The following is a 57,671-nucleotide window of genomic DNA, read 5'->3' as shown; positions in this document are numbered from 1 at the left end:
CAGAATTACGGTTATGATCATCATCACTATACCAACGTGAATTACCCTTTCCCTTTTGATCCGCCCTATGTCCCGATTGAAAATCCTTGCGGACTTTATCACCGTGTTTTTACCTTATCACTAAATAAAAAGAAACGTTATTTTCTGAATTTTGAAGGGGTGGACAGTTGCCTGTTTGTGTATGTAAACCGCCAATTTGTGGGTTATAGTCAAATTAGCCATTGCATCAGCGAATTTGATGTGAGCGATTTTCTGAAAGACGGCGAAAATCATCTTCATGTTGTGGTATTAAAATGGTGTGACGGTAGCTATTTGGAAGATCAGGATAAATTCCGAATGTCAGGGATTTTTCGTGATGCGTATTTGTTAGAGCGGGAAAGCTATTACTTACAGGATTTTTTTATTCACCCCGAACTTGCGGATGATCTAAAAAGTGCGGTCATTTCTGTGGATGTTTCTTTTGTGGAAAAGGGTAAACCGGCAGAGTGTCGTGAAATTGCATGGCAACTGAGTGATCCGCAAGGCGAAATTCTGCTTTCCGCTGTAACGGAAAATGGTTTCAACTTCACATTGAATGAAATCACCTTATGGAATGCAGAAAATCCTCAACTTTACACACTGGTATTTCGCTATGGTTCAGAGGTGATTTGCCAAAAAATTGGTTTACGTAAAATTGAAGTGAAAAATGGTGTGATGCTATTTAATGGTAAAGCCATCAAGTTTAAAGGCGTGAACCGCCATGATAGTGATCCCAAAACAGGCTATGTTATTAATCGAGAGCAAGCTTTACAAGATTTACGCTTGATGAAAGAACATAATTTTAACGCAATTCGCACCGCACATTATCCTAATGCACCTTGGTTCGCCGAACTTTGTGACGAGTATGGCTTTTATCTGATTGCGGAAAGCGATATTGAATCTCACGGCACCAATGCAGTGTATGTGAAATCGCCTGAAACCAGTATTTTGCTTGGTGTGAAAACAGAAATTGATCATCAAGCCATTCGCCAACAAATTATCGACAATTATTGTTATATGGCGCGTAGCCCGCAATTTAATGCTGCAATTTTAGACCGCACTTATGCCAATATCGAGCGTGATAAAAACCGCCCTTCTGTGGTGATATGGTCGCTTGGCAATGAAAGCGGGTATGGTGAGAATTTTGAGCAAGCGGCTTCTTGGGTGAAACGCCGTGATCCAAATCGATTAGTGCATTATGAAAATGCAATTTTCCAACATTCCAACCATCAAAACGATTTAGCGAATCTTGATTTTCATAGCGAAATGTACACTAGCACGGAAGAGCTGGACGCTTATTTCACGGATCCGAGCAATACCAAACCTTATTTATTCTGCGAATATTTGCACGCAATGGGGAATTCTTGCGGTGATGCGGAAGATTATTTCCAAGCGATGGAACGTCATAGCGGTGCAGCGGGCGGTTTTGTTTGGGAATGGTGTAATCATTCACCTTACTTGCCTCATTCCGAGCGAATGGGATATGGAGGGGATTTTGGTGATGTACCAAATGATGGTAATTTTTGCGCTGACGGTTTAGTGACGGCAGATCGCCAAATTCAGAGCAATTTGTTAGAACTAAAAAATGTACAACGTCCGATTCGAGCCTTTTTAGATGAAGGTAAAGTGTGGTTAAAAAATTATTTGGATTTCACCGATGCAGAAGAATTGATCGCCATTCATTATCAAATCACCGAAAATTTATGTGTAATCAGTGAAGGCTATGTTGATGGGATAAAAATTGCACCGAAAGCCACCGCACTTTTATCCATTGATTTGCCTGAAACCGATAATGAGCTATGGCATATCACTCTCACATATTATCAAAAAATTGATCACGGCTTAGTGGCAAAAAATCATTGTTTAGGTTTCGATCAACTTTGTTTTTCTTCCCAAATAATGTTGCCCGTTCAGCAAATGAAGAAGGCGACACACACTATTTCTATTGATGAAAATGCCCATTATGCATTGATTTCTGTCGGACAAATTTATTATGAATTTGATAAACATAGGGGGATTATTAGACAAATTTCTTGTGGGGGAAGGGCATGGTTTAATGCGCCTTTGGATTTTAATATTTGGCGGGCGCCATTGGATAATGACAGCCTGATTAAAACTCATTGGCTGGCAGCCGGTTATGATCAGGCCGTTACTCGTGCTTATGATTTTATTATTGTTGAACAAGAAAATGCGCTGGAAATTAGAGTAAAATCCAGAATTAATGCGGTTTCACGTGAGCGTATTTTAACTCTTGATGTTATCTATTTGATTGATGCTCTGGGCAATCTATCAATTAAAATTCGTGCTAAAAAACAACCGCACTTACCTTTTTTACCTCGTTTTGGCGTTCGCTTTTTCTTAAAAGATTGCTTTCAACAAGCTGAATATGTCGGCTATGGAGAAATGGAAAGTTACCTTGATAAACATCAGGCAGCGCAATTTAACCTGTATAAAACGACCCCCGAATCCAATCATGTTCCCTACTTAAAGCCGCAAGAAAATGGAAGTCATTTTGGTTGTCAGATGTTTACGATTAAGAACGATCGAGAGGGATTTTCAATTCATTGTGATAAAGCCTTTAGCTTTAATCTTTCACCTTATACACAAGAAGAATTGAGCGCGAAAAAGCATAACGATGAATTGGAAGAAAGCGGCAGTACAATATTGTGCGTGGATTATAAAATGAGTGGCATTGGTTCTAATTCCTGCGGCCCAAGTTTGAAAGAAAAATATCGCTTAAGTGAAACGGAATGGGATTGGGAAATACAACTTTTACCCTTCTAACGAATATTAAAATGAAAAAGTGCGGTTGATTTTAACCGCACTTTTTTCAAACTATTGTAAATACTTCTTAAAGACCCATTATAAAAATAATGGTTTTTCTAAGGATGAACAATTCCTAGTTTATTTTAAATGCCGCTCTTGATGACCAATATAAATTTGTCTCGGACGAACAATTTTTAGACTTTCTTCATTCATTTCTTTCCAGTTGGCAATCCAACCAACAGTACGCCCAAGAGCAAAAATTACTGTGAACATTGATACCGGAATGCCAATAGCTTTTAAAATAATACCGGAATAGAAGTCCACATTTGGGTAGAGTTTGCGCTCAATAAAATATGGATCATTTAATGCAATTCGTTCAAGCTCCATGGCGACTTCTAGTAATGGAGTGCTTATACCAAGTTCTTGCAAAACTTCATGGCAGGTTTCACGCATAACTTTAGCGCGTGGATCATAATTTTTGTATACGCGATGACCAAAGCCCATTAAACGGAACGGATCATTTTTATCTTTTGCTCTTGCGATAAATTCTGGAATACGATCTACTGTGCCGATTTCTTCTAGCATTTTTATGCAAGCCTCATTGGCACCGCCATGTGCCGGTCCCCATAAAGAGGCAATTCCTGCCGCGATACAGGCAAACGGATTTGAACCTGATGAGGCAACACTACGTACCGATGAGGTGGACGCATTTTGTTCGTGATCGGCATGCAGAGTAAAAATTCTATCCATCGCTTGTTCCACTACTGGGTTAACAACATAAGGTTCGCAAGGCGTTGCAAACATCATATATAAGAAATTGCCGGCATAGGATAAATGATATTGAGGGTACATAAACGGCCGACCAATACTATATTTATAGCACATTGCTGCTAAGGTCGGCATTTTGGCCAATAAACGAATCGCTGTACGCTCAATGTTTTTTTCTGCTTGGAAATCATCATTATAGAATGCAGCTAAGGCACTGCTAGCAGCACACATTACTGCCATTGGGTGGGAGTCGCGACGGAAACCTTGGAGTAGACGAGTAAATTGATCGTTTACCATATAATGCGAGCATATTTCTTTTTTGAATTCGGCAAGTTGTTCTTCCGTTGGTAGTTCATGTTCTAGTAATAAATATGCTACATCAAGATAAGTTTTATTGAATGCAAGCTCATCAATAGGATAACCGCGATGTAATAAAATACCTTGATCACCGTCAATGTAGGTAATATTGGATTCACAAAGTGCCGTAGAAGTTAATCCTTGATCATAGGTAAATAAACCTTGTTTTTGCAATGTTTCGACACCGATAGCATCATAACCTAAATTACCTTGATAAACTGGTAATGCAATTTTACGACCATCACTTAAATGAAGTTCAGCGGTTAAGTTAGGATGTAAGTTTGGCATATTAAGTCTCCTTATTTTATGTTTACGTTATACTGTTGTTTGAAAAATTAAACCATCAACTTTGTTGGAGTAGCTGCTGATTTGATCGAAATTCATATAACGGTAGGTGTCGTCTTTATCAGCCTCGAGACTTTGCATGTATTGCAAATATTCTTCAGGTGTAGGAATACGCCCAAGCAAGGCGCAAATCGCAGAAAGTTCTGCTGAGGCGAGATAAACAAAGGCGTCTTTGCCCATTCGATTCGGGAAGTTGCGGGTAGAAGTGGAAACTACCGTTGCGCCATCAGCCACACGTGCTTGATTGCCCATACAAAGCGAGCAACCCGGAATTTCTATGCGAGCCCCACTTTTTCCATAAATGCTGAAATAGCCTTCATCACTTAATAGGTGTGCATCCATTTTGGTTGGTGGAACGACCCATAAGCGGGTGGGGAGCATTCCTTGGTGTTGATTGAGCAATTTACCGGCGGCACGGAAATGTCCGATGTTAGTCATACAGGAGCCAATAAAGACCTCATCGACTTTATCACCTTGTACCTCAGACAATAAGCGGGCATCATCAGGATCGTTAGGAGCACATACAATAGGTTCTTTGATCTCGTTAAGATTAATTTCGAGTATGGTCGAATATTTAGCATCTTTGTCAGCTTCTAATAATTGTGGGTTAGCGAGCCAATCTTGCATTGCTTTAATTCGACGTTCAAGAGTTGTTTGATCACCATAGCCTTCGGAAATCATCCATTTTAACAGCACAATGTTAGAATTGAGATATTCGATAATCGGTTCTTTATTAAGCTTGATACAACAAGCAGCCGCAGACCGTTCGGCAGAAGCATCGGAAATTTCAAAAGCTTGTTCTACTTTTAGATGTTCCAGTCCTTCTATTTCAAGAATTTTACCAGAGAAAATATTTTTCTTACCTGCTTTTTCTACCGTGAGTAATCCTTGTTGAATTGCATAATAAGGAATAGCATGCACTAAATCCCGCAGAGTAATACCCGGTTGTATTTCACCACTAAATCGAATTAAAACCGATTCCGGCATATCCAACGGCATAACTCCCGTTGCTGCGGCAAATGCAACCAAACCGGAACCTGCCGGAAAGGAAATCCCAATTGGAAAACGAGTGTGGGAATCTCCCCCTGTACCAACGGTATCTGGTAATAGCATACGATTTAACCAAGAATGGATGACCCCATCACTAGGACGTAATGACACTCCTCCTCGATTCATAATAAAATCCGGCAGGGAATGATGAGTTATTACATCTACCGGTTTTGGATAGGCAGCTGTATGGCAAAATGATTGCATAACTAGATCTGCTGAGAAACCCAAACAGGCTAAATCTTTTAATTCATCACGAGTCATTGGGCCAGTGGTATCTTGTGAACCGACAGTGGTCATTCTTGGTTCGCAATACTGTCCGGCACGGATACCCGCGACACCACAAGCTTGACCAACGATTTTTTGAGCTAGGGTAAAGCCTTTATTATTTTCATTGGATAATTGTGGTTTCACAAATACATCGCTTTCCGGTAATCCTAACTCTATACGAGCTTTGTGAGTCAAGCCTCTCCCGATAATTAATGGAATACGTCCGCCAGCCCGTACTTCATCAAGCAATACATCAGTTTTAAGTTCAAAAGTGGTCAATAGTTCATCAGTATTATGTTTGCATATTTTACCGGTATAAGGGTAAATATCGATCACATCTCCCATACTGAGTTGGCTCACATCAAGTTCTATTGGTAATGCGCCTGCATCTTCCATTGTATTAAAGAAAATTGGTGCAATTTTGCCGCCAAGCACTAAGCCGCCAGTGCGTTTATTGGGAATATAAGGCATATCTTCGCCCATTAACCATAATACTGAATTAGTGGCAGATTTACGTGAAGAACCTGTACCGACCACATCACCCACATAAACCAACGGAAAACCTTTTTGCTTCAAGGTTGCAATTTGTTTCATTGGTCCAATCACACCGGCTTCATCCGGTTCAATACCTTCTCTTGGATTTTTTAGCATTGCCAATGCGTGTAATGGAATATCGGGACGTGACCATGCATCCTGTGCAGGTGACAGATCATCCGTATTGGTTTCACCAGAGACTTTAAATACGGTATAGGTTAATTTTTCAGCTAATTTTGGTCGGGATAAAAACCATTCTGCATTTGCCCAAGATTGTAAAATCTGTTGGGCATAAGGGTTGCCTTGTTTGGCCTTTTTAGCTACATCGTAAAAGCTATCAAACATTAATAAAGTATGAGACAACGCTTTCACAGCTAACGGCGCTAATTCATCATTCTCCAAAGTATTGAGTAACGGCTCAATATTGTAACCACCTTGCATCGTCCCTAATAATTGCACGGCTTTTTGTGGTGAAATCAATGGTGACTGAGTATTGCCTTTAATCAAATCTGATAAAAAAGCCGCTTTCACATAGGCGGCTTCATCAACGCCTGTAGGAATGCGGCTTTCAAACAATTCTACTAATACATCTTGATTTTCTGTCGGTGGATCTTTCAATAGCTCGACTAATTTTGAGGTTTGTTGAGCATTGAGTGGGAGTGGCACGACACCTTGGGCAGCGCGTTGATTAACGTGGGTTTGATATTCTGTTAAAAATGACATAGGTGACCCCCTTTTGAATAAGAAATAAAGGCAATGAGTAAAAATTCATTAAAATTATCATTGGTAAAAAATAATAAAACAATGGAAAACGAATTGTTTTTACATATTACTAACAATGTCTTGGGCAAATTCTGTCGTAGAACGTATTTGTGCATTTTCCAAGGTTTCTGCCAGATCTAGGGTTACAGTTTTATTGGCAATTGTTTTTGCTACTGCTCTTACAATTAAATCTGCGGCTTCGATCCAACCTAAATGACGTAACATCATTTCTCCACTCAAAATAATTGAGCAAGGATTAGCTTTATTTTGCCCTGCAATTTTTGGGGCTGTGCCATGGGTTGCTTCAAAAATTGCTGCTTCTACACCAATATTGGCTCCAGGAGCAAGCCCGATACCGCCAACTTGAGCTGCCAGTGCATCAGAGATATAATCGCCGTTTAGATTCAAAGTTGCTATCACATCGTAATCCTTTGGATGCAATAACACCTCTTGTAAAAACGCATCGGCAATGCAGTCTTTAATAATAATTTCCCGTCCGGTTTTCGGGTTTTTCAACTTATGCCAAGGACCGTTATCAATTACTTCGGCACCGAATTCTTTCGCCACCTGATAACCCCATTCCTTAAATGCTCCCTCGGTAAATTTCATAATATTGCCTTTATGCACTAAAGTGAGCGAACTTCGATCATTATCAATGACATATTGCAATGCCGAATGTACCAGACGTTGTGTTCCTTCTTTTGATACAGGTTTAATACCAATACCGCATTGTTCAGGGAAACGAATATTTTTTACACCCATTTCATTGCGTAAAAATTCAATGACTTTATCCGCCTCTGCCGAGCTTGCCCGCCATTCTACTCCGGCATAAATATCTTCCGAGTTTTCACGGAAAATCACCATATCGACAAATTCAGGGTGTTTTACCGGGCTTGGTGTACCGTCATAATAACGAATCGGACGTAAACAGTTATATAAATCCAATTCCTGTCTCATTGTGACATTCAACGAACGAATGCCTCCACCCACCGGTGTCATCAATGGGCCTTTAATAGCAATATGGTATTGTTTAATGGCATTTAATGTTTCCTCCGGTAACCAAACATTTTCACCATACATTTGATTGGCTTTTTCGCCGGCGTAAATTTCCAACCAATCGATCTTACGTGCCGTACCATAAGCTTTTGATACCGCTGCATCAATCACTAAACGCATGACAGGCGTAACATCTACACCGATACCATCACCTTCAATAAATGGAATAATAGGATTGTTTGGTACGTTGAGGGAGCCGTCTTGATTTAGTGTAATTGCTTGACCGTTAGCTGTTACTGCTTTGTGTTGCATAATTCACCTCACAGATTTGAGTTAGGGAAGAACTGAGAAAAAATTTTCCTAGCTGGTGGTAGGTAGTATAATCCTTATACACAATAAATAACAATACATTTACAAAAATATAAAGTAATTTAAATAGTTTCTAGCCTGAAAAGAGTATTTAAGCTTAATAAGCCTTTGGGCCGGAGGAATTCATAGTGATATAGATGATTCTCTACAAGTAAAAAATAAAAAGACTAAGCTTCGATGAATAGAGAACTTAGCCTTTAAATTAAATAATGTCAAATTTTTTACCAAAGGTAAATTTTTTCAGTTTTAAATGCTTTGAAAATCAACCGCACTTTTACAACCGTTAAGTTAGTGTTAAGCCACAACACCAAATTGTTCTTTCATTAATGCTTCAAAATCAGTACAGCCACCAATCGGTTTTTCATCAATAAAGATTTGTGGTACGGTTTCAACAGGTTTACCGACTGATTTGGATAAATCTTCTTTGGTAATACCTTCCGCATGAATATCGACATAACGGTAATCGAAATCTGCTACTTCGCCTTTTAGTTTTTCAGCAAGATTTTTTGCACGTACACAGTAAGGACAACCAGGACGACCAAAAATAACAACAAACATAAATTCTTCCCCTTGATTAACGTAAAAACTTCGGCGATTCTACTCTTTTTTTAATTTGCCATAAATAGTTTTTCAGGATTTTTATGATTGGTATAATGTATCGTCATTTTTTGTTTGGAATCTCTGATGAAATTTTTAATGCTTTGCCGTGAATCTCGTTTATACAGTAGTCGGCGTTTGAAAGAAGCAGCAATACAATGCGGACATGAAATGGATATTTTGGATCCGAATCGTTGCATTCTAAAACTCACGGAAAATTTACCGCACTTTGATATTTATTATCAGCCAAAGGAAGGCAATGCTTATCCTTTGCCTGATTATGATGCTGTGTTACCACGTTTTGGTACCGCAAGTACGAAAATAGGCTGTGCCGTCTTGCGGCATTTTCAAGCAAAAGGGATTTATTGTTTAAACACAGAAAGGGCGTTTTTAACGGCACGTGATAAATGGCAAAGCTTGCAAATACTGCGAGAGCAGAACATTGCCGTGCCGAGTAGCCAATTATCCGGTATTGAAGTGGATGCTAAAGCCTCCGTTCAAAAAATGGCTTCTCCTTTGATTCTTAAAACTTTAACCGGCTCTCAGGGCATTGGCGTTATGTTGATGGAAAATACACAAAGTGCGGTTAGTATTTTAGAAACCTTAAAACAAGTGAATGTTCCGGTGTTATTGCAAGATTTTATTAAGGAAGCCGATGGCGCGGATATTCGCTGTTTTGTTATCGGGGATAAAGTTGTTGCAAGCATGCAACGCTTTGGACAAGACGGAGAGTTCCGAGCAAATTTCCACCGAGGCGGAATTGCGCAAAAAATCATATTGACCGAACAAGAAAAACACATTGCAATCAAGGCGACCAAAGCATTAGGATTGGTAGTTTCAGGTGTGGATTTTATTCGCTCAAAATCCGGTTTATTGGTGCTGGAAGTGAATGCAAGTCCCGGCTTGGAGATGATCGAGAAAACCAGCGGTGTGGATATTGCGCTGCAGATGATTTTATATTTAGAAAAAATGATTTTGCAAAAATAAACGGCGAGCAATTATTCGCCGAATTATTTATCCGTTCAAATTATTTTTGAGATCATAATTAGGCGGTAATTCAGGCATTGAATTTTCATCGTCAAAAGGCTCACTGGCCGGTTGGTATTGAAATTCTTGCTGATTTTGATCGCTCTTTTCTTTGCCCAATAGTTGCGGTTGTAATGTTACAAAGCTACTTTTAGGGGAAAGCCAAATACTGATAAAAGCTTGGGTAAATTTACAATCAAACTCATGATCCAACACGGTATCATTAGCAATGAAATAACCTTTATTGTCCAGTACCACGAAATTTAAAATGTCGTTTGGTGAAAAATCAGGAAAAATTTCTTGCATTTTTTTTAGCCAAGCAGTGGTGTCGTCCGTATTGAATTGCTGAGCTTCCATTTCTTTTATCAAGGTGATGGCGAAGTTTTTGCCTTCAATAGGTTTTTCATATTTTATGGAAAACATTAGCGGGTATTGATTTTCTTGGTATGAGCCGGTTTCAGAAAAAAGCCCGACACTGTACACATGGAAAGGACCCCAAGTATATTTGGCATTGCCCACCAACTGCCAATGGGCGGAAAGTGCGGTTGAAAAAAAAGCTAAAATTGTCACGAAAAAATATTTAATTTTCATATTGTTATTTTACGGTTCGATATCGCACGGATTATAGCAAAAACGCCTAAAAAACCACAAATAAAAGGCGAGTGAATCACCCGCCTTTGACCGCCATTTTATGGGGAAGTTTATTTTAAACTACCCACCATATCTTCCGGGCGTACCCATTTGTCGAAATCTTCGGCTGAAACCAAACCGAGATTAATCGCTTCTTCACGTAGAGTTGTACCGTTTTTATGCGCTGTTTTGGCAATTTTCGCCGCATTTTCATAACCGATATGGGTATTCAGTGCGGTGACTAACATTAATGAATTTTCAAGTTGTTGTTTGATTCGCGGATAATTTGGTTCAATACCCACAGCACAGTGTTCATCAAAAGAAACACAAGCATCGCCTAACAATTGTGCGGATTGTAAGAAGTTGGCGATCATCACCGGATTAAACACATTTAATTGGAAATGACCTTGTGAACCTACAAAAGCAATGGTGGTGTCGTTACCAAATACTTGTGCACAAACCATGGTCATCGCTTCGCATTGGGTTGGGTTCACTTTGCCCGGCATAATAGAAGAACCAGGTTCATTTTCAGGAATTAAAATCTCACCGATGCCGGAACGAGGGCCAGAGGCTAACAAACGAATATCGTTAGCAATTTTGAATAAACTCATCGCGAGCTGGCGTAACGCGCCGTGGGTTTCTACGATAGCATCGTGCGCCGCTAATGCTTCAAATTTGTTGTCGGCAGTGACAAACGGAAGTCCGGTGAATTTAGCTATATAATCCGCTACTTTCACATCATAGCCTTTCGGGGTGTTTAATCCCGTACCTACCGCCGTACCACCTAGGGCTAATTGGCTTAGATGAGGAAGGGTGTTTTTTAATGCGCGTAAACCAAAATCCAATTGTGCAGCATAGGCAGAGAATTCTTGACCTAACGTTAATGGTGTCGCATCCATTAAATGAGTACGACCAATTTTTACTACATCTTTGAATGCTTCGGATTTGGCAGCGAAAGTTTTTTGTAAACGTGCTACGCAAGGAATAGTGTGTTCCACCACTTTTTTGTATGCCGCAATATGCATAGCTGTTGGGAAAGTATCATTTGAAGACTGTGATTTATTTACGTCATCATTTGGGTGAATAATCGATTTTTCCCCTAATTTACCGCCATGTAAAACGTGTGCACGATTTGCTACTACTTCATTGACGTTCATATTGGATTGCGTACCGGAACCGGTCTGCCAAATAACGAGTGGAAATTGATCATCTAATTTCTTGGCAAGAATTTCATCGCAGGCTTGAGCGATTAAATCACGTTTTTCAGCAGGCAATACACCCAAATCATGGTTTGCAAAGGCTGCCGCTTTTTTCAAATAACCAAAGGCTTCAATAATTTCAGTTGGCATTGAGGCTTCAGGCCCGATTTTAAAGTTATTGCGTGAACGTTCGGTTTGTGCCGCCCAATATTTATCGGCAGGAACCTGAACTTCGCCCATCGTGTCTTTTTCAATACGAAATGCCATTGTGATACTCCTTATAGAATATAGATTGAAAATAAAAACGGGTTGATTCTAACACCTAGGAGTTATGAATGGAACGTGACGGAAATGCTAAAAATCAGTTTTGTGATGTAGATCATAAAAGTGCGGTGTGTTTTTAGCGTGTTTTTTCATATGGCGTTTCACAGATGATGAGTGACTTTCTTTTATTTTTTCAATATAGGATTTTGCTCAATGAATGACTTGCTTTTTCTATAATTTGTACAACACAAAGTAGGCAAAAAGAAAACACGCCCTGTTTTTTTATTTTATCCTTTAATTCCCTTAAATTTATGTTACAGAAATTTTCTGAACTTGATTCGTTCAGACAGACGAAAATTTCCTATAAATTCAACTCTATAAGGGAGGAAAAGAAAGAAAAAGGGCATTAATTTAAAAATCATGGTAGAGCAATAATCTTTTCTTGAAGGATTTATTTTTTCATCATTTTTTAGTAAAATCTTGCAGTTTTAAACTTGGCAAAATTGAGACAAAAATGGCGAAAAATGCACAATTTTATATTTTAAATGCAGAAAGTAAGAAAAGTGTTGAACAACTCGCCTGTGATCTTGCTGCCTCTGCTTGGCGTTTAGGAAAACGGATTTTGATCGCTTGTGAAACAGAACAACAAGCACTTGATATTGATGAAGCGCTTTGGCAGCGGGAGCCGAATGAATTTGTGCCGCATAATTTATCGGGTGAAGCGACTCAATATCCCACACCTATTGAGATTTCATGGCGCGGAAAACGCAATGCACAACGACGTGATTTACTCATCAATTTGCAGCACGATGTGCCGGAGTTTAGTCATAGTTTCACTCAACTGATTGATTTTGTTCCGGTGGAAGAAATGTCAAAAGCACAAGCACGGGAACGTTATAAACAACTACGTATGCAAGGTTGGCAGCTTTCCACTGAAAATGCGTAACACTTTTCGAATAACCTAACGGAGTTTATATGAGATTATCAACTAAATTTGTTTTATCTCTTTTTGTCGGAGCAAGTATTTTAACGCTAACCGCATGCGATAACCAAGAAACAAAAACAACTGAAAAATCAACCGCACTTTCAGAATCTACAGCAAAAGCAATGAGTGATAAGGCGGAATCGGAGGTGAAAAAAGACGAATCGGTAGCTGCAACGGTTTCGGTAGAAACTAAACTTGAAGCTCAAGCTCAAGCTCAAGCTCAAGCTCAAGCTCAAGCTCAAGCTCAAGCTCAAGCTCAAGCTCAAGCTCAAGCTCAAACAAACGCCAAAACGGATGATGTTAAAGTTGAAATCGAAAAAGCAGAACCTGCACAGGTTGTAGAAAAAGACAATACTCCGGCGGCAACTCAAGTTATCACCAAGTCGGTAAAAAAAGTGAAAAGTACCGTGCAAAGCCGCTACCTGAACGAACAAAAAGCAATGCTTAAAGTGTTAGAATCTCAATACAAGCAAGTACGTTGTACCCCAGAAGCGGAAAAATTAAGCGAGAATAGTTTCTGTCGCCAAGAAGAACGCCGTTTATTTTTAGAAATTGAGCGAGTGAAAGACGAGATTCGTTTGAATCAGTAATCAAAACTTCCTGAAATTTAACCGCACTTTAAGGAATAAATGTAACCAAACGACATCACCTTTTACCAACGTTTTGAAGCCGATATTCTCGCCGGTCGTAAAACGATTACTATTCGGGATAAATCCGAAAGCCATTTTAAAACTGGTGATATTTTACGTGTCGGACGGTTTGAAGATAATCAATATTTCTGTACTATTGAAGTATTAAGTGTTTTGTCTATTACGTTAGATGAATTAACGGAACAACACGCCAAGCAAGAAAATATGACGTTGCGTGAGTTGAAAGAAGTGATTCGGAGGATTTATCCGAATGAAGATCGGTTTTATATAATAAAGTTTAATTATAAGGAAAATATTAATGAACTTTGATGAAATAATAAAAAAAAGACCTATTTTTTGGCTTTTTTCTAGCTGTGGTGCTGTTGTTACAGCAATGTTTCTTCTTATGAAATATGTCAATTCATCTCATACTGAAGCTTTAACGGAGAAAAATAATTACTTGAAACCATTTGAAGATAAATATGAATCTTTGAAGAAAGAGAATGAAATTATTAAAGCAGAGAATAATGAATTAAAATTTAAAAATAATAATATAAAATTTGAGCTAGAAAAAACAAGTAAATTATTAGAAGAGCGAGAGTCTGAAAATGCAAAATTAATTAATGACTATAAAAGCTTAGAAAAAGATTATCTGTTGGTTAAAGATAATCAGAAGATTATTAAAAATAGACCTAAAACAAAAAATGATCTTATAGCAGAACAAATAAAAAAATTAGAGCAAAAAAAGAAAGGTTGCTCCATTATATGGATAGAGCCTTTAGATATCAGTGATAAAGGGAAGTACGTCTAACCTTGTGAAGAATATAACCAAAAAATTGATCAAGATATCAATGATTTAATTAAATCATTAAATTAAAACTATATAAATTCTATTGGTATAACATTTTAACAATTAAGAAGAGTCGAACCTTTTATAAAAAAGAGAGCAACAATGACAAAAAATTTTCAAATGGCAGATCGCTTTGAGGCGTCTGCGGTAGAGCAAGCCCTGTATAAACACTGGGAAGCACAAGGTTATTTTAAACCGACTGAAAATCCGAACGTACCGAGTTACTGTATTGCGATTCCGCCGCCGAATGTAACGGGCAGTTTGCATATGGGGCACGCATTCCAGCAAACTTTAATGGATACCTTAATCCGTTTTAACCGTATGGAAGGGCATAATACCCTTTGGCAATCAGGCACTGACCACGCGGGTATCGCCACGCAAATGGTGGTGGAGCGTAAAATCGCTGCCGAAGAGGGCAAAACCCGCCACGATTACGGGCGTGAGGCGTTTATCGACAAGATCTGGGATTGGAAAGCCTATTCAGGCGGGACAATCAGCCAACAAATGCGCCGTTTAGGTAACTCGATCGACTGGGATCGTGAACGTTTCACAATGGACGAAGGCTTATCCAATGCGGTAAAAGAGGTCTTTGTCCGCCTGCACGAAGAGGGGCTGATTTACCGTGGCAAACGCTTGGTAAACTGGGATCCGAAACTGCGCACCGCCATTTCTGATTTGGAAGTGGAAAACCGTGATGAAAAAGGCTTTATGTACCACGTTCGCTACCCGTTTGTGGATAAATCCGAAACCTTTGGCGGCGGTTATATGCACATTGCCACCACCCGTCCGGAAACCATTTTAGCAGACGGCTGTTTAGCGGTTCACCCTGATGATGAGCGTTACAAAGATGTGATCGGTAAAATGGTACACGTCCCGATGACCGACCGTATCATTCCGGTGGTTGCCGACCCTTACCCAGACCCTGAATTTGGCACGGGCTGTGTGAAAATCACGCCGGCGCACGATTTTAACGACTACGAAGTAGGCAAACGCCACGATATTGAAATCATCAATTTAATGAACCCTGATGCGACCTTAAACGACAATGCCCCTGAGCGTTATTGTGGTTTGGATCGCTTTGATGCGCGTAAACAAATCATTGCGGATTTAGAGGCGGAAGGTTACTTGGAAAAAATCGAGCCGCACGAATTAAAACGCCCTTACGGCGACCGTTCCGGCGTAGTAATTGAGCCGTATTTGACGGATCAATGGTATGTGAGCGTCAAACCGCTTGCGGAAGTGGCGACCAAAGCGGTGGAGGACGGTGAAATTCAGTTTGTGCCGAAGCAATACGAAAACCTTTATTTCTCTTGGATGCGGGATATTCAAGATTGGTGTATTTCTCGCCAGTTATGGTGGGGGCATCGTATTCCGGCGTGGTATGACGAGGCGGGTAATATCTACGTTGCCCGTAGCGAAGAGGAAGCCCGTCAAAAACATAATCTACCTGCTGATCTTGCCCTAAAACAAGATGAAGATGTGTTGGATACTTGGTTCTCATCAGGCTTATGGACATTCTCAACCTTAGGCTGGCCGGAGCAAACCAAAGAGCTGAAGATGTTCCACCCGACCGATGTGCTGATCACCGGTTTCGACATCATTTTCTTCTGGGTTGCCCGAATGATTATGTTTACGATGCACTTCATCAAGGACGAAAACGGCAAGCCGCAAGTGCCGTTCAAAACCGTCTATGTAACGGGGTTAATCCGTGATGAACAAGGGCAGAAGATGTCCAAATCCAAAGGAAACGTGCTTGACCCGATTGATATGATTGACGGGATCAGCCTTGAGGATTTATTGGAAAAACGCACCGGCAATATGATGCAGCCGCAATTGGCGGAAAAAATTGCCAAGTCCACCACCAAGCAGTTCCCGGAGGGGATTGCGCCGCACGGCACGGACGCATTACGCTTTACCCTTGCTGCACTGGCGAGTAACGGTCGGGACATCAACTGGGATATGAAACGTCTTGAGGGCTACCGTAATTTCTGCAATAAATTGTGGAATGCCAGCCGCTATGTGTTGATGAATATGAATGCGCTCGAATTGGGCGAGGGCGAGAAAACCTTCAGCTTGGCGGATCGCTGGATTCAGGCGGAATTTAACGACACAGTGAAAACTTTCCGTGAAGCACTTAGCCAGTACCGTTTCGATATGGCAGCCAATGCCCTGTACGAATTTACTTGGAATCAATTCTGCGACTGGTATTTGGAGCTGACCAAACCGGTATTTGCGCAAGGTTCAGAGGCGGAAAAGCGAGGAGCGTGCGACACCTTAATCAACGTGTTAGAAAAATTGCTGCGTTTGGCTCACCCGATTATTCCGTTTATCACTGAAGAAATTTGGCAGAAAGTGAAAGGCTTTGCCGGCGTAGCGAGCGAAACCATTATGTTGCAGCCGTTCCCGCAATATGACGAAACCTTGGAAGATCCGACCGCACTTGCTCAAATCGGTTGGCTGAAAGACATTATTGTGGCAGTACGAAATATCCGTGCCGAAAGCAATATTGCACCAAGTAAACCGCTGGAACTGTTGATTCGCAATGCCCAAGAAAGCGATTGCAAAATTTTGGCGGAAAACGACCGCTTGCTAAAAGCAATGGCGAAGTTGGACAATATTCAAGCCATTCCGGCAGGGGCAGAAGCGCCGCTTTCCGTTGCCAACTTGGTTGGCAATATGGAAGTGTTGGTGCCAATGGCGGGCTTTATCAACAAAGACGCAGAGCTTGCCCGTTTGACCAAAGAGATCGACAAACTGACCAATGAGGTTAAACGCATTGAGGGAAAACTCAGCAACGAAGCCTTTGTTGCCAAAGCACCGGAAGCGGTGATTGCCAAAGAGCGTGAAAAAATGGCAGAGTACCAAGCAGGCTTTGAGAAATTGCAAATTCAGTATAAAGCGATTGAAGCATTATAATTTTGAAAAAACGCTGACCGGTTCAGCGTTTTTTATTTTCTGATGTGACTATCCCACTCATACTAACTAATAGATATACAATTTTCCTTTTGGTGCTAAAATACTTTTCCGGTATCTTTTCCAACATTTAACCAATAATGAAAAACTTTAAATATTTTGTTCAGCGATATGTTGATTGGGTTATAAAACTTGGACGTGTTCGGTTTTCTCTACTTGGATTATTAATTCTTGCCGTCCTGGCTTTGACTGCACAGATTTTACTTAGCCTATTTATCACTAATCAAATTGATTGGATGGTTCTTGTCCGTTCAATTATCTTCGGGCTTTTTACTGCGCCTTTCGTTATTTATTTTTTTACTTTACTGATTGAACAATTAGAACGCTCAAGGTTAGATCTGTCTAAAACGGTATTACGTTTACGAAATGAAGTATCGGAAAGAATTATCGCTGAAAAGAAACTTTCTATTGCCTTAGATAAATTAGAAAAAAATAATCGAGAAAAAAGTAGTTTACTTGCGACTATTAGTCATGAATTGCGAACACCGCTTAACGGTATTATTGGGTTGAGCCATATTTTATTGGATGATCAGCTTTCAGAACAGCAGCGTAATTATTTAAAAACAATTAACTTAAGTGCGGTCAATTTGGGGTATATTTTTAGTGATATTATTGATTTAGATAAGTTTGATACAAAACGCCTAAAATTGAATCTTGAACCTATTAATTTAAATGAATTATTAAACGATATTCAAAATTTTGCCATGCTAATGGTCGAACCTAAAAATCTTAAATTTATTTTAGAAATCGAACCTAATTTACCGGATTTACTTTATTTGGATAGAGCTCGTTTGAGTCAAATTCTTTTAAATTTGATTGGTAACGCAGTGAAGTTTACTGAAAAAGGCACAATTAAACTTGCTGTTCAGGCTTTAGAAAAAGATATTTATCGTTTTAGTGTTTCTGATACCGGTATAGGGATCGCCCAATGTGAGCAAGATAATATTTTCAAAATGTATTATCGTGTGAAAGAAAATACGAATCGATCTTCCGGTAGCGGAATTGGTCTAGCAATATCAAAAAATCTTGCTTTATTGATGAAGGGCGATATTGAAGTCAAAAGTGAGCTTGGTCAGGGTTCGACGTTTGATCTTACTATCCATGCCAAAGAAGCTTATTCAATTAATCATTATGAACCTCTCCAACCGTTGAATTTATCCGTTTTATTAGTTGAAGATATTGAGTTAAATGTTCTTGTCGCAAAAAGTGTATTGGAAAAACTTGGGCATCGTGTTGATGTTGCGATGAATGGGAAAGATGCAATTAAGCTTTTTGAACGCAATACTTACGATATTATATTGCTTGATATTAAATTACCGGATATGTCGGGTTTTGATATAGCCTCTTACCTACGTAAAAAATATGAAGACGGCATTTATGATTTTCTCCCTCCTCTTGTCGCTTTCACTGCAAATGTGATGCAAAGTGAAGAGGAATACCAGAGTAAGGGGATGGATTCCGTTCTGCGTAAACCTCTCGCATTAGATGACTTAAAACGCTGTTTTCATCATTTTTTTGGTGAAGAAAATATAAAATGCATAGAATCTAAAGGCGTGGAGAAACAGTCATCCTATCAGTCTTTCAATCTGGAATTGATAGAATTGTTAGGTAAAACACAAACCGAACGGAATCTAGTATTGTTTAAACAAATGATGCCGGCGTATCTTCAAGAGCTTAACGAAGCCTTTAAGGTTTATTTATTGGATCACTCCGCTGATCAAAGCGTTGCTGATGTTGCACATAAAATTAAAGGTGCGGCAGGTTCCGTCGGATTAAGTAAATTACAGCAACTTGCAGAAAAAATGCAATGTAATCAAGAAGAGGGTTGGAACGATAATATTGAAAATTGGCTTCGTGAACTGAATAGTTACTGGCAAGTTAATGTCAAAGAATTGGAAGATTATTTGAATTCTGTTGGATAACAAAAAGACCGCACTTTAAAGCGAAAGTGCGGTCGTTTTTTTAAGGGTTTTTATTATTCAATTTGTCTTCCGAGAATTTTCGCAACAGGTGAATTTCATGTTTCGCCTTATCAGACAGCACTTTATTATCTTTTAGCATTTGCTCGGAACGCGCCATAATAAAGTGTAAATAATCGGCATTTTGCGTTTGTTCAAAAAATTGTTTTGCTTGATACATATCGGCAAAATCTTTATTTGCTTGAGTAAGCAGCATTTTTTGCCCGAATAGTACGAATAATGCCAGAGCTAAGGATATTACCGTGCCATAGCCGTTTGTCGGATAATAAAGTAATCCGCCGATAATAAATAGAGCAGAAACCAAGCGGGAACTGTTTTTGATATAAGTTTCACTGGGCGGCGCTTGTATTAATTCTTTGAGTTTCATCATTTTTTTCCTAAAAAATAAGGGCGTTATCATACGCCCTTACGGTTAAATATTTCAAGTATTCTCTAAGCGAGAACACCGGCCCAGTAACCCAAAATCCCGATTCCGAATAAGGCAAAGATAATAATCATCGCATTGACTTTTTTACGTAATAAATACATACATAAGAACGTGAGTAATAACGCGAGTAAACCGGGGAGAAGATCGTTTAATACGCCTTGAAGAGTCACGACCACTTCTTCACCCAGTGGGTTATTATAACGGTTTAATTCTAACGGTACGTTGATAGTGGTCCATTTAGAGACCAACGAGCCCATGACAAAGAGACCGAGAATGGAGGCTCCTTGCGTAATTTTTTGTAAACGACCACCGCCCATATCGGAGACGATTTCCGTTCCTTTTTCATAACCATACTTGAAACCATACCAACGTGTTACTACACGAACGATGTTAATTAAAATAAAGAATAATAATGGGCCTAAGGGACTACCGGTTAAAGCAATACCGGCCCCCAGTGCGGCTAAAACGGGACGCAATGTTCCCCAAAAAATGGGATCACCCACACCAGCAAGCGGCCCCATTAAGCCCACTTTCACCCCACTGATTGCCGCATCGTCCACATCTTTTGCACCGTTTGCACGTTCCTGTTCCATCGCAGCAGTAACTCCCGTAATGGCGGAGCTCACCCACGGATGGGTGTTAAAGAATTCAAGGTGGCGTTTTAATGCGGCCGCTTGATCTTCTTTTTTACTGTATAAACGCTTGATGGTTGGGATCATCGAAACACAAAACCCCATTGATTGCATACGTTCGAAGTTGAATGAACCTAAAAGGAACGTTGAACGAAAGTAGGTTTTTAAAATATCACCTTTAGTAAGTGTCACTTTTTGATCTGACATAATGCGCTCCTTATAGACCTTCTAATTCGTTATCGGCTAATTTTCTTTTTGTCTCTACCGGCATTGCAGCTTGGTTAAAGCGTGGATTTAATTGGATATAAAGCATTGCCAAACAGGTACCTAAAATGCCTAAACCCACTAAGTTATAGTTAGTGAATGAGGCGATCACGAAGCCAAGGAAGAAAAATGGCATTAATGCACCCGCACGCATCATATTGATAACCATCGCATAGCCCACAACTACAATGAAACCGCCGGCGATTTGTAAACCATGGGTAATAACTTCAGGAATCGCATTTAATGCTTCGGTTACACTATCAGTGTTTGCTACTAAACCAACGGCTAATGCGGGAACCGCCACACGTAAGGCTTGTAAAGAAAGACCGGCAAAGTGGCAAAGCTCAATACCTCGGAAATTGGCTTGTTCTGCAAATTTATCAGCTCTGTGTTGTAAGAAAATAGTTAAAGTACGAACGAAGATTGTTAATACTTGGCCCGCTGCGGCAACCGGCACCGCAATGGCTATTGCCGTACCGACCGATTGTCCGCCTTTGATAACCAAGATTGCAGAAATGACACTCGCCAGTGCCGCATCCGGTGCCATTGCCGCACCTACGTTCATCCAACCTAAGGCGATCATTTCTAAGGTACCGCCAAGAATGATACCGGTTTCAAGATCGCCTAAGACTAGACCTATCATGGTACAAGCAAAAAGCGGGCGGTGGGTTTGACGTTCGTCTAACACACTTCCCATACCGCAGATTGCCGCAACCAGTACGACTAAAATGAGTTCCATTGTTGACATAAAAGGCTCTCCTAAAATTTAATTGAATCTAATTTTTCACGGGTAAGCTCAACCGGTTTATTCGCCGCCACTTTCTGAAGTGAGAGTTTTACACCCATATCGAGTAATTTTTTGAATGCTTCCACATTAGACGGGTTGACGGTGACTGCATCGGAAAGTTGTTTATTGCCTTCTTTGTGCGTCATTCCGCCAACATTGATGGTATCAATACGTAATCCGCCTTCAATTAAACGCACCGCATCTTCCGGTTTTGTTACCAGCATTAAAATATGACGGCTGGCATATTTGGGATTGTTATACACCTTAATCGCTTTATCCACAGAAATAACATAGGCTTTCAAATGCGGAGGCGCAATTTGAAGTAACAATTCTTTGCGAAGTTCGTCATTTGCCACTTCATCACTGATCGCAAAAATGGCTTCACATTTCACCGCTTTTGCCCAAGAGGTCGCTACCTGACCATGAATTAAACGGTCATCGATACGCAATAAATTGACACTCATACGACCATTTGGATCATATTGTATATTGTCTTTCTCCGTTTCCTGTTCTTCCGATGATTTTACCGTTGCCTCTTCCGCTTGGGTAAAGGAAGCCGTTTCATCAGGTTTACGATAGCTTTTCACCGCCATCACTCCTACTTCTTTTGCTGTGGCAGCGAGATCTTCTGCTGATTTCGCATCGTCTTTCGCATCCAATACTTCCAACAACATAGGTAAACTTACGCCGGTAACAATATCATCTTGCGGGCGTTTTGCCGCCACACGAGCTGCCGCGTTATAAGGGCTGCCACCGAATAAATCCACCAAAAACAACACCGAATCGGCGGGATCACATGCAGCAATAATAGCTTCATATTTTTCCACCAAGGTGTCCTGTCCTTCTCCCGGAACGAATGTAACGCCGTGGAGTCCTTCCACTTCGCCAAATATCATTTCAGAAGAGTTCACCAACTCTGCGGCAAGTTTACCGTGAGCTGCAACGATTACTTGAATCATTGAATACTCCTAACGTTATAAAAAACTTTGCAAGCATAATGTAAACGATTGTGCAACTCAATATTGCTATGAAAGGATTTAGAACAAAAACTGTGAGCTAGATCAAAATTTATTCATAATGATGGCAAAATCGACAGCGAATAATGGAGGGCTTTTGATAGGAAAGTGCGGTCAAAATTTATCATGTTTTGTAGAACATCAAAATTTCGCTAAAATGCACCGAAATGATGATAAGGATTCCTTATGCCAAATCGCCAATGCCAAGTACTTATTTCTGATATATTACCCGAGTCTTTACCCCCACAAGTTTTAATTGTTGGGGAGCAGGGCGTGCCCTTTTCTAAAGCGGTAAATTTACTGGGTCAAGAATTTGAACACATTTTATTCGATGCAAGAAACGGCATTCATCTAGAAGCCCTGGCTATTGCTGCCGGCACCTTGAAAATGGGAGGAACCTTGTGTTTGTTGTTTTCGGACTGGGAAAATTTAGAAAAACACGCTGATTTTGATAGCCTTCGTTGGAATGGCGGTACTTCTGCCATCAGCACACCAAATTTTATTCATCATTTCAAACAATGTGCGGAACGCTACTATTTTCCTATTTTGAGAAAAGCAAGTGCGGTCAGTTTTCCGTCAGTTTTCTATCATGAGGAAAAACACAAACTGGCGACAGTGGAGCAGCAACAAATCCTTGAACAAATCTTGCAACAGCAATGTGATCTGTATTTTTTGACAGCAAAACGAGGGCGGGGAAAATCAGCATTATTAGGGCTGCTGGTTAATCACATTGATACCCCGATTTATCTCACCGCGCCTAACAAAAGTGCGGTCAATTCATTATATGATTTTGCGAAAGGAACCATTGAATTTATTGCACCGGATGAATTAACCCACCGATTACGGCAAGATGCGGCATTTGCCGAAAATGCTTGGCTTTTGGTTGATGAGGCGGCGATGATTCCTTTGTCTTTGTTACAACAGTTTTCCCAATATTTCCACCATATTGTTTTTAGTACAACCATTCATAGTTATGAGGGAACCGGGCGTGGTTTTGAATTAAAATTTAAACAAAAAATCCACCGCACTTTTCAACAATTTGAACTCTATCATCCCTTGCGTTGGCAACAAAATGATGCCATTGAACATTTTATTGAGGATCTTTTGTTGTTGGATGCGGAGAATCAAGTTGCGCAACTTGAGTATAACCCGCAAGGTAATATTCAGATTCATGAAATTGCACAGTCTCGGTTAACTCGCTCGCCTGAACCTTTTTACGGCTTGATGACCTTGGCGCATTATCGTACTTCGCCCACTGATTTACGCCGTTTGTTTGACGGCGAAGGGCAAAGTTTTTATTTAGCGAGTTATCAACGATACCTTATTGGTGCCATTTGGGCATTGAAGGAAGGCGGAATGAATGATGAAAATCTCATTGAGCAAATCCGACAAGGAATACGCCGTCCGAAAGGAAACCTTGTGCCGCAATCTTTATGTTTTCACGGCAATTTTCCCGAAGCCTGTGGTTTGAAATCTTTACGAATTTCCCGCATTGCCGTACAACCTCATTGGCGACAAAAAGGTATCGGGCAAAGCTTGATAAAAGCGATGGATAATGCCGAGGTTGATTTTCTTTCCGTGAGTTTCGGTTATACGGAAGAATTAGCGTATTTCTGGCAAAAATGCGGTTTTGCGTTAGTCCATTTAGGGGAGCATCAAGAAGCTAGTAGCGGTTGTTATTCGGCTATTGCTTTGAAAGGCTTGTCGGAAAAGGGAAGTGCTTTGACGAAAATTGCACGGCAACAATTTCAACGTAATATGGGGTTATCTATTCATCCCTTAGCTAAAAAAATAATGAGCGGGAAAATTGATTGGGCGCTTAATGAGGACGATTGGCAAAGCTTAAAAAATTTTGCGTATTTCAACCGCTCTTTATTTTCCTCAATACCCGCCATTCAACGTTTGTTAAGGGCGCAGAATAAACGCAATTTTCCACAACTTTCAAACTATTTAACGGAAAAACAGTTTCCCTTTAACCGGAAAAAAAGCGTAGAATGTTTTCGTTTGGAAATTAAACAATATTTAGAGGAACTTTTATGACGACAACAGAAAAAACAGAGAAACCAAAAGGCTGGTTTAAACGGGCTTTGGAAAAGTATGATAATTTTCTAAAAACCTACGATCTTGATTCCCCGAGCTGCTGTGGCGTACCAAAAATGCGCGAAGATGAAAACGGAAACTTATGTAAAGAAGATTCTCTTTTTAAAAAATAACCTGTTTTTTTATACATATTTTGGCTTGAATCCCCTTTTTTAATTCAGTAAACTATGCATCAATTTTTATAAGAGATTGGCGCATTATTCATGAAAACCGCTTTTTTCCAACTCGATATTCCTTCCAACCCAAACGATCATAAAATTTTAGGTAATGTCTTGCAAGGTGCCGATGCCCTTGCGATTAGCGAGATTGCCGAACAACACCAACATTTAACCGTCGTAGTGACACCCGATACCAGAAGTGCGGTTCGTTTATCCGGTATTTTATCGGAATTAAGCGAACAAGAAGTGAGATTGTTTCCTGATTGGGAAACGCTGCCTTATGATACTTTTTCGCCTCATCAAGATATTATTTCTTCCCGTCTAAGCGCGCTTTTTCATCTCCAAAATGCAAAAAAAGGCATTTTTTTGTTGCCGATTGCGACCTTAATGCAGCGCCTTTGCCCGCCCCGGTATTTACAACATAATGTTTTATTGATTAAAAAAGGCGATCGCGTTGTTATTGAGCAAATGCGTTTACAACTGGAATCAGCCGGTTATCGTGCCGTAGAGCAAGTGTTGGAGCATGGTGAATATGTCGTGCGGGGTTCATTACTTGATCTTTTTCCGATGGGAAGTGCGGTACCTTTTCGATTAGATTTTTTTGATGATGAAATTGATTCTATCCGCACTTTTGATGTGGATACGCAACGCACGCTAGATGAAATTCAATTCATTGATCTTCTGCCTGCACACGAATTTCCTACTGATGACAAAGGTATTGAATTTTTCCGTACTCAATTTAGAGAAACTTTTGGGGAAATTCGGCGGGATCCGGAACACATTTATCAACAAATTAGTAAGGGAACATTGATTTCCGGAATTGAATATTGGCAGCCGTTATTTTTTGCAGAAATGGCGACGTTATTTGATTATTTGCCTGAACAAACGTTATTTGTCGAGATGGAAACCAATCAAGCACAAGGCGTGCGTTTTTATCAAGATGCAAAGCAGCGTTATGAGCAACGTAAAGCGGATCCGATGCGCCCGTTATTACCACCGGAACGTTTATGGTTAAATATTGATGAAGTGAATCACCACCTGAAAGCCTATCCGCGTATTACACTTAAAAATGAAAAGGTACGCTCATCGGTACGTCAGAAAAATTTACCGGTAGCCTCATTGCCGGCGATCACTATTCAATCACAACAAAAAGAACCCCTAGGCCAGCTTCGTCAATTTATTGAACATTTCAATGGAAACCTATTATTTTCAGTCGAAACGGAAGGGCGCAGGGAAACGCTACTTGATTTGCTTCAACCGTTAAAAATTAAACCTAAACAAATTCAGTCCCTCACACAGGCAGAGCAAGAAAAATTTAGTCTATCGGTCAGCTCCTTTGAGCAAGGCTTTATTATTGAGCAATCCTCACCGCTAGCCATTATTGGTGAAGCCAATTTACTGGGCGAAAGGGTTCAACAGCGCCGACGTGATAAGCGGAAAACCATTAATCCGGATACGCTTGTGCGTAATTTGGCCGAACTTAAAATCGGGCAACCGGTGGTACATTTGGAGCATGGGGTAGGGCGTTATGGCGGCTTGGTAACACTTGATGCTGGAGGCATTAAAGCAGAATATTTACTCCTGAATTATGCCAATGAATCTAAGCTTTATGTGCCGGTAACCTCGTTACATTTGATTAGTCGCTATGTAGGCGGTTCCGATGAAAGTGCGCCGTTACATAAACTGGGTAATGAGGCTTGGGCGAAATCACGTCAAAAAGCCGCAGAAAAAATTCGTGATGTGGCAGCGGATCTGTTGGATGTTTATGCACAGCGTGAGGCGACAAAAGGCTTTGCCTTTAAATATGATCGTGAAGAATTTCAACAATTTGCAGCGACTTTCCCTTTTGAAGAGACCCATGATCAAGAAATGGCGATTAACGCCGTTATTTCAGATATGTGTCAGCCAAAAGCGATGGATCGTTTAGTCTGTGGCGATGTAGGCTTTGGTAAAACCGAAGTGGCAATGCGTGCGGCATTTTTGGCTGTGATGAATCATAAACAGGTTGCTGTTTTAGTTCCGACAACATTGCTTGCACAACAACATTATGAAAATTTTAAAGATCGTTTTGCCAATTTACCGGTGAATGTGGAAGTGTTATCGCGTTTTAAAACTGCGAAAGAACAAAAACAAATTCTACAAAATCTTGCGGAAGGCAAAGTGGATATTTTGATCGGCACCCATAAACTGATTCAAGCGGATGTGAAATTTCATGATCTCGGTTTGTTGATTATTGATGAAGAGCACCGTTTTGGCGTGGGGCAAAAAGAAAAAATTAAACAATTACGTGCGAATATCGATATTCTCACACTTACCGCAACCCCGATTCCACGCACTCTTAATATGGCAATGAACGGTATTCGTGATCTCTCCATTATTTCCACGCCGCCGGCTCGCCGCTTGAGTATTAAAACCTTTGTTCGTCAAAAGGATGACTTAGTGGTACGTGAAGCGATTTTGCGTGAAATTCTGCGTGGTGGACAGGTATATTATTTACATAATGATGTGGCGAGCATTGAAAATACGGCAGAAAAATTGACCGCACTTGTACCGGAAGCTCGAGTGGTGGTGGGACACGGACAAATGCGTGAGCGCGATCTGGAACGGGTAATGAGCGATTTTTATCATCAACGTTACAATGTATTAGTTTGTTCAACTATCATTGAAACAGGGATTGATGTTCCGACGGCAAATACTATTATCATCGAACGAGCGGATCATTTTGGTTTGGCGCAATTACACCAATTGCGTGGTCGGGTAGGGCGTTCTCATCACCAAGCCTATGCCTATTTGCTGACCCCTCCAGCGAAAATGATGACAAAAGATGCACAACGCCGTTTGGAAGCGTTGGAAAGTTTAGATAATCTTGGGGCCGGTTTTATTCTTGCCACCCACGATTTAGAAATTCGTGGTGCGGGGGAGCTGCTGGGGAACGAACAAAGCGGACAAATTGAAACTATCGGTTTTTCCCTTTATATGGAATTGCTCGATGCGGCAGTGAAAGCTTTAAAAGAAGGACGTGAGCCGTCTTTAGAAGAATTAACCCGACAACAGGCTGAAATCGAACTGAGAGTCGCGGCTTTGTTACCGAATGAATATTTAGGCGATGTGAATATGCGTTTATCCTTCTACAAACGTATTGCCGCCGCCGAGACAAGACAAGAATTAGACGAGTTAAAAGTCGAATTGATCGACCGTTTTGGTTTGTTACCGGAGGCAACGAAAAATTTACTGCAAATTGCCGAACTCCGTTTATTGATCGAACCTTTAAAAGTGCTTCGTATTGATGCCGGCACACAAGGGGGCTTTATTGAATTTTCACCAACAACACAAGTTGCGCCGGAAAAATTTATTCGGCTTATTCAAAAAGAACCGATTGTCTATCGTTTTGATGGCCCGTCGAAATTTAAGTTTATGAAGGAGCTTTCAGATAATAAAGTACGGTTGGAGTTTGTGGTGGATTTGGTGAAATTTTTAATCGAGTAAGATTCTATTCAGAAAATTATTGTATTACCTTTAATAATTTAGCATTACAAAAATAACGCACTATAAAAATAGTGCGTTATTTTTGTTTTTACTCCATTTTTTCTTGTGGAATGAAATGAAGTGACATCAAAATATTAAGTTAAATTTCGTATAAAAAGTTGGGGTATTTATACGAAATTTCTCAACTTGTCAGGAGGGATTTGCTGAAAATATGGATTATTTTGCAATAAATTCATACTGTGATCCAGATCTCAGTTTAATCATTAATAAATACAGTATTATCCTGTCATCGGACGGTAAAGTCGTTAAGTAAGCTGTTTCGAAGGCGGTAATATTCATTTATTGATGTATTTATATTGAGGATCTCGCAATGAATAAACGAAATTTCTTAAAATCATTAATGGTTGTTTCAGTATTGGCTACAACCGGTTCTATGTCTATTTCTATCCAAGCTGCGGAACCTATTAAATTAGGCTTTTTGGTTAAACAGCCGGAAGAACCATGGTTCCAAACGGAATGGGCATTTGCGGATAAAGCTGCCAAAGATCTTGGTGATGTTCAAATTATTAAAATGGCTATTCCTGACGGTGAAAAAACATTAAATGCTATAGATAATTTAGCAGCAAGCGGTGCAAAAGGTTTTGTTATTTGTACACCAGATCCTAAATTGGGACCGGCGATTATGGCAAAGGCACGTTCTTATGATTTGAAAGTGATTACGGTCGATGATCAATTCTTGAATGCAGCCGGAGAACCTATGAATAATGTGCCGATTATCATGATGGCTGCAACAGAAATTGGTGAACGTCAAGGTTTAGAATTGTATAAGGAAATGCAAAAACGCAGTTGGAATGTCAATGAAACCGCGGTATTAGCTATCACTGCAGACGAACTGGATACTGCCCGTCGCCGTACAGACGGCTCTATTTCTGCATTAATCAAAGCAGGATTCCCTGAAAAACAAATCTATAAATCGCCCACGAAAAGTAATGATATTCCAGGCGCGTTAGATGCCGCTAATGCCATGTTAGTGCAGCACCCCGAAGTGAAAAATTGGTTAATAGTCGGGATGAATGATAATACCGTATTAGGGGGAATTAGGGCTACGGAAGGGCAGGGCTTTAAAGCTGAAAATGTTATCGGTATCGGTATTAATGGTACAGATGCAGTAAGTGAGCTTTCAAAGCCTAAAATGACCGGTTTTGTCGGCTCATTACTGCCAAGCCCCGATGTGCATGGCTATCGTAGTACGGAAATGCTTTATAAATGGGTTAAAGAGGGGATTGAGCCACCAAAATATACGCCGATTGGTGATCCCGTATTACTGATGCGAGATAACTTTAAACTAGAGTTGGAGAAAAAGGGGCTTTAGTTGAATGTCATTAAAATATCGGTAAGGAGGAAATATTTATGCAAATTCCTTATTTAGAATTTGACCAAATTAGCAAATCTTTTCCTGGAGTTAAAGCATTACAAAATGTGTCATTTAAATGCTATGAGGGGAAAGTACATGCCCTTATGGGAGAAAATGGTGCCGGTAAATCTACCTTACTGAAAATTTTAAGTGGTAACTATTTGCCGACGGAAGGAAAAATGCATATTGGGGGACGCTCTCTTACGTTTCGCACAACAAAAGATGCCTTACTTGCCGGAGTTGCTATTATTTATCAAGAATTAAATATCGTACCGGACATGACGGTTGCAGAAAATCTTTGTTTGGGTCAATTCCCCCATTCTTTTGGATTGGTTAACCAGAAAGAATTATTAAGCCGTACGCAAAAATACTTGGATAAATTAGCCTTAAATATCTCACCAAATACTCCTTTAAGAGAACTTTCCATTGGTCAATGGCAAATGATTGAAATTGCAAAAGCATTGAGCCGTGGAGCGAAAATTATTGCGTTTGATGAACCGACTAGTAGCTTGTCTGCTCCTGAAATCGAAAAATTGTTTGCAGTGATTGAAGAGTTGAAAGCGGAAGGAAAGGTTATTTTGTACGTTTCTCATCGCATGGAGGAGATTTTCCGTATTAGTGATGAAATCACCGTATTGAAAGACGGTCAATTTATTGAAACGTTTTCAGATTTATCAAGGATTAATAATGACACGCTAGTGCGTAGTATGGTTGGACGTAATTTAGGCGATATTTATCATTATCGTTCAAGAGAAATAGGGAAAACACGGTTAAAACTGACCGCACTTTCAAGCAAAAAATTGCCGGGAAGTTTTAATCTTGAAGTGAAAGCGGGAGAGATTCTCGGGTTATTTGGGTTGGTTGGCGCCGGTCGTTCGGAGTTATTTAAGCTTATTTTTGGTGCGGATCCAATGATTCAAGGAAATATTGAGTTAGACGGAAAAAGTATCAAGATAACTTGCCCCAAAGATGCTATTGAACAAGGCATAGTGTTATGTCCAGAGGATCGTAAAAAAGAAGGAATAATTCCTTTGGCGAGCGTTTCGGAAAACATAAATTTAAGCGCAAGACGATCCCATAATTTCTTTAAATTTATCATTAATGAGTTTTGGGAAAAACAAAATGCAGAGAAACAATGCCAACAAATGAATGTGAAAACACCGTCTATTGAGCAACTTATTATGAATTTATCCGGTGGAAACCAACAAAAAGTCATTTTAGGACGATGGTTGTCCGAGGATATTAAAGTGCTTCTATTGGATGAGCCGACACGCGGTATTGATGTAGGGGCAAAATCCGAAATCTATGATCTGATTTTTAAACTAGCTGATGAAAAGATTGCAATCATTGTGATTTCAAGCGATTTACCTGAGGTTATCGGTTTATCCGATCGCATTATGGTCATGAGAAATCGACAAATTACAGGTATTGTAGAACGTGAAGAGGCAACGGAAGAGCGTGTTTTGAAACTTGCTATGGTGGAAACCGATATCTTTGAAACCGTAGCTAAGTAATATAAGGAGAATTTTTATGACTTCAGTAACTTCTCAAACTCACAATATGAGCAGATTTAATAAAATTTGGAATGCTTATGGTATGTTGTTAATTTTTGCTGTTATTTTTATTTCTGCTTGTTTATTTATTCCTAATTTTGCAACTGTTATTAATATGAAAGGTTTAGGATTAGCCATTTCAATGAGCGGTATGGTTGCTTGCGGTATGTTATTTTGTCTTGCTGCCGGTGAAATTGATTTGTCTGTCGCTTCTGTCATTGCGTGCGCCGGTGTTGTCACTGCAACAGTGATTAATCTTACTCAAAGCGTAACGTTAGGCGTGTTATCAGGCGTTTCACTAGGCGCTTTTATCGGTTTGATAAACGGTTTTGTTATTGCGAAATTAAAAATTAATTCCTTAATTACAACCTTGGCAAGTATGCAAATTGCACGCGGTCTCGGTTATATTATTTCTGATGGTAAAGCAGTAGGTATTACAAAAGAAGAATTTTTCGAGTTAGGCTATCAAAATTTATTTGGTATTCCTTTACCAATTTTATTTACTATTATTTGTATTGCTATCTTTGGTTTTTTATTAAGTAAAACTACTTATGGACGTAATACTTTGGCTATCGGCGGCAATGAAGAGGCGGCACGATTAGCCGGCATTAATGTTGATCGCACGAAATTAATTATTTTTGTCGTATCAGGGGCAATTTCTGCGCTCGCCGGTGTTATTCTTGCCGCTAGAATGACAAGCGGACAACCCATGACTTCCATTGGCTTTGAATTAGTGGCAATTTCAGCTTGCGTGCTTGGCGGCGTATCTCTGAATGGTGGCGTAGCTAAAATTTCATTTATCATAGCCGGGGTATTAATTTTAGGCACTATTGAAAATGCCATGAATTTATTAAATATCTCGCCATTTTCTCAATATGTTGTAAGAGGTCTGATTCTATTGATTGCCGTTATATTTGATAGATACAAGCAAAAACTAATAAAGTAAAAATGTGAATAGGTAATAATGCGGATACTTCAGTCTCCGCATTTTGTTTTATATTTATCCGTATTTTATATCTATGCTTGTGAGCCAATTGGTTTTTTGCTAGAACAATATCCTAAGTAGGGTGTGCAATTTGAGAGATAATATGAAAATCAGAAATAAAAATAATGTTCAACTGAACCCGTTATTACCCGGCTATAACTTTAATGCTTATTTAGTTGCCGGTTGTACGCCGATTGAAGAAAACAGTGAATTAGATTTTACGATTAATCGCCCACATGGAATGAGGGGATATATCATTAATCTCACAACAAAAGGAGAGGGACGGATATTTCAAGGGAAAGAGGCATTTAATTGCCAAGTCAGGGATTTGCTTTTATTTCCGCCAAATGCCGTTCATTATTACCATCGAGCCAATAATTCGCCGAGTTGGCATCATCAGTGGATTTATTTTCGACCAAGAGCATTTTGGCTGGATTGGGTTAAGTGGACCGATACGGTTAATAATGTCGGAAGACTGACAATTCCCAATGAACAAAGTTATCAACAGATTCTCTCTTTGTTTTTACAGATTGAAGAGGAATATAATTCTGATGACCCGCTTTCGGAAGCCGTCTCAATGTGTTTATTGGAACAGTTATTAATTCGTTGTTTTCGATTTGACCCGGCAAATAAACAAAGAATGCTTGATCCCAGAATACTCGAAACCTGCCATTTTATTTCCGATAATATTGATAAAAACTATACGATTAATGAAATAGCCAAGCAGGCTTGTATGTCCACTTCTCGACTCACTCACTTATTTGCCCAACAAATTGGCACAAGTATCGTAAAATGGCGGGAAGAGCAAAGAATGATTAAAGCAAAACATTTATTACATGCTTCCGGTGAACCCATTTATCATATCGCTCGCCAATTAGGTTATGACGATCAATTATATTTTTCACGAATCTTTAAACGTTACACCGGTTTGAGCCCCTCTCGTTTTCGGGATTCAAGATAAAATTTGATCGAGTTCTCATATTTTCTTATGCAACTTTTTTGTCCATCTTTGTAGCCTATCATTGTCTAACGATTGATAAAAAAAATCGTTAATCTACTACTCATCCGTTTAAGGAATAAAGGTGGTGACAATGCAAAAGATTAAACAAATAATTGAAGAGGGCAATATTTCTATCGGTATTGAATTTGGTTCAACAAGAATTAAATCGGTTTTAATTGATAGCAAAGGAAATATTTTAGCCAAAGGCGAATTTGAATGGGAAAATCATCTTATTGACGGTATTTGGACTTATCCTCAAGAAGAAATTTGGCAGGGTTTACAAGGTGCTTACGCCTCGCTCTCCGAATCCGTCAAAAAACAATACAATGTGGTGATTAGGCAGGCGAAAGCAATTGGTATTAGTGGCATGATGCATGGTTATATGCCATTCGATAAAGCGGGTAATCAGCTGACCTTTTTCCGCACCTGGCGTAATAATATCACGTCAAAATCTTCTGAAAAATTGACCGCACTTTTTCAATATAACATTCCGCAACGTTGGAGTATTTCTCATTTATATCAAGCCGTTTTAAATAAAGAAGAGCATGTACCGAATATTGATTTTTTAACAACGTTAGCAGGTTATATTCATTGGAAATTAACTGATAAGAAAGTTTTGGGAATCGGTGAAGCTTCCGGAATGTTTCCTATTGATATTCAAACACATGATTTTAATCAAAAAATGCTAGATCAATTTGATCGGCTTATCGGTGAATTGGGTTATCCCTGGAAGATTCGTCATATTTTACCCAAAGTAGCAAATGCCGGAGAATATGCCGGCTTGTTGACGGAATCCGGTGCTAAATTGATTGATCCAAGTTGTGAATTACAAGCCGGTATCCCGCTTTGTCCGCCGGAAGGGGATGCCGGAACCGGTATGGTGGCAACTAACAGTGTCAAAGAAAAAAGCGGAAATATTTCGGCAGGAACCTCGGCTTTTGCCATGATTGTATTGGAAAAAGAGCTGTCGAGAGTATATGAACAATTAGATGTGGTAACTACACCAAGCGGCAAATTAGTCGCAATGGCACATGCCAACAATTGTACATCGGACATTAATGCTTGGGTGAGTTTATTCGGTGAATGTCTGGCGACATTTGGTGTAAATGTCAGTCAAAGCAAACTTTATGAAACCCTATTTACAAAAGCGTTAGAAGGTGAGGATGACTGTGGCAATTTGCTTGCTTATGGCTTTTATTCCGGGGAGCATGGCGTCGGCTTAAACGAAGGATGTCCGATGTTCTTACATCCGATGAAAGCAAATTTTAATTTAGCCAATTTTATTCGGGTTCATCTTTATACTGCCTTTGGTGCGATGAAGCTTGGTGTGGATATTTTACTGCAACGGGAAAAAGTCAAAATCCAACAAATTTTAGCCCACGGAGGCATTTTCAAAACAAAAGGTATCGCACAAAAAATTTTGGCTGGCGCACTCAATGTGCCTATCGCTGTCACGGAATCTGCGACAGAGGGAGGGGCATGGGGAATTGCATTATTAGCCAATTATCTTTCACATAAGCATAAATCTCTTGAAACCTATTTAGATGAAGACATTTTTGGTCGTTGCAATAAAGAGATTGTTTATCCGGATAGTGAGACGGTTCAAGGATATAACGCATTTATTAAACGTTATTCTCAGGGGCTTTCTATTGTTCAAGAAGCTGTTAATGCAAAAATTTTAACGATATCGTAGGAGATGATTATGGAATTTATTAAAAATCTGGAGGTTTGGTTTGTTGTAGGAAGCCAACATTTATACGGTGATAAAACATTGCAACAAGTGAAACAAAACGCCGAGCAAATCACAAAGTATTTGAATCAACAAAATCCGTTTATCAAGATTAAGCTAAAAGAATTAGCCACTTCACCGGAAGAAATTCTATCTATTTGTCAATCGGCGAATAACCAAGATAACTGTGTCGGAATTATTGCGTGGATGCATACGTTTTCACCGGCAAAAATGTGGATTGCGGGTTTAACTCGGTTAAACAAACCATTATTACAATTTCATACCCAATTTAATCAATTTATTCCTTGGAACGAGATTGACATGGATTATATGAACCTTCATCAAACCGCACATGGTGATCGTGAATTTGGTTTCTTGGTATCCCGTTTGCGTAAAGCCAGAACCATTGTTGTGGGACATTGGAAAACAGCCGCTGTGCTAGAAAAAATTAATCGTTGGCAACGAGTTTTAGCTGCGATTTATGATCAAAAAAATTTACGCATCGCACGTTTTGGAGACAATATGCGGCAAGTTGCTGTCACTGAAGGAGATAAGGTTGAAGCCCAGATCAAATTTGGTTACAGCGTTAACGGTTATGGTGTTTATCAATTGGTTGAAAGTATTCATGCCGTCACTAATGAAGATGCGGAGGCATTGGTTAAAGAGTACGAAAAAGAATACCAAATCAGTGCTAAATTACAAAAAAACGGTGAAAAACGTACCGCACTTTTTGATACGGCGAAAATTGAATTGGGTCTAAAACGTTTCTTAGATGACGGAGGTTTTAAAGCCTTTACGGATACATTTGAAAATCTACATAATATGAAACAATTGCCGGGATTACCGGTACAACGTTTAATGCAACAAGGTTATGGATTTGGCGGTGAAGGAGACTGGAAAACCGCTGCGTTGGTTCGGGCAATAAAAGTAATGGGATATAAATTGCCGAAAGGAAGTTCCTTTATGGAAGATTATACCTATCATTTAGCCGAAAATAATGAAGTGGTGCTTGGCGCGCATATGTTGGAAGTTTGCCCTTCCATCACTGATGATAAACCGCTTTTAGATATAAAACCGCTTGGTATCGGCGGCAAAGAAGATCCAACCCGTTTGATTTTCACGGCAAAAACCGGTCGTGCGGTGAACGCAACCATTGTTGATATGGGAAATCGATTCCGTATGGTTGTGGCTGATTTGGATGTGGTAGAAAAACCGCAAGAAATGCCTAATTTACCGGTTGGACACGCTTTTTGGCAGCTTAAGCCTAATTTTGATGTGGGAACTCAAGCTTGGATTTTAGCCGGCGGTGCGCATCATAGTGCATTTAGCTTAGATGTGGATGCCGATATGTTACGTATGTTTGCAGAATATTTTGACATTGAATTTATTCATATCAATGAAAATACAGAACTTTCTCAATTAAAAAATGAGTTGCGTTGGAATGAATTAAGTTATAAATAATTTTTCGCCTCTATTTTCTTAAAAGAAAGCCTATTTTCATTTGGAAGATAGGCTTTTTTAAGGAAAGAATTATTTCACCTCCGAGCCTTTTAACCATTTTCTTACCCAAGAACGATTGGCGGATAGGTTTTGCATAATCTTCTCCCCTAAAGGCAAGGGTTCGCCGTAAATTAATGATGCTAAAGCTTCGCCTAATAAAGGGGCGGAGGTTAATCCACGTGATCCTAATGCGGCAACCAGAAAAAGGTTGGGAAAATTGACCGCACTTGGAATCACTTGCTTACGGCGGCGGAGATTAAAGAGATTGTTATAATCTTCGCGTTGTCGGGGGAAATTGGGGACATTTCCCACCATTGGAGCGAGATCTCGCACGGAGCAACGAATGCCTATTCGTGCAAAATTGCCCGAGGTATCCACATCTTGTGTCCAACTTTGAGCAATATTTTGTTGCAGTTTCTGTTGGTTTTCCCGTTGTTCTTGTTCACTAAAGTGACGAACCGTATTATCACGTATATGACTTGCGCCAAGACAATGGCTGGTTTTAGCGTGATCTGCCGGAGTGAGATAGCCATCGTAACAAAGTACGGACTTAAGTTTCAGTAAATTTTCGGAAGTGGGAATTTGGCTTACTTGTCCGCGAATGGGGTAGAGCGGAAGTTTTTCTGTTTGAACAAAATCAGTAATTTTATAGCCGTTGGCGAGTATCACAACCTCGTGCTCGGCGATGTCATTTTGGCTATTATGCACTTGCCAACCGGATTGGGTTTGGGAAAGTGCGGTAATTTTTTGTGAAGTTTTGATCTTTACGCCACATTTTTCAAGTAGTGAAAAGGTATTTTGTACAAATTGGCGAGGTGCAATCCATGCACCTTGAGAAATAAACCCACCGCCGCAGGAAAGCGGTAAGCCGACCTTTTCGCTTAATGCCTCAGTATTGAGCATTTCAAATATTTCATTAGGCAAGTCTAATTGGGCAATTTTTTCCAATTTGACCGCACTTTTTTCATTATAGGCACACAATGCCACGCCACAAAATTCATGTTCAAATTCAATACCTTGTTTTATCGCCCAATCAAGTAATTGTTTGCCGTAGGAGAAGGCATGAAGATAAAAATGTACGGTAAGAGGATTATCATCGCTAAGCTGAGGATAAAACGCCCCTTGTTTATTGCCGGAAGCATTGAGTGCGGGTTGCTCATCTTCACAATAAAGAGTGATCTCGGATCCGCGTTGAAGTAATGAAATAGCTGTACAGAGTGAGGCAATGCCCCCACCGATAATTGCAATGTCTTGCTTTTTCAGCGCGGCCGGTTGGGGTAAATACCAAGGCGCTGAAAGTGCGGTCGGTTTTGCTTGTGTTTTTTGCCCGCTTAGGCACTCCCGTTTTTTGCCAAAACCTTTACGTTTAGTTACCTCAAACCCTACGAATTCTAACCCTTTTTTGACCGCACTTGCGGCGGTGAAGGTGGCAAAAGTACCATTCGCTTTGGTGAACCGATACATTTGGGCATATAAGTTTTCGTTCCACATATCCGGATTTTTGCTTGGTGCGAATCCGTCTAAAAACCAAGCGTCAATATGCTCGTTCATATAATCGCCAAGTTGCGGTAAATTTTCTGTTACATCCCCAAACCATAAATCAAGGGAGGTTTCATCAAAATGAATGCGTTGACAGCCTTTAATCGGTGCGTGCCAGTAACGTTGTAAATGTTGGCTTAATTCGACAAATTGCGGATATGTCGAATGGGCTTGCTGAAGTGCGATCGGTTTTAGCGGATATTTTTCAAAAGAAATAAAATAGAGGCGTTTGAGAGGCGAATTGACATATTTTTGGCGAAATTCTCGAAATAATTGGAGGGCGGCAAAAAAGTTTAACCCTGTGCCGAAGCCAGTTTCGGCAATCACAAAATGAGCATTTTCATAAGTGAGCCAACGTTCCCATAATTGATTACCTTGTAAAAACACATAATCCGTTTCTGCCAATCCATCCTGATTGGAGAAATAAACATCGTCAAATTGATTGGAAATAGGAGTATTTTGTTCATTAAAATGAATGTCTGCATACTGAACGGCGAGCATTTTTATTCCTTTCTTGCATTATTGAATTGACTTATAATAACGGAATTTTAAGGGTTATTGAAATTTGTTAGCTCTGTTGGGGTTTACCGCGCCTAACTGGTCGAACAAATGAATTATTACTTGAAATATTTTTATTTCGTAGTAGTTTTGAGCCGTTATTTTGACATATGAAACAAAAAGGAAGAAGCAATGAAAAGAGCTGTTATTACAGGCTTTGGTATTATTTCCAGTATCGGTAACAATAAACAAGAAGTGCTTGCCTCGCTAAAAGCAGGAAAATCGGGTATTGAAATTGTGCCTGAATTTGTTGAGATGAAAATGCGTAGTCATGTTGCAGGCACGATTAAATTAGATCCAAGCGAACATATTGATCGTAAAGTGTATCGTTTTATGGGCGATGCGGCGGCTTATGCTTATCTTTCTATGCGTGAAGCAATTGAAGATGCGGGATTAACGGAAGAACAGGTATCAAATGATCGTACCGGTTTAGTTATCGGGGCAGGTACGGGATCTGCGCATAATCAATTGATTGCCTGTGATGCGGCGCGTGGTCCGCGCGGTGTGAAGGCAATCGGCCCTTATGCGGTAACAAAAACCATGGCTTCCAGTGTTTCTGCCTGTCTTGCTACACCTTACAAAATCCGTGGTGTGAGCTATTCGATTAGTTCGGCTTGTGCGACTTCGGCACACTGTATCGGTCATGCACTAGAATTAATTCAATTAGGTAAACAAGATGTTGTGTTTGCAGGCGGTGCGGAAGAGTTATCTTGGGAATGTGCCACTGAATTTGATGCAATGGGAGCGGTTTCCACGAAATATAATGATACGCCGGAAAAAGCGTCTCGTGCTTATGATGCCAACCGTGACGGTTTTGTGATTGCCGGTGGCGGTGCGGTTGTGGTGGTGGAAGAATTAGAACACGCCCTTGCTCGCGGTGCAAAAATTTATGCGGAAATCGTGGGTTATGGCGCAACTTCAGACGGCTATGATATGGTTGCACCTAGCGGCGAAGGGGCGGAACGCTGTATGAAACAGGCTATGGCAACAGTGGATACTCCAATTGATTACATTAATGTTCACGGCACTTCAACTCCGGTTGGTGATGTGAAAGAATTGGGCGCAATCAAAAATGTGTTTGGTGAAAATATACCGGCAATTTCTTCCACTAAATCAATGACCGGCCACTCTTTAGGGGCGGCAGGCGTGCATGAAGCCATTTACACATTGTTAATGCTGGATAATGATTTTATTGCTCCAAGCATTAATATTGAAACCTTGGATGAAGTGGCGGAAGGTTGCAATATCGTGACAGAAACCAAAGAAAATGCAGGTTTGCACACGGTGATGTCAAACAGTTTCGGTTTTGGCGGTACGAATGCAACCTTAATATTTAAACGTTACAACGGTTAATTGAAATACTAATAAAAGAAAAATCGCACGGTAGCAATATCCGCGCGATTTTTTTATGGATATTCACTATGATTTTTTCTGCTTATGAATCACACTTTCATAATTTTAAATTAGTGCGTGAAGTTCGTGTCAATCACTTGCGTTGCCCGCTATCAAACCAAACCGAAACCATGGTACTGAGCCTTTATTCTTATGAGGAATACCGTGGTTTTATCGATCGAACCTCACCAAAACTTGCCGGTGTATTTGCTCGTGAAAAGGGTAATGAACCTATTGCCACGGTTGATTGGACTTTGGAGATGGAAAGTTTTTTTAAACGGGAACGCCAAAATACCGATAAATTTGACCGCACTTGGCGTTTTACAGTTGGCGCAAAAATTTGGCTTGCGATAGTAATTTTAGTGGTAGGAGGGATGGGGTATGCCGTCTATCACAAAGTGCAAAAAGGCGAGAAAATAGATTGGTATATTCTCACTAGCCTATGGGATAGTTATGATGCCACACCGGAACTTGGTACAAAATATTTTGTAAAAGTCCAAAAGGGTGGCACAGTGCGAGATAGGTTTTGGGTGAAAATTGAGGAAGTTCTAGATAATAATCGATATGCCATTAGTATTAATTATCACCCTAATCCGATAGCCGAGGTTGGACAGGCATTTGATATTAAAACCTTGTTGCACGATGAAAAATTTAAAGGCAAAATTCTTGTAGAATTTCAGCCGCACTTTTCGCATAATGGTAAAACACAGGCTGCTTTTGTTGATAAGCAAAAGCATCGTGTTTTTTTATTACAAAAACCGACAGAAAAATTATCCCTCGATAAAGTGAAACTTCCGCTTTCCGTGCAGGAGGTTTACCGATGAAACATCCTGTACATAATCCGCAATTTGTTCAACGTTATATGTATCTCGACAAATTATCGACATCAAAAATGTTACCTTTGCTCATCGGATTTTTCTGGGCGGTATGTTGTTGGGCAATAGGCGGTGTTAGCTATTATCAAATCCTTCAGGCGGAGGCGGAACAAAAAGAGATTGTTCTGTGGCGACCGATCAGCGTAATTTATAACTTAGCCGGAGGAGAGGCGGTTTTGGTTATTTCCCTTTTATTGGGTATCGTCTCGTTCTATTTTGGTTGGCGGAATTATAAAATAAAAAATACGCCCTTAATACAAGATAAATCTAAGAACAATAAGGCGCATGATAATAATCCTTACAAGGTGACAGTGGGCGATATAAGTATGTTAGAACGACAAATCGGTTTTTCATTACCCCAAGATTATCGTGATTTTTTACTGCGTTATAACGGTGGATCGCCGGTTGCTTGCGTATTTAATGACGAGATTGAAATTGACTATTTTTATAACCTAGTCACTGATAATCGGGAGCTTCGATTAAGCGAAATTTTTAACAATGTGCCAAATTATGGTTACGGTTTACCGATCGCTCAAACGCTTGCCGGAGATTTATTAATTCTTTCGCCAAAAGGGGAAATTCTATTTTTTGACGTTGAAATATTCTGTGATGATGAGGGAGAATTTCTCTATGATATAGAAGATGAACCGGAATGCATTGTGGAAAGTTTTACCATGTTATTGCAGTCACTTATATGAGTTTGATGTATTTAAAAGGTTAGGATTAAATCTTAAAGATTTAGAATATGTAGAACTTCGTTTGGATAAGCGTGATAAACGTGCTTTAACTAAGATTTATGAAACGGATTATGTGATGATGCAAGATGACATTGCGGCACTTGAGGCTTGAGATCGGGTTTTCTTTACCACAAACTATATTGATTTTTTAATGCGTTATAACGGGGCAAACCTTCTAAATCATTATTTAATGAGAACGTCGTGTAAAATCCCATATATTAATGAGCAATAAAAATGAATTTTATACATATTGAACAAGAAACCATTCCGAATATTATTTCGTTACATGATTGCTTGTGTACAGGTATTCAGGTGGTAGATAACAAGGTTTGTTTTGAATTTGAAGATGGGTTTGTGGTATGCAATACGCATCCGGAAAATCAATCCGGAAAGCATTTGAAAACAGATAAATCTTGCATTGTTTTTAACCATCATGATTCTGATATGGAATACAACTATGAAATAGGTATGTTTCATAATATTCGCTTTTTTAATAAACATTTTTTTACGATTAGGAAATTTATGGATTTTTCTCAGTTATGTACTATGATCAATTCTAAAGAATATGAACTGGAATTTATTAAGCTTGATAAATCAATCACAACAGAAAAATATTTCTTAGAAGCCGAGTTGATAAAGAAAAAAACAAGAAAATATTTCCCATGTTTTATTAAACTTATAAACACAAAAGATTTTCTGTATAAATGGAATAGTTTATGTTGTGATCGTGAAATTCGTTGAGATTAATGAAGACGATGTGTCAGAGTAAAGATAAATCTCTTTAAAAAATGACCGCACTTTATCTATAGAAAAGCCCTGAAAATTCAGGGCTTTGTTGGTTATTGATTAATTTACGATACCTTTATGTCTTAACAGAGCATCTAGCTGCGGTTCACGGCCTCGGAAGCGTTTGAAAAGTTCCATCGGCTCTTCCGAACCGCCACGGGTTAATATTTCATCAAGGAAGGATTTTCCGGTGATTGGGTTGAAAATCCCTTCTTCCTCAAAGCGTGAAAATGCATCGGCAGATAGCACTTCCGCCCATAAGTAACTGTAATAACCTGCGGCATAGCCTCCGGCAAAGATATGGCTGAAACTATGCGGTGTTCTTGCCCAATCTACGCCTTTAATCACTGCAACTTGTGATTTGATGGCTTTGAGCATATTGAGAATTTGGTTTGCTTTTTCCGGATCAAAAGTATGATGTAAACGGAAATCGAAAATTCCGAACTCAAGTTGGCGTAAGACGAACATCGCAGCTTGGAAGTTCTTTGCTTTCAATAGTTGTACTAATTTTTCTTTTGGTAAAGGTTCTCCCGTTTCATAGTGACCGGAAATAAATGCCAAAGCCTCTTCTTCCCAGCACCAGTTTTCCATAAATTGGCTTGGTAATTCCACTGCATCCCAAGGCACGCCGTTAATGCCTGCCACATCAGATACGTCAATTTGTGTGAGCATATGGTGAATACCGTGTCCGAATTCGTGGAAAAGCGTGGTGACTTCATCATGGGTAAATAATGCCGGTTTATCACCAATAGGTGCATTAAAGTTACAAGTTAAATATGCCACGGGTGTTTGAACGGAACCGTCCGGTTTACGTTTTCTACCTATGCAATCATCCATCCAAGCACCGCCACGCTTGTTTTCGCGGGCATAGAGATCAAGATAAAAACTGCCGCGTAATTGATCATTTTCATCGATGAGATCAAAGAAACGCACATCTTGGTGCCAGGTATCTACGCCAAAACGCTCTACCGCACGGATATTGAAAATGCGTTTAATCAGTTCAAATAAGCCGGAGATCACACGATCTTCCGGAAAATAGGGACGAAGTTCTTCATTGTTGATGGCGTATAGATGTTGTTTTTGTTTCTCGCTGTAGAAAGCAATATCCCAAGGTTCAAGGTTTGTGATACCAAATTCTTTTTCACTGTAAACCTTAAGCTCCGTTAATTCTTTTTCACCCTGTGGTTTGGCGCGTTTCGCCAAATTATCTAAGAAATCCAACACTTGTTGCGGATTTTCCGCCATTTTAGTCGCAAGGGAAAGTTCGGTGTAAGTATTAAAACCGAGTAATTTTGCCAACTCTATGCGTAAAGTGAGAATTTCTTCCATGATTTTACTGTTATCCCATTTGCCGGCATTCGGTCCTTGTTCTGAGGCTCTGGTTGCGTAAGCACGGTACATCTCTTCGCGCAATGCTTGATTTTCACAGTATGTCATAATCGGCAAATAGCTTGGAATTTCAAGAGTAAAGCGATAGCCTTTTAATCCTTTACTTTGAGCGGATTGTTTTGCCGCTTGCAGTGCGGATTTCGGTAGCCCTTTTAGCTCCGTTTCATCTTCAACTACTTTTTCCCAACCCATAGTCGCATCAAGCACATTATTACTGAATTGTGAACTTAGTTCGGATAATCTTGTTGAAATTTCACCATAACGTTTTTGTTTTTCTTGCGATAAAGCAATACCGGAAAGATCAAAATCCCGTAAGGAATTTTCAATCGCTTTTTTTTGAGCCACGGAATAAGTGGCAAATTCGGAACTATTTTTGAGGGCTAAATACGCATTATAAAGTCCTTTATGCTGACCAACCCAAGTACTATATTCGGAAAGTAGAGGTAGGCAAGCCTGATAGGCCTCGCGTAATTCAGGACTGTTTTTTACCGAATTTAAATGGGAAACCGGCGACCAAGCCCGACTTAGACGATCGCTCACTTCTGTTAAAGGTAAAATAAAATTTTCCCAAGTAAAGTGCGGTTGATTTAAGACTTGTTCTATTGTGTCACGACAATCTTGAATAAGTTTTTTAATCGCAGGTTGAATATGTTCCGGTTTGATTTGTGAAAAAGGTGGTAGCCCTTGGATATTGAGTAATGGATTTGACATAGATATTTCCTTTTTTAAGTTGTTCTGTATATGACGGTGAATTCTATAATATCAAGGTTGAAAAATCTAAAAAATCAGCAATAATGGTTCGCATTTAAATTATTTAGGAATGTTATGAAATACGTTTATATTTTGCTTGGTTTTATTTTTCTTGCGCTCGGTATTGTTGGTATTTTTCTTCCGCTTTTGCCAACCACTCCGTTTCTTTTACTGACGTTGTTTTTCTTTGCGAAAGGCTCAACACGTTTAGAAACCTGGTTTCTTGGTACGTCTATCTATCAAAAACATTTGAAGTCTTTTAATGAACGCCGAGCAATGAGTAAAAAAACAAAAATAGTTATTTTGGCGTTTGCCAGTTTAATGTTATTAATCGGCTTTTATTTTACTCCCAGTGTGGTGGGCAGAAGTATTATTGCCTTATTAATTGTTGTGAAGTATTGGTTTTTCTTATTTTGGATTAAAACTGAGGAAGAATCAGAAGTTGATTCCGTACAAAGAGAAAGGATGGAAAATGAATAATTTTTTCCCTGTACATCTGAAAAGTGCGGTTATTTTTGCGGTTATTTTTACGCTACTAAGTGGTTGTGATAAGGATAATCTAAATAATCCAACGTTACCTCAATCTCAGTCTGAATCTACTATTCCAGTAGAACAGCCACCGGCTAAAAACAATCGTGAAAAACTGATACGTGGCATAAAATTCAATGCAGTTTTAGATCCTTGGCAAGTGAAAGAGGAAGAACAGCTTTCTCTTATTCGGGATCTGTTTGAAGGACTAACGGCTTATGATGAGCAAGGTAATATTGTTCCGGCGGCGGCAGAGAGCTGGAAAACCCAAGATAATCAAAATTGGACGTTTATTTTACGTGAGGGGCTGAAATGGTCAAATGGTGCGCCTTTAACTGCACAAGATTTTGTTCTCTCTTGGCAATCCCTCTCTCAATCCGAAAGTCCGCTTAAAGCTTATTTGCAGTATTTAAATTTGAAAGGAGCGAAACCTGTTTTGGAAAAAAAACAGCCGTTAACAGATTTGGGAATCTCAGCTGAAAATGACCGCACTTTAGTAATAACATTGGATAAACCTACCCCCTATTTGCCTGAGATGTTAGCGCACATTGCGTTATTGCCGCAATATCACGATTTGGGTTTGTTCGTATCAAACGGGGCATACACGCTTTCATTGCGCGATGAAAAAGGGGTTCACTTGGTGAAAAATCCGTATTATTGGCAAAAGGATAAAGTATCATTTAAACAAGTGGATTATGTACCTTATGATACTAAACGGATTAGCGAATTGGATATTATTTGGTCTGTACGGGAAAAAACGGAAAACATCCAATATTTTCCCCAATTATGCGGTTATTTTTACGAATTTAATTTGCTCGACCCTAAGCTGGCTAATCCTTTAGTGCGAAAAGCGATCGCTTCTCTTATTTCCGTTACCGGTATTACAAATAATGAAATGCCGTATTCCATTCCAAGTTCTTATTTTTTACCAAAAGCTATGTTACAAGGACAGAATTCACGTTGGGAACCCGTATTGGCGGAGCAGTTGTTGGCGCAAAGCCATATTACGGAAAAGCAACCGTTGACTTTACGATTAACTCATGACGATACTTCATTGCATCAAAATATTGCAAATCGCTTAGCGAGACAATTATCGGAGTCGGACTTATTACGTGTAGTGGACGAGCCGATGAGTTGGCAGCAATTGCAGGAAAAACGGAATAAAGGTGATTTCCAATTAATTCGTTCCGGATGGTGTGGTGATTTTAATCACCCTATGGCATTTTTAGAGTTATTTTACTCAAAAAGCCCGGACAACAAGAGCGGTTATACCAATGCCGGATATGATCAGCTTTTTGAACAGGCACTAAAAAGCACATCGGAAAAAGAGCGGTCGGAAATTTATTTAAAATTAAGTGAAATTATCCAACAGGAAAATTTAGTATTGCCTCTGTTTCAATATACAACGGCTGTTTATATATCCTCTTCAGTAATGGGAGTACAAAAAAATCCTATTGGTGCGATCTACAGCAAGCATTTATGGCGAAAAGTGGAAGTAGAGTAAAACGTAATCAAAAAAGCACCCACTTAATATTTAAGTGGGTATTTTCTTTTGAGAATTATTTTTCGTCTTTCTTAACAATTTCTTCGCATGTTTCAATATCGCTACATTTCCCGTAAAGATACAAACTATGGGCTTTTAATTTAATACCATATTGTTCACTAATCTCTTTTTGGCGTTGCTCGATAAGGTTATCGGAGAATTCAAATACTTTGCCACAGTCTTCACAAATAATATGGTCGTGATGTTTTGTTGGCGCAAGCTCAAAAACCGATTTATTTCCTTCAAAGTTATGACGAATTAAAATATGCGCTTCGTCAAATTGGTTAAGCACACGGTAAACCGTAGCAAGACCAATATCACTGCCCTTTTCTAACAAAATTTTATATACATCTTCTGCAGAAAAATGTTCATTTTTGTGATTTTGCATTAAGGCTAAAATAGTTAAACGTGGTTCGGTTATTTTTAAGCCCACTTTTTTGAGCAATTTAATGTTTTCTTCTGACATAAAGTTCCCCTTTTATGTATGATGCTAGGCGAGTTCCGCCAAACACATTTCTTCATAAATTTGTTTACACCATTTTTCTACTCGTTCAGCAGTGAGTTCGGGTTGGCGATCTTCATCAATACACAAACCGATAAACGTACCTTCTTCGAGAAGGGCCTTTGAAGCTTCAAATGTGTAACCTTCCGTTGACCAATTACCTACTATGATAGCGCCTCGGGGTTCTATAATATCGCGTATCGTACCGATAGCGTCACAGAAATAATCTGCATAGTCCTCTTGGTCGCCGCAACCGAAAATCGCTACTAATTTATCAGTGAAATCAATTTCTTCTAAGGTTGGGAAAAAATCATCCCAATCAGCTTGAGATTCGCCATAGTACCAAGTCGGAATCCCGAAAAGTAAGAAATCATAGGCTTCAATATCTTCTTTTGAAGTTTTTGCAATGTCACGAATATCGACTAAATCACTACCTAACTGTTTTTGAATCATTTTTGCGACATTTTCTGTATTACCAGTATCGCTACCATAAAATAGACCCACTACTGCCATTTTTCTTTCCTTTTGAAAAATTTTAAAAAAACACAAAATGGGGGCAAAAACCCTGCAATCTGTGCAGACTATATCATAAACTAATTCTCATTTAAACCAATTAATTCTTATTTAGAAACCTATTAATGGCACGAACAACAAAGTCGGGTTTCTCCGCATGAACCCAATGTCCGCAGCCGTTTATAGTAAATGATGTCGCATTAGGGAATTGCTGTAAAATATATTCTGCATCTTCCGGTTTAATATAAGGGGAATTTCCGCCTTTAATAAATAAACTCGGCAGCGCCACATTAACATTTTGCCAATCCATTAAATGGCTATAATTATTGAAAAGTGCGGTCAAATTAAAACGGAAAAATTCAGGCAAGCTTGGCTCAAAGGATTTCAGCATAAATTGAACTACACTCGGTTCATTGATTTCTCGTTCTAAAATTTGCTTCGCTTGTTGACGTGTTTCCGGTTTGGCTTGTTTCACGGCAAACAAACCTTTAAAAACATCCTGGTGCCCTTGTTGACCGTAAGGGAGCGGTGCGATATCTATGACAACCAATTTTTCGACAATTTCAGGGTGAAGTGCGGTCAGTTTCATTGCCGTTTTTCCTCCCATGGAGTGACCAATCAAAATGATTTTTTTTAAGTTAAGATATTGGATAAGCGTAAAGAGATCTTCTGCCATAAGAGTGTAATTCATTGATTCGGCATGAAAACTTTGTCCGTGATTGCGTAAATCAACACGTAGAATATCGTAATCATCACTGAATGCACGGGCAATGACGCCAAGATTATTCATATCACCAAATAAACCGTGAATAAAAACTAAAGTTGGTTGATTAGTTGCTTGTTTTGCCTGGTGAAGTTGAAAGTTTAATAATTGAGGATGATACATATTTTTGCGTGAGAATTAATTGAAAAATCGTTATAATGATCGAAAATTTTAGCAAACGGAGAAATAAAAATGAAGATAATTGAAGTGGATGAAGAATTATATCAATACATTGCAAGACAAACTCAATCAATTGGTGAAAGTGCTTCCGATATTCTTCGCCGTTTGCTCAATTTACCGGCTAACTCAAGTAACACACTGGATTTTGTTTCTTTTGATAATACGATTAATGAAAGTGCGGTTGTTAAATCCGGTAATGTTTTAACAAAGGCAATGTCAGCGAACATTCCTCAAGCTCAGCCTGAATCTGCATTAAAAAAAGTTGAGTCTAGCGCACCAAAAACCGTGAAAAAACAATCGGAGACGGCGGTTAATCAAATAACAAATAAAGTTCGAGCTTTATTAAGTTCCACAGAATTTCAGGAAGAAAGCAAAGCAGTTGTGCGTTTTTTAGCAATTTTACGCGTACTTTACCGCACCGATCCGGAAAGTTTTGCACAGGCGACGGAATTCCTACAAGGGCGTACCCGTGTTTATTTTGCGCGTGATGAGGCAACATTATTGATGGCGGGCAATCATACCAAGCCAAAACAAATTCCGGATACGCCGTACTGGGTGATAACGAATACAAACAGCGGTAGAAAAATGTTGATGCTCGAAGGCGCAATGCAATCAATGGATTTGCCGGAAGACCTCATTAACGAAGTACGTACCTATTTTGTCAGCAACTAAATTATTTCCTTGGCAAATTTTTGCCAATGATCCTCAATGCCGTGAAAAAATCGCTTTATATTCATCGCAAGGCGGTGTTTTTACTTGGGGAGAGATTGAGCAAAAAATCAACGAAACGGCCGCTTTCTTGCAAGCACGTGGTATCTCATCGGAAAGTGCGGTCGCTTTTTGTGGTAAAAATTCCGAGGCGATTCTTTTTCTTTACCTTGCGACTATTCAGTTAGGTTCAAAAATTCTTGGGTTAAATCCGGCATTTCCACTAGAAAAAATCACTGAGCTATGCCGTGAATACGCCATTGATTTATGCTTGTTTGATAAAGATTTACAGGGTATTTCAGGTGGAAATTTATCCGTAGGGCTTCCTCAGGCGGATTTTTTTCGTCCGGCGACCATGACTCTCACTTCAGGTTCAAGCGACTTGCCTAAAGCGGTGGTGCATCATGTGCAAGCTCATTTGGATAATGCCCGTGGAGTGTGTCAATTAATGCACTTTGATTCTTCGCAATCTTGGTTGTTATCCTTGCCGTTGTATCATGTTTCGGGTCAAGGTATAGTGTGGCGCTGGTTGTTTTGCGGTGCCGAGCTACGTTTTCCGCAGAGCGATTTTTATGAATCATTATTACAGACAACACATGTGTCGTTAGTACCCACACAGCTTCAACGTTTGCTTGATTATCTTATGCAGCATCCCCAAGCAACTTTTAAAACGAAGCATATTTTATTAGGTGGGGCTCATATTTCAGTGGAATTAACCCGGGCTATCCGGCGATATGGTATTTCCTCCTATAGTGGTTATGGTATGACGGAAATGGCATCGACTACTTTTGCCAAACGGTCAGATGGTTTTATGGGCGTGGGGCAACCGCTTTTAGAACGGGAATTTCAGCTCGTGAATAGTGAAATCTGGCTAAAAGGTGCAGGCCTTGCTATGGGCTATTGGAAAAATGGTACGATTATTCCGCTTGTGAATGAGCAGGGTTGGCTACAAACCAAAGATAAAGGCGTTTGGCAAAATAATGAATTGGTGATTGTTGGACGTTTAGATAACATGTTTATTTCCGGCGGTGAAAATATTCAGCCGGAAGAAATTGAAAAAGTGATTTTAGGCTCGGGATTGGTCAAACAAGTTTTTGTGTTACCGAAGTCGGATACCGAATTTGGTGCGAGGCCTGTTGCAGTTCTTGAATTTTATGAACAGTTCACTGAAAGAGCGGTCGAAATGTTGCGTATTTTTTTACAAACGCATCTAGCACGTTTTAAACAACCCGTTGAATATTATCCTCTACCAAAGGATTTGGAGCAGGGGGCAATTAAGATTTCACGTAAAGCACTAGCGCAATGGCTGGTATCGAGAATAGAATAAATAGGAAAAATATGAAATTACCTCGTTTTTTAACCGCACTTTCAGTGAGTTTTATAGTGGGCTTCGCCCTTACGCAATCAGCTATTGCAGAGCAGGAAAAATCACTCCCGACAGAACAAAGCCTAAAAGCGGATTTGTCTGCGGCACAAAAAATAGATGATGCCGAAACGAAAAAAACACGCATCAGTGAGTTGCAGGTTTCCCTGGATTTGTTACAACAAATTCGAAATCAACAAAAAAATAATGATGATTTAGATAGTACGCTTAGTCGTTCAGATACGGAAATTCAAAAAAATAATACGGATTTACAAAATCTTAAAAAAAATTTAGAGCAAGCCAAGGTAGATGACTACGCTTCGGTGTCTTTAGAGGATTTACAAGACGAACTGGACAAACTGAATAATCAGCAACAAGAGAATCAGATAGCATTAAGTGCCGCCAATGCCTTAATGGCGGGGCAAAGCGGAGTTTCGGAACGTGCACAGACCACACTAACGAATAATTTAAGACGCACGCAAACTTTAAACCAACAACTTTCCGAACATACGATAAGTACAACGTTGCAACAGCAATATCAGTTAGAATTGCAACTAATTGAACTAAAAAATGTTTATAGCCAAACTTTGCTAAAAAATAGCGATCAGCTTTCTTTACTTTATAAAAGCCGATATGACTTATTAAGTGTTAAACAACAAGTTCAACAACAGCAGATTTCGGCAATTCAAGAGGCGATTAATCAGAAAAATTTAGCAAAAAGCCAAGATAAAGTTGAACAGGTACAACAGCAGCAACAAAGTGCGGTTAAAAATAATTACATTCAAAAAGAATTGGATCGTAATGCGCAACTCAGCAAGTTTTTGTTGGAACAAACGGAAAAAACAAATACGTTAACGCAAGACGAGCTGAAAATGCGTAATGTATTGGATAACTTAACACAAACTCAACGTACGATTGATGAACAGATCAGTGCATTGCAGGGAACCCTTGTGCTCTCCCGCATTATTCAGCAACAAAAACAAAAACTGCCTACGAATCTAAATATTCAAGGGTTATCAAAACAAATTGCTGATTTACGGGTACAAATTTTTGATATTACACAACGTCGTAATGAGCTCTATGATCTTGATGCCTATATTCAAAAACTAGAGTTTAATAAAGATCAAACTTTTACCAATACGGAAAAAACACAATTAACCACTTTGCTTACCGAACGCCGAAAAATGGGTTCTGACTTGATTAAGTCATTAAATAATCAACTAAATTTGGCGATTTCTTTAGAATTAACACAACAACAAATCACACAAATCAGTGATCAAATTCAGTCGAAACTTGATCAACAAAGTTTCTGGGTAAAAAGTAATAATCCGATTAATTTGGATTGGTTGAAAGTGTTGCCAAGGTCATTGGAGGAGCAATTTGATGGGATGGTAAAACATCTCGGTTTTCCTACAAATTATGATAATTTGCCTTCATTGCTGACTTATGTATTTTTTCTTATTGTGATTGGTGGTGCGATTTTTAAATTCAAACCAGCTATTAAACAACGTTTGGCTATGATTAATGGCGAAATTAATACCCTGCGTGCCGATAGCCAGTGGCATACACCGATGGCGCTGATTTTAACGGGGCTGCTTAATTTATCCGGTACACTTTGGTTTCTTGCAATCTGTCAGATGATAGGCTTTTTCTTCTTCCGTAATCCACAGGAATTTTGGGATTGGTCATTCCGTATGGCAGGATACTGGTGGTTTTTCAATGTGTGGTTTGCGATTTATCGTCCAAACGGAATTTTCGTACGCCATTTTGGATTTGCTCAAGAAGATGCCGAGAAATTCCGGGGGGTGGTAAAACGTATCATTGTTGCCGTTGTTCTATTACTAAATACGTCGGTATTTAGTAATGTAGTGGATAATGGGTTAGCAAATGATGTATTAGGCGAACTCAATACGATTGCCTCTTTGATTTTCTGTACAGTGATTATTGCACCTCGCTTTAATCGCGCCCTTCGCGCCTATGAAGAAAATCAAGCGGAACGCAATAATGTGATTGTAAAAACTATTCAGATCTTGTTACAGTCGGTTCCCATTGGTTTAATTTTGTTGATTGTACTCGGTTATTACTATACTGCACTGAATTTAATTCAACATATCATTAATTCTTACATCGTTTGGTGTATTTGGTTTATTTTACGCAATGTCATTTATCGCGGCATTACGGTATCATCACGCCACTTAGCACATCGCCGTCTTATGGAAAAACGCCGTCAAAAATTGGAAGAATTTAATGATGGCGTACCTTCAGATGATGTAGTTGTGATCTCGGACCAAGAAGAAAGCTTGGCGTTAAATGAAGTAAGAAGTCAATTGTTACGGTTTGCAGATTTATTTATTTGGTCGGCATTATTTGCGATTTTTTATTTCATCTGGTCGGATCTTGTGACGGTAGCAAGTTACTTGCGTGATATTACGTTATGGCAACAAATCTCGGTGGTGGATGGAGCAAATGTCTCGGAAAGTATTACTTTATTTAATTTACTTGTAGCACTTATTATAGTAGGCATCACCTATGTTCTTGTAAGAAATATTTCAGGTATTTTGGAAGTATTGCTTTTCTCTCGTTTGAAATTGTCGCAAGGTACGCCTTATACCATCACGACTTTATTAACCTATGTGATTGTAGCGGTAGGCGGAGCGTGGGCGTTTGCCACATTGGGAATGTCGTGGTCAAAATTACAATGGTTATTTGCCGCACTTTCTGTAGGGCTTGGTTTCGGTATGCAAGAAATTTTTGCAAATTTTGTTTCCGGTATTATCTTGCTCTTTGAACGTCCGATCCGTGTGGGCGATACTGTAACGATTAATGGGGTAAGCGGTACGGTAGCGAAAATTCGTATTCGTGCGATTACCTTGATTGATTTTGATCGAAAAGAAGTGATTGTTCCGAATAAGTCTTTTGTAACCGGTCAAGTGATTAACTGGGCGCTTTCCAGTACGATGACCCGTTTGGTTGTGACTGTCGGAGTAGCTTACGGTTCGGATTTAGAATTAGTGAAAAAATTACTCCTTCAGGCGGCAAACGAGCAACCGGCAGTGTTAAAAGATCCCGAGCCGAGAGCATTGTTCTTGGCTTTTGGTGCGAGTACCTTAGATCACGAGCTACGCATTTACGTCGGTCAGCTTTCTGAACGAACCAACACCGTAGATGCACTAAATCGTCGTATTAATGAACTTTTTGCCGAAAATAATATTGATATTGCGTTCAATCAACTTGATGTCTTTATTAAAAATAACGATACGGGTGAAGAAATTCCTTTCGTTGATGTCAATACAACAACATTATCTAAGAAAAAGTCGTAGAAAAATGAGAGGTAAAATATGGCAGGTAATACAATAGGACAACTTTTCCGCGTGACAACTTTTGGTGAGTCGCACGGTATTGCACTCGGTTGTATTGTGGACGGTGTTCCACCTAATATGGCGTTGTCCGAAGCGGATATTCAACCGGATTTAGACCGCCGTAAACCGGGAACTTCACGTTATACCACTCCTCGTCGTGAAGCGGATGAAATTCAAATTTTATCCGGTGTATTCGAGGGAAAAACTACCGGAACGAGTATCGGAATGATCATCAAAAATGGCGATCAACGTTCTCAAGATTATGGTGAAATTAAAGATCGTTTCCGTCCGGGGCATGCGGATTTTACCTACCAGCAAAAATACGGCATTCGTGATTATCGTGGCGGCGGACGTTCTTCCGCACGTGAAACGGCCATGAGAGTCGCAGCCGGGGCGATTGCTAAAAAATATTTACGGGAACAATTCGGTATTGAAGTACGCGGTTTTTTAAGTCAAATCGGCGATGTAAAAATTTCCCCGCAAACTGTAGATAAGATTGATTGGGAAAAAGTGGAGAGTAATCCTTTCTTTTGCCCCGATGAAAATGCGGTTGAAAAATTTGATGAATTGATCCGAGAACTCAAAAAAGAAGGGGATTCCATCGGTGCGAAGCTCACCGTAATAGCTGAAAATGTACCGTTAGGACTAGGCGAGCCGGTATTTGATCGCCTTGATGCGGATCTTGCCCATGCCCTGATGAGCATTAATGCCGTAAAAGGGGTAGAAATTGGTGACGGCTTTGCAGTGGTGGAACAACGTGGTAGCCGGCATCGCGACGAAATGACTCCGAACGGTTTTGAGAGTAATCATGCCGGTGGAATTTTAGGCGGTATTAGTTCAGGCCAACCTATTATTACGACAATTGCATTAAAGCCTACTTCAAGCATTACTACTCCGGGGCGTTCTGTGAATCTTGCCGGTGAAGCTGTGGAAGTGGTAACCAAAGGTCGTCATGATCCTTGTGTGGGGATTCGTGCCGTGCCGATTGCGGAAGCTATGGTAGCGATTGTGTTATTGGATCATTTGTTACGTTTTAAGGCGCAGTGTCGATAAACATTTCCTTGTTTGTTTCTACACAAAATCAAAAGCTAAAAAATGAATAAAATAATATTAAAAACAACGGTTGTTTTGACCGCACTTTTTTCCTTATCTATTCAGGCTTCCCCTCAAGATTGGCAAAAAATTAAGCGTCCGATTCCTAGTGAAAACGGAAAAGCACAGCCAATCGGAAGCTATTCCAACGGTTGTATTATCGGAGCCGAAGCTTTACCGGCAAAAGGTGAAGGTTATCAAGTGATCCGTATGAATCGTAACCGCTATTACGGACATCCGGAGATGATTAACTACCTTAAGCGTTTGGGAGAAAGAGTGAAAGCTGTGGGGTTACCGACAATGCTGGTGGGCGATATTGCGATGCCGGGTGGTGGGCGTTTCTTGACCGGACATGCAAGTCATCAGATGGGATTGGATGCGGATATTTGGTTACGCATGGGCGAGATGTCGGAGGCAGATGCGTTAAATTCAGATGGAAAAGGCTTGTTGGTGGTTGATAGGAAAGCGCAGCGTGTTGATGATCGTATATGGCATAACAACCATACTGCACTGATTAAACTTGCCGCTCAGGATCATGGGGTTGCCCGTATTTTTGTGAATCCGGCAATTAAATTAAAGCTATGTCAAACGGCAGGCAATGATCGTGGTTGGTTACGCAAAATTCGTCCTTGGTTTGGGCACGATTCACATTTTCATGTTCGTTTAAAATGTCCGGCTGACGCGGCATATTGTGAAGATCAATCTCCTGTTCCGACAGGAGATGGCTGTGGTGGAGAACTTTATTCTTGGTTTGAACCGGTAAAACCCAATACGGGATCAAGCAAACCGAAAGTAATTCCACCTGAACCTTTCTTGTGCCAACAACTGTTGAATTCTCCGAATCGAAGCGAGTGGTTGGAGTAAAGTGAAATTTAATGCGGAGAAAATAACATGGAATTGGGCATAGAAGTTTTAGCAATTTTGTTTATAGTGGCATTTGTGGCGGCATTTATTGATGCGATTGCGGGAGGTGGTGGTTTAATTACTATTCCGGCATTGTTAATGACCGGTATGCCGCCGGCATTAGCACTAGGCACTAATAAATTGCAAGCGATTGGAGGCAGTTTCTCTGCAAGTTTGTATTTCTTAAGGAAAAGAGCGGTCAATTTACGGGAGTTTTGGTTTATCCTGCTGTGTGTTTTCATTGGTTCAGCATTGGGAACAATCTTGATTCAAATGCTAGATACATCCGTATTCAAGAAAATTTTACCGTTTTTAATCTTAGCTATCGGGTTATATTTTCTCTTTACGCCTAAATTAGGGGCACAAGATTGTAAACAACGCTTAAGTTATATTGTTTTTGCCGTGATCATTAGCCCGTTTTTAGGCTTTTATGACGGTTTTTTCGGGCCGGGAACTGGTTCTATTATGAGTTTGGCTTGTGTGACGCTATTAGGTTTTAATTTAACTAAAGCGACAGCGCATGCGAAAGTGATGAATTTTACCTCAAACCTTGCGTCTTTTATGTTATTTCTTGCCGGTGGGAAAATTTCATGGACTATAGGTATTGTGATGATGGCTGGGGGAATTCTTGGTGCAAATATCGGTGCGAGAATGGTGATGACGAAAGGAAAAACATTTATTCGCCCTATGGTAGTTATAATGTCATTGTTAATGACGGCAAAAATGGCATACGATCAAGGATGGTTTAGTTCTTAAAGTGCGGTCAATTCCGCCATTGTTTTTTAGCGATTATGACAGATTCTCAACAAAATTTACGTTTAACCGCACGAGTGGGCTATGAGCCGTATTTTTCGTGGTCGTATTTAAAACCGAAATACTGGGGTATTTGGTTAGGTATTTTCTTTTTGCTTTTATTGGCATTTGTGCCTTTTCGTGTACGTGATAAAGTTGCGGCAAAATTAGGTATATGGATTGGATATAAGGCAAGAAAACAACGAAAACGAGCCCAAATTAATTTGACTTATTGTTTCCCTGATTGGACTGAACGGCAGCGTGAGGAAGTGATTGATAAAATGTTTGCGATCGTTGCGCAAGTTATGTTTGGTATTGGTGAAATTGCCGTCCGTTCTAAAGCGCATCTACAAAGACGTAGTGAATTTATTGGTATTGAGCATATCCGAAAAGCAAGGGAAGCGGGACATAACATTATTTTAATGGTACCGCACGGCTGGGCGATTGATGCTTCCGGTATTATTTTACATACTCACGGAATGCCGATGACTTCTATGTATAATCCGCATCGTAATCCTTTAGTGGATTGGCTTTGGACAATGGTTCGTCAACGTTTTGGGGGAAAAATGCATGCTCGTCAAAATGGAATTAAACCTTTTTTGACGAGTGTTCGTCAGGGGGAAATGGGGTATTACTTGCCTGATGAAGATTTTGGAGCGGAGCAAAGTGTCTTTGTCGATTTCTTTGGTACATATAAAGCCACACTGCCCGGTTTAAATAAAATGGCAAAACTTGCTAAAGCCGTTGTGATTCCAATGTTTCCCCGTTATAACGCAAAAAACGGTAAATATGAAATGGAAATTCATCCTGCTATGATGCTGAGCGATGAACCCGAAAAATCAGCTCGCTCAATGAATGAAGAAATCGAATCTTTTGTGGCCCAAGCCCCGGAGCAATATGTTTGGATTTTACAATTATTAAGAACGCGTAAGGATGGCGAAGATCTTTATGATTAATATTTATATTTTTTTAGGGGCTGACGTA

At 39.7% G+C, this 57,671-nt stretch carries 45 protein-coding genes (1 of these 45 running past the window's edge); 30 read left to right on the top strand and 15 right to left on the bottom strand.

What is annotated here, in order from left to right; genetic code table 11:
• Positions 1 to 2,802: the 3' portion of a glycoside hydrolase family 2 TIM barrel-domain containing protein gene (locus tag BKL51_RS03790; protein WP_077465412.1), read on the top strand. It extends 243 nt beyond the left edge of the window; only the last 2,802 of its 3,045 coding nucleotides appear in the window; its start codon lies off the left edge, out of view; its stop codon occupies positions 2,800 to 2,802.
• A 120-nt stretch (positions 2,803 to 2,922) separates the two neighbouring features.
• Here BKL51_RS03790 and BKL51_RS03785 read toward each other — a convergent pair whose 3' ends face one another.
• From BKL51_RS03785 to BKL51_RS03770, 4 genes are all read right to left on the bottom strand, one after another.
• Positions 2,923 to 4,197: a citrate synthase gene (locus tag BKL51_RS03785; RefSeq protein WP_077465411.1), complete on the bottom strand. Its 1,275-nt coding sequence runs from the start codon at positions 4,195 to 4,197 to the stop codon at positions 2,923 to 2,925.
• Between the two features lie 27 nt (positions 4,198 to 4,224).
• Positions 4,225 to 6,828, bottom strand: coding sequence for a bifunctional aconitate hydratase 2/2-methylisocitrate dehydratase (gene acnB / locus BKL51_RS03780; protein WP_077465410.1), 2,604 nt, complete (start codon positions 6,826 to 6,828; stop codon positions 4,225 to 4,227).
• A gap of 99 nt (positions 6,829 to 6,927) precedes the next feature.
• The gene (gene icd, locus BKL51_RS03775) at positions 6,928 to 8,175 is read right to left on the bottom strand and encodes an NADP-dependent isocitrate dehydrogenase (protein WP_077465409.1); all 1,248 of its coding nucleotides are present in this window, start codon (positions 8,173 to 8,175) and stop codon (positions 6,928 to 6,930) included.
• Between the two features lie 351 nt (positions 8,176 to 8,526).
• A complete protein-coding gene (locus BKL51_RS03770) occupies positions 8,527 to 8,790 on the bottom strand; it encodes a GrxA family glutaredoxin (RefSeq protein ID WP_059365476.1) in 264 nt (87 codons plus the stop codon).
• 126 nt (positions 8,791 to 8,916) lie between these two features.
• On the opposite strand from BKL51_RS03770, the gene BKL51_RS03765 reads away from it, so the two are divergent.
• The gene (locus tag BKL51_RS03765; protein WP_077465408.1) at positions 8,917 to 9,816 is read left to right on the top strand and encodes a RimK family alpha-L-glutamate ligase; all 900 of its coding nucleotides are present in this window, start codon (positions 8,917 to 8,919) and stop codon (positions 9,814 to 9,816) included.
• 27 nt (positions 9,817 to 9,843) lie between these two features.
• Here BKL51_RS03765 and BKL51_RS03760 read toward each other — a convergent pair whose 3' ends face one another.
• Together BKL51_RS03760 and fumC are read right to left on the bottom strand one after the other, a co-directional pair.
• Positions 9,844 to 10,446: a chalcone isomerase family protein gene (locus BKL51_RS03760; protein ID WP_077465407.1), complete on the bottom strand. Its 603-nt coding sequence runs from the start codon at positions 10,444 to 10,446 to the stop codon at positions 9,844 to 9,846.
• 110 nt (positions 10,447 to 10,556) lie between these two features.
• Positions 10,557 to 11,951: a class II fumarate hydratase gene (gene fumC, locus BKL51_RS03755; protein ID WP_077465406.1), complete on the bottom strand. Its 1,395-nt coding sequence runs from the start codon at positions 11,949 to 11,951 to the stop codon at positions 10,557 to 10,559.
• Positions 11,952 to 12,462: 511 nt separating this feature from the next.
• Between fumC and BKL51_RS03750 the strand changes: the two genes are divergently transcribed.
• From BKL51_RS03750 to BKL51_RS03725, 6 genes are all read left to right on the top strand, one after another.
• Positions 12,463 to 12,894: a DNA polymerase III subunit chi gene (locus tag BKL51_RS03750; RefSeq protein WP_077465405.1), complete on the top strand. Its 432-nt coding sequence runs from the start codon at positions 12,463 to 12,465 to the stop codon at positions 12,892 to 12,894.
• 29 nt (positions 12,895 to 12,923) lie between these two features.
• Positions 12,924 to 13,523 (top strand): hypothetical protein, encoded by a 600-nt coding sequence (locus tag BKL51_RS11940; protein WP_198930106.1) that lies wholly within the window; start codon positions 12,924 to 12,926, stop codon positions 13,521 to 13,523.
• 54 nt (positions 13,524 to 13,577) lie between these two features.
• Positions 13,578 to 13,892, top strand: a complete 315-nt coding sequence (gene yqfB, locus BKL51_RS03740) for a N(4)-acetylcytidine aminohydrolase (protein WP_077465403.1) — start codon at positions 13,578 to 13,580, stop codon at positions 13,890 to 13,892.
• Complete coding sequence (locus BKL51_RS03735) at positions 13,882 to 14,373, top strand: hypothetical protein (protein ID WP_077465402.1); 492 nt, start codon at positions 13,882 to 13,884, stop codon at positions 14,371 to 14,373. The genes yqfB and BKL51_RS03735 overlap by 11 nt, the downstream gene beginning before the upstream one ends.
• A gap of 141 nt (positions 14,374 to 14,514) precedes the next feature.
• On the top strand, positions 14,515 to 17,328 hold the full coding sequence (locus BKL51_RS03730) for a valine--tRNA ligase (protein ID WP_077465401.1): 2,814 nt from the start codon (positions 14,515 to 14,517) through the stop codon (positions 17,326 to 17,328).
• Positions 17,329 to 17,465: 137 nt separating this feature from the next.
• A complete protein-coding gene (locus tag BKL51_RS03725; protein ID WP_077465400.1) occupies positions 17,466 to 19,307 on the top strand; it encodes an ATP-binding protein in 1,842 nt (613 codons plus the stop codon).
• Between the two features lie 40 nt (positions 19,308 to 19,347).
• Here BKL51_RS03725 and BKL51_RS03720 read toward each other — a convergent pair whose 3' ends face one another.
• The 4 genes from BKL51_RS03720 to BKL51_RS03705 form a co-directional block, all read right to left on the bottom strand.
• Complete coding sequence (locus BKL51_RS03720) at positions 19,348 to 19,731, bottom strand: hypothetical protein (RefSeq protein WP_077465399.1); 384 nt, start codon at positions 19,729 to 19,731, stop codon at positions 19,348 to 19,350.
• A 65-nt stretch (positions 19,732 to 19,796) separates the two neighbouring features.
• A complete protein-coding gene (locus tag BKL51_RS03715; protein ID WP_077465398.1) occupies positions 19,797 to 20,630 on the bottom strand; it encodes a PTS system mannose/fructose/sorbose family transporter subunit IID in 834 nt (277 codons plus the stop codon).
• Between the two features lie 10 nt (positions 20,631 to 20,640).
• Positions 20,641 to 21,435: a PTS mannose/fructose/sorbose transporter subunit IIC gene (locus BKL51_RS03710; protein ID WP_077465397.1), complete on the bottom strand. Its 795-nt coding sequence runs from the start codon at positions 21,433 to 21,435 to the stop codon at positions 20,641 to 20,643.
• An 11-nt stretch (positions 21,436 to 21,446) separates the two neighbouring features.
• Positions 21,447 to 22,433 (bottom strand): mannose/fructose/sorbose PTS transporter subunit IIA, encoded by a 987-nt coding sequence (locus BKL51_RS03705; RefSeq protein WP_077465396.1) that lies wholly within the window; start codon positions 22,431 to 22,433, stop codon positions 21,447 to 21,449.
• 243 nt (positions 22,434 to 22,676) lie between these two features.
• Between BKL51_RS03705 and BKL51_RS03700 the strand changes: the two genes are divergently transcribed.
• From BKL51_RS03700 to araA, 9 genes are all read left to right on the top strand, one after another.
• Complete coding sequence (locus BKL51_RS03700; RefSeq protein ID WP_077465395.1) at positions 22,677 to 24,530, top strand: tRNA(Met) cytidine acetyltransferase TmcA; 1,854 nt, start codon at positions 22,677 to 22,679, stop codon at positions 24,528 to 24,530.
• Positions 24,527 to 24,703: a DUF5363 family protein gene (locus BKL51_RS11850; protein ID WP_158074915.1), complete on the top strand. Its 177-nt coding sequence runs from the start codon at positions 24,527 to 24,529 to the stop codon at positions 24,701 to 24,703. Before BKL51_RS03700 ends, BKL51_RS11850 begins: the two co-directional genes overlap by 4 nt.
• A gap of 90 nt (positions 24,704 to 24,793) precedes the next feature.
• Entirely contained in the window at positions 24,794 to 28,234 is a 3,441-nt protein-coding gene (mfd, locus tag BKL51_RS03695) for a transcription-repair coupling factor (protein WP_077465394.1), read from the top strand.
• A gap of 370 nt (positions 28,235 to 28,604) precedes the next feature.
• Positions 28,605 to 29,606, top strand: coding sequence for an arabinose ABC transporter substrate-binding protein (locus BKL51_RS03690; RefSeq protein WP_304442289.1), 1,002 nt, complete (start codon positions 28,605 to 28,607; stop codon positions 29,604 to 29,606).
• Positions 29,607 to 29,644: 38 nt separating this feature from the next.
• The gene (gene araG / locus BKL51_RS03685) at positions 29,645 to 31,162 is read left to right on the top strand and encodes an L-arabinose ABC transporter ATP-binding protein AraG (RefSeq protein WP_077465393.1); all 1,518 of its coding nucleotides are present in this window, start codon (positions 29,645 to 29,647) and stop codon (positions 31,160 to 31,162) included.
• Between the two features lie 16 nt (positions 31,163 to 31,178).
• Positions 31,179 to 32,147: an L-arabinose ABC transporter permease AraH gene (gene araH, locus BKL51_RS03680; RefSeq protein ID WP_077465392.1), complete on the top strand. Its 969-nt coding sequence runs from the start codon at positions 31,179 to 31,181 to the stop codon at positions 32,145 to 32,147.
• 142 nt (positions 32,148 to 32,289) lie between these two features.
• On the top strand, positions 32,290 to 33,147 hold the full coding sequence (gene araC / locus BKL51_RS03675; protein ID WP_077465391.1) for an arabinose operon transcriptional regulator AraC: 858 nt from the start codon (positions 32,290 to 32,292) through the stop codon (positions 33,145 to 33,147).
• 130 nt (positions 33,148 to 33,277) lie between these two features.
• Positions 33,278 to 34,879 (top strand): xylulokinase, encoded by a 1,602-nt coding sequence (locus BKL51_RS03670; protein ID WP_077465390.1) that lies wholly within the window; start codon positions 33,278 to 33,280, stop codon positions 34,877 to 34,879.
• A 9-nt stretch (positions 34,880 to 34,888) separates the two neighbouring features.
• Entirely contained in the window at positions 34,889 to 36,376 is a 1,488-nt protein-coding gene (araA, locus tag BKL51_RS03665) for an L-arabinose isomerase (protein WP_077465389.1), read from the top strand.
• Positions 36,377 to 36,445: 69 nt separating this feature from the next.
• On the opposite strand, the gene mnmC is transcribed toward araA, so the two are convergent.
• A complete protein-coding gene (gene mnmC, locus BKL51_RS03660) occupies positions 36,446 to 38,455 on the bottom strand; it encodes a bifunctional tRNA (5-methylaminomethyl-2-thiouridine)(34)-methyltransferase MnmD/FAD-dependent 5-carboxymethylaminomethyl-2-thiouridine(34) oxidoreductase MnmC (protein ID WP_077465388.1) in 2,010 nt (669 codons plus the stop codon).
• A gap of 189 nt (positions 38,456 to 38,644) precedes the next feature.
• Between mnmC and fabB the strand changes: the two genes are divergently transcribed.
• From fabB to BKL51_RS11935, 4 genes are all read left to right on the top strand, one after another.
• Positions 38,645 to 39,865, top strand: a complete 1,221-nt coding sequence (gene fabB, locus BKL51_RS03655; protein WP_077465387.1) for a beta-ketoacyl-ACP synthase I — start codon at positions 38,645 to 38,647, stop codon at positions 39,863 to 39,865.
• 68 nt (positions 39,866 to 39,933) lie between these two features.
• Entirely contained in the window at positions 39,934 to 40,728 is a 795-nt protein-coding gene (locus BKL51_RS03650) for a hypothetical protein (RefSeq protein ID WP_077465386.1), read from the top strand.
• On the top strand, positions 40,725 to 41,477 hold the full coding sequence (locus BKL51_RS03645) for an SMI1/KNR4 family protein (protein ID WP_077465385.1): 753 nt from the start codon (positions 40,725 to 40,727) through the stop codon (positions 41,475 to 41,477). The genes BKL51_RS03650 and BKL51_RS03645 overlap by 4 nt, the downstream gene beginning before the upstream one ends.
• 273 nt (positions 41,478 to 41,750) lie before the next feature.
• A complete protein-coding gene (locus tag BKL51_RS11935; protein ID WP_198930105.1) occupies positions 41,751 to 42,257 on the top strand; it encodes a hypothetical protein in 507 nt (168 codons plus the stop codon).
• A gap of 105 nt (positions 42,258 to 42,362) precedes the next feature.
• Here BKL51_RS11935 and prlC read toward each other — a convergent pair whose 3' ends face one another.
• Positions 42,363 to 44,402: an oligopeptidase A gene (gene prlC, locus BKL51_RS03630; protein ID WP_077465383.1), complete on the bottom strand. Its 2,040-nt coding sequence runs from the start codon at positions 44,400 to 44,402 to the stop codon at positions 42,363 to 42,365.
• Positions 44,403 to 44,516: 114 nt separating this feature from the next.
• Between prlC and BKL51_RS03625 the strand changes: the two genes are divergently transcribed.
• Together BKL51_RS03625 and BKL51_RS03620 are read left to right on the top strand one after the other, a co-directional pair.
• Positions 44,517 to 44,921 carry a YbaN family protein gene (locus BKL51_RS03625; RefSeq protein WP_077465382.1) on the top strand — a complete coding sequence of 135 codons (405 nt, stop codon included), beginning with the start codon at positions 44,517 to 44,519 and terminating at the stop codon, positions 44,919 to 44,921.
• Positions 44,914 to 46,473: a peptide ABC transporter substrate-binding protein gene (locus BKL51_RS03620; protein ID WP_077465381.1), complete on the top strand. Its 1,560-nt coding sequence runs from the start codon at positions 44,914 to 44,916 to the stop codon at positions 46,471 to 46,473. The genes BKL51_RS03625 and BKL51_RS03620 overlap by 8 nt, the downstream gene beginning before the upstream one ends.
• A gap of 55 nt (positions 46,474 to 46,528) precedes the next feature.
• Here the strand turns inward: BKL51_RS03620 and fur are convergent, their stop codons facing one another.
• The 3 genes from fur to BKL51_RS03605 form a co-directional block, all read right to left on the bottom strand.
• Positions 46,529 to 46,978 (bottom strand): ferric iron uptake transcriptional regulator, encoded by a 450-nt coding sequence (gene fur, locus BKL51_RS03615; protein WP_077465380.1) that lies wholly within the window; start codon positions 46,976 to 46,978, stop codon positions 46,529 to 46,531.
• A 24-nt stretch (positions 46,979 to 47,002) separates the two neighbouring features.
• Positions 47,003 to 47,527 carry a flavodoxin FldA gene (gene fldA, locus BKL51_RS03610; RefSeq protein WP_077465379.1) on the bottom strand — a complete coding sequence of 175 codons (525 nt, stop codon included), beginning with the start codon at positions 47,525 to 47,527 and terminating at the stop codon, positions 47,003 to 47,005.
• Between the two features lie 100 nt (positions 47,528 to 47,627).
• Positions 47,628 to 48,413: an alpha/beta fold hydrolase gene (locus tag BKL51_RS03605; protein ID WP_077465378.1), complete on the bottom strand. Its 786-nt coding sequence runs from the start codon at positions 48,411 to 48,413 to the stop codon at positions 47,628 to 47,630.
• Between the two features lie 69 nt (positions 48,414 to 48,482).
• Here BKL51_RS03605 and seqA point away from each other — a divergent pair, with 69 nt between their 5' ends.
• The 7 genes from seqA to lpxM are packed head-to-tail and all read left to right on the top strand — an operon-like array spanning position 48,483 to position 57,643.
• Positions 48,483 to 49,142: a replication initiation negative regulator SeqA gene (gene seqA, locus BKL51_RS03600; protein ID WP_077465377.1), complete on the top strand. Its 660-nt coding sequence runs from the start codon at positions 48,483 to 48,485 to the stop codon at positions 49,140 to 49,142.
• Positions 49,129 to 50,505 (top strand): o-succinylbenzoate--CoA ligase, encoded by a 1,377-nt coding sequence (menE, locus tag BKL51_RS03595; protein ID WP_077465376.1) that lies wholly within the window; start codon positions 49,129 to 49,131, stop codon positions 50,503 to 50,505. Before seqA ends, menE begins: the two co-directional genes overlap by 14 nt.
• An 11-nt stretch (positions 50,506 to 50,516) precedes the next feature.
• Entirely contained in the window at positions 50,517 to 53,861 is a 3,345-nt protein-coding gene (gene mscK / locus BKL51_RS03590) for a mechanosensitive channel MscK (protein WP_077465375.1), read from the top strand.
• 18 nt (positions 53,862 to 53,879) lie between these two features.
• Positions 53,880 to 54,953, top strand: coding sequence for a chorismate synthase (aroC, locus tag BKL51_RS03585; protein WP_077465374.1), 1,074 nt, complete (start codon positions 53,880 to 53,882; stop codon positions 54,951 to 54,953).
• A gap of 42 nt (positions 54,954 to 54,995) precedes the next feature.
• On the top strand, positions 54,996 to 55,856 hold the full coding sequence (gene mepA, locus BKL51_RS03580) for a penicillin-insensitive murein endopeptidase (protein WP_077465373.1): 861 nt from the start codon (positions 54,996 to 54,998) through the stop codon (positions 55,854 to 55,856).
• Between the two features lie 27 nt (positions 55,857 to 55,883).
• Entirely contained in the window at positions 55,884 to 56,651 is a 768-nt protein-coding gene (locus tag BKL51_RS03575; protein ID WP_077465372.1) for a TSUP family transporter, read from the top strand.
• Between the two features lie 35 nt (positions 56,652 to 56,686).
• The gene (lpxM, locus tag BKL51_RS03570; protein WP_077465371.1) at positions 56,687 to 57,643 is read left to right on the top strand and encodes a lauroyl-Kdo(2)-lipid IV(A) myristoyltransferase; all 957 of its coding nucleotides are present in this window, start codon (positions 56,687 to 56,689) and stop codon (positions 57,641 to 57,643) included.
• Positions 57,644 to 57,671 lie beyond the last annotated feature (28 nt).

This window comes from Rodentibacter sp. Ppn85 (assembly GCF_001999335.1).
Taxonomy (GTDB): Bacteria; Pseudomonadota; Gammaproteobacteria; order Enterobacterales; family Pasteurellaceae; genus Rodentibacter.
This window is presented reverse-complemented; position numbering and strand designations above follow the sequence as displayed.

Coding starts and splice junctions, on each gene's coding strand:
- BKL51_RS03785 (WP_077465411.1), bottom strand. CDS start 4,197: ATGCCAAACTTACATCCTAACTTAACCGCTGAACTTCATTTAAGTGAT.
- acnB (WP_077465410.1), bottom strand. CDS start 6,828: ATGTCATTTTTAACAGAATATCAAACCCACGTTAATCAACGCGCTGCC.
- icd (WP_077465409.1), bottom strand. CDS start 8,175: ATGCAACACAAAGCAGTAACAGCTAACGGTCAAGCAATTACACTAAAT.
- BKL51_RS03770 (WP_059365476.1), bottom strand. CDS start 8,790: ATGTTTGTTGTTATTTTTGGTCGTCCTGGTTGTCCTTACTGTGTACGT.
- BKL51_RS03765 (WP_077465408.1), top strand. CDS start 8,917: ATGAAATTTTTAATGCTTTGCCGTGAATCTCGTTTATACAGTAGTCGG.
- BKL51_RS03760 (WP_077465407.1), bottom strand. CDS start 10,446: ATGAAAATTAAATATTTTTTCGTGACAATTTTAGCTTTTTTTTCAACC.
- fumC (WP_077465406.1), bottom strand. CDS start 11,951: ATGGCATTTCGTATTGAAAAAGACACGATGGGCGAAGTTCAGGTTCCT.
- BKL51_RS03750 (WP_077465405.1), top strand. CDS start 12,463: ATGGCGAAAAATGCACAATTTTATATTTTAAATGCAGAAAGTAAGAAA.
- BKL51_RS11940 (WP_198930106.1), top strand. CDS start 12,924: ATGAGATTATCAACTAAATTTGTTTTATCTCTTTTTGTCGGAGCAAGT.
- BKL51_RS03735 (WP_077465402.1), top strand. CDS start 13,882: ATGAACTTTGATGAAATAATAAAAAAAAGACCTATTTTTTGGCTTTTT.
- BKL51_RS03730 (WP_077465401.1), top strand. CDS start 14,515: ATGACAAAAAATTTTCAAATGGCAGATCGCTTTGAGGCGTCTGCGGTA.
- BKL51_RS03725 (WP_077465400.1), top strand. CDS start 17,466: ATGAAAAACTTTAAATATTTTGTTCAGCGATATGTTGATTGGGTTATA.
- BKL51_RS03720 (WP_077465399.1), bottom strand. CDS start 19,731: ATGAAACTCAAAGAATTAATACAAGCGCCGCCCAGTGAAACTTATATC.
- BKL51_RS03715 (WP_077465398.1), bottom strand. CDS start 20,630: ATGTCAGATCAAAAAGTGACACTTACTAAAGGTGATATTTTAAAAACC.
- BKL51_RS03710 (WP_077465397.1), bottom strand. CDS start 21,435: ATGTCAACAATGGAACTCATTTTAGTCGTACTGGTTGCGGCAATCTGC.
- BKL51_RS03705 (WP_077465396.1), bottom strand. CDS start 22,433: ATGATTCAAGTAATCGTTGCAGCTCACGGTAAACTTGCCGCAGAGTTG.
- BKL51_RS03700 (WP_077465395.1), top strand. CDS start 22,677: ATGCCAAATCGCCAATGCCAAGTACTTATTTCTGATATATTACCCGAG.
- BKL51_RS11850 (WP_158074915.1), top strand. CDS start 24,527: ATGACGACAACAGAAAAAACAGAGAAACCAAAAGGCTGGTTTAAACGG.
- mfd (WP_077465394.1), top strand. CDS start 24,794: ATGAAAACCGCTTTTTTCCAACTCGATATTCCTTCCAACCCAAACGAT.
- BKL51_RS03690 (WP_304442289.1), top strand. CDS start 28,605: ATGAATAAACGAAATTTCTTAAAATCATTAATGGTTGTTTCAGTATTG.
- araG (WP_077465393.1), top strand. CDS start 29,645: ATGCAAATTCCTTATTTAGAATTTGACCAAATTAGCAAATCTTTTCCT.
- araH (WP_077465392.1), top strand. CDS start 31,179: ATGACTTCAGTAACTTCTCAAACTCACAATATGAGCAGATTTAATAAA.
- araC (WP_077465391.1), top strand. CDS start 32,290: ATGAAAATCAGAAATAAAAATAATGTTCAACTGAACCCGTTATTACCC.
- BKL51_RS03670 (WP_077465390.1), top strand. CDS start 33,278: ATGCAAAAGATTAAACAAATAATTGAAGAGGGCAATATTTCTATCGGT.
- araA (WP_077465389.1), top strand. CDS start 34,889: ATGGAATTTATTAAAAATCTGGAGGTTTGGTTTGTTGTAGGAAGCCAA.
- mnmC (WP_077465388.1), bottom strand. CDS start 38,455: ATGCTCGCCGTTCAGTATGCAGACATTCATTTTAATGAACAAAATACT.
- fabB (WP_077465387.1), top strand. CDS start 38,645: ATGAAAAGAGCTGTTATTACAGGCTTTGGTATTATTTCCAGTATCGGT.
- BKL51_RS03650 (WP_077465386.1), top strand. CDS start 39,934: ATGATTTTTTCTGCTTATGAATCACACTTTCATAATTTTAAATTAGTG.
- BKL51_RS03645 (WP_077465385.1), top strand. CDS start 40,725: ATGAAACATCCTGTACATAATCCGCAATTTGTTCAACGTTATATGTAT.
- BKL51_RS11935 (WP_198930105.1), top strand. CDS start 41,751: ATGAATTTTATACATATTGAACAAGAAACCATTCCGAATATTATTTCG.
- prlC (WP_077465383.1), bottom strand. CDS start 44,402: ATGTCAAATCCATTACTCAATATCCAAGGGCTACCACCTTTTTCACAA.
- BKL51_RS03625 (WP_077465382.1), top strand. CDS start 44,517: ATGAAATACGTTTATATTTTGCTTGGTTTTATTTTTCTTGCGCTCGGT.
- BKL51_RS03620 (WP_077465381.1), top strand. CDS start 44,914: ATGAATAATTTTTTCCCTGTACATCTGAAAAGTGCGGTTATTTTTGCG.
- fur (WP_077465380.1), bottom strand. CDS start 46,978: ATGTCAGAAGAAAACATTAAATTGCTCAAAAAAGTGGGCTTAAAAATA.
- fldA (WP_077465379.1), bottom strand. CDS start 47,527: ATGGCAGTAGTGGGTCTATTTTATGGTAGCGATACTGGTAATACAGAA.
- BKL51_RS03605 (WP_077465378.1), bottom strand. CDS start 48,413: ATGTATCATCCTCAATTATTAAACTTTCAACTTCACCAGGCAAAACAA.
- seqA (WP_077465377.1), top strand. CDS start 48,483: ATGAAGATAATTGAAGTGGATGAAGAATTATATCAATACATTGCAAGA.
- mscK (WP_077465375.1), top strand. CDS start 50,517: ATGAAATTACCTCGTTTTTTAACCGCACTTTCAGTGAGTTTTATAGTG.
- aroC (WP_077465374.1), top strand. CDS start 53,880: ATGGCAGGTAATACAATAGGACAACTTTTCCGCGTGACAACTTTTGGT.
- mepA (WP_077465373.1), top strand. CDS start 54,996: ATGAATAAAATAATATTAAAAACAACGGTTGTTTTGACCGCACTTTTT.
- BKL51_RS03575 (WP_077465372.1), top strand. CDS start 55,884: ATGGAATTGGGCATAGAAGTTTTAGCAATTTTGTTTATAGTGGCATTT.
- lpxM (WP_077465371.1), top strand. CDS start 56,687: ATGACAGATTCTCAACAAAATTTACGTTTAACCGCACGAGTGGGCTAT.